Raw genomic sequence first — 56217 nt, 5'->3', positions numbered from 1 at the left:
CTGTAGCTGTAGCCGATCACCACCACCGTGTCGCCATCGACCAGCATTTCGTCGTACCAGCTGCCCGACGGGTCGCTGCCGGGCGCGAACGCGTCGAGCGAGGCGACGGGCTGCAGGGCCTTGCCGCCCACCTGCACGGTAAACAGCTTGCCGCGCCTGAGCATCACCAGGTGCCTGCCATGCAGCTTGACGATGCCGCCTTCGTCCACGCCCGCCGTCTGCACATTGGTGACCGATTCCGCCGCTTCAGCCGATGCTGCCGGCGCGGCCTTCGCCACCATCGGCGCGGGAGGAGCCGGCGCTGGTACCGCCATGTACTGCGCCGTGGCGCGCTGCAGTTTCTGTTGTTCCCTTTGCAGTGCCGCCTGGCGCGCCTGCAACTGCTGCAGGTAGCTGCTCAAGGCCTGCTCGCTGGTAAACGGCGCCAGGGTCTTGCGCGGCGCCGTGCCGGCGGCGTGGCAGCCCGCCGACAGCAGCAGGGACAGTATCAATGTGATCTTGAGGGCGCTGGACATCGCTTCTTCTCCGGTTGGCTGGGGTGTCCAACATGAAACGCAGCGGCGGAGAAAAAGGGGTTAAATGCGCGTAAAAATATTCAGGAAGCCAGCGCCCTATTCAAATCCGCGAATCCGGTCGCCATTGAAATTCGGCAGGCGCCACTCGAAGTGCAAAGCCAGGAAGCGGAACAGGAAACCAGCGCCGATGGACGCCAGTTGCGCCACGGAGCTGTCGACCTTGAAGTACAGCAGGCCGACATACAGGCTGCCCGTAAACAGGGCCACGGTGGCATACACTTCGCGCTGCAGCACGAGGGGAATCTGGTTGCACAGGATATCGCGCAGCAGGCCGCCGAAAACGCCCGTGATCATCCCCGCCAGCACGACGATGGCCGGATGCATCTTGGCCGACATGGCGATGTCGCAACCGATCACGCAAAACGCCACCAGGCCCAGTCCATCGACCAGCAGGAAGACGGCGCGCAGATGGTGCAGGTAGCGCGCGACAAAGGCCGTAACGACGGCCGCGCCGATGGTAAACAGCAGGTACTCGGGATGCGCGATCCAGCCCAGCGGATAGTGCCCCAGCAGCACGTCGCGCACCGTGCCGCCGCCGAGCGCCGTGACGGTGCCGATCATGCAGATGCCGAACAAATCCATACCGCGCCGCATGCCCATGATGGCGCCGGACATCGCTTCGGCGACAATCGCCACCAGGTAAATCGTATATAACAGCATGCTATTACTCTTCCGAAAATGATTTGAGAATTTGTTCGCGTTCGCGCGCTTCGCTCAGAGTGCGCGCCTCGTTCGTGCCAGTGCTGGAGCCGCCGTTGCCAGCATCGTCGTGCGCCATGCGTGTATCCGCCCCCAGGCTGCCGCAGCTGACGCTGCTGTGGATAAAGGCAAAGTTATCCTTCAGGCAGTCGCCGGCCAGGTATTCGGCATACACGTAATCGCCGTCGAGCAGGGCCAGGCCTGCCGGTTCGGCCAGCACCTGCTCGCGGCGGCCCTGTACGGCCACCTGCATGTAGTCGCGCCAGACGGGCAGCGCCAGGGTGCCGCCGGTGGCATTGCCCAGGCTCTTGGGCTGGTCGTAGCCGAGCCAGACGACGGAGACGAGGCCCGAGGAATAGCCGGCGAACCAGGCGTCGTAGGCGTTGTTCGAGGTGCCCGTCTTGCCGGCCGCGTCACCGCGTCCCAGCGCCAGCGCGCCACGGCCCGTGCCACTCTTGACGACGTCGCGCAGCATACTGTCCATGACGTAGGCGTTGCGCGTGGAGATGACTTGCGTGCCCGGCGCCGGTTCTCCCTTGGCGCGTGGCGCCGCATCGCTGAACAGCACTTCTCCGCTGCGGCTGCGCACTTCCTTGATCAATTTCGGCGGCATCTGCATGCCGCCATTGGCAAACACGGCATACGATTGCGCCAGCTGCAGCGGCGTGACGGCGCCCGCACCCAGCGCCAGCGGCAAGGAAACGGGATTGCGCGCGCCCTCGAAGCCGAAGCGCGTGGCGTAGTGCTGCACGTAGCCGGGACCGGCCGCCTGCATCAGGCTGACGGCCACCAGGTTTTTCGAGCGCACGAGGCCCCGCCGCACGCTGATGAAGCCTTCATAGTTATTGCCGTAATTGCGCGGACGCCAAGGCTGCGCGCCCGTTTCCTGCGGCAGCAGCAGGCGCTGCGTATCGTCCACGGCCGTGCCGGGGAAATATCCCTTTTCCAGCGCCGCCGAATACACGAAGGGCTTGAAGCTGGAACCGGGCTGGCGGTAGGCTTGCATGGCGTGGTTGTAGTGGTTGCGGTAGAAATCGAAGCCGCCCGCCATGGCGACGATTTCGCCGCTGTGCGCCTCGACAGAAATGAGCGCGCCTTCCATCTCGGGCAACTGGCTCACCAGCCAGCGGTTCTTTGCCGCGTCGTGCATCACGCGGATCACGCTGCCCTCGACGATGGCGCGCTTGCCATCCCACTGCAGCTTGCCGCCCAGGCGCGCATCCGGTGCCGTGAGCACGATCTCGTCGCCATTGCGCAGCTGCGCCTTGACCTGACGCGTGCCGCTTGTCTCCACCTTGCGCACCAGCGCGGCGCGCAATTCGCCGCTGTCCGGATAGGCGGCCAGTTGGCGCGCCACGCTGTCTTCGGAAGCGGCCAGGCGCGCTTCCGGACCACGGTAGCCGCGCCGTGCCTGCGCATTCAATAAACCATCGCGCAGCGACTTGTCGGCCGCCCGCTGCGGCGCCATGCGGATGGTCGTCGTCACGTCCAGGCCCATGCTGTAGGCGCCCTCGGGATAGCTTTGCAGGATCAATTGGCGCGCTTCTTCGACCGCATACGCGGCCGCATGCACGGAGCTGTTGCGGTCCTTGTTCAGCGCCAGTTTTTCCGCCACGGCGGCCGTGTATTCGGCCGGCGTGATGTAACCGAGTTCGCGCATGCGCTGCAGGATATAGTGCTGGCGCACGGTCGCGCGCTGCGGATTGGCGACAGGGTTGTAGGCCGATGGAGCCTTCGGCAAGCCGGCCAGCATGGCTGCTTCGGCGATGCTGACGTCGGCCAGGGGCTTGTCAAAGTAAATGTTCGAGGCGGCGGAAAAGCCGTAGGAGCGTTCGCCCAGGTAAATCTGGTTCATATACAGTTCCAGCAGCTTGTCCTTGCCATAGTGCTGTTCCAGCTTGTAGGCCAGCAGCATCTCCGTCAGCTTGCGCTGCACGGTCTTGTCGCGCGACAGGAAAAAGTCGCGCGCCACCTGCATGGTGATGGTGCTGGCGCCCTGCGCGTGGTGGCCCGTGACGACATTGGCGAGCGTGGCGCGCGTGAGGCCATAGAAATCGACGGCGCCGTGTTCGTAGAAGCGCGCATCCTCGATGGCCAGCAAGGCCTGGCGCATGCGCAGCGGGATCTCCTTCAAAGGCAGGAATTCGCGGCGCTCTTCGCCGTATTCGGCCAGCAGCTCGCCTTCGCTGGAGAAAATGCGCAGCGGCAGCGCGGGCTTGTACTGAGCCAGGTGCTCGACGGCGGGCAAATCCTGCCACGCCTGGCGCAGCCACCAGCCACCAGCCAGGGCTGCGGACAAGCCCAGGCCCAGGGTCAGTCCCAGGCCGAATTTCAGCTTGCGCGCCAGCTTGGATGGCGGCTTGCGCGCCGTGGCGCTGTTTTTGCCGCTGTCCTGCGAGCTGTCTTGCGCCGTATCTTGCGTTTCCATATTGTCATTCCTTTGCTGCCAGGAGGCCCCGCGCAGGCGCGCGGCACTCCATCAAAGAGGTATTGTGCACTGCAACACACCTATCCTTATGAAAAGTAAGTATTATTTAGTATTGATAAATTTTTCTTATGTTAGGCGCGCACCATGGACCTCAATCCCAAGCACACGGAAGCGTTCCGCGCCGTCGTCGAAACGGGCAGCTTCGAACAGGCGGCGCTGCGGCTGCACCTGACGTCGCCCGCCATTTCGCAGCGGGTGCGGGCGCTGGAAAGCCAGCTGGGCAATGCGCTGATCGTGCGCAGCCGTCCCGCACGCGCCACGCGCATGGGCCAGCGGCTGATGCAGTATCTGAAGCGGGCCAAGCTGCTGGAGGCGGACTTGCAGGCGGAACTGGCGGTGCAGCAGGATGCCCCGCTGACCCTGGTGCTGGCGCTGAACGCGGACTCGATGGGCACCTGGTTCTTCCCTGCCCTGTCCGAGGTGCTGATACGCGAGCGCGTGCTGCTGGACCTGACCGTGGAAGACCAGGACCACACGTATACCTTGCTGGAAACGGGCATGGCGATCGGCTGCATCAGCACGGAGCCCAAGCCCATGCGCGGCTGCACGGCCGAGCCGCTGGGCGTGATGCGCTACTGGCTGGTGGCCACGCCCGCGTTCCGCCAGCAGTGGTTCGCGCACGGGCTGACGCGCAAGGCGGCGCGCACGGCGCCCGTCGTCGCCTACACGCGCAAGGACACCCTGCAATCGTCGTTCCTGCAAGAGGCGCTGGGCTTGCCCGAAGGGGCCTATCCCTGCCATTACGTGCCGGGCGCCACCTCGCACTTCAACGCCATCCGCTACGGCCTCGGCTACGGCATGGTGCCCGAGCTGCTGCTGAAAGCGAATACGGATGGCGAGCTGGTCGAAATGCTCACGCCCAAGACCCCGGCCGACGTGGCCCTGTACTGGCACACGTGGAAGGTGCAGTCGCCGCGCCTGGAGCAGCTGTCGCGGCAAATCGTCGCGGCGGCGCGCAGCATGCTGAAATAACTACCGCTGCATGCCCCAGCGCTTGAGAGTCACGCGCTCCAGGCTGCGAAAGCCGATGTTTTCCACCAGCAGACCGATGACGATGACGGCGGCCAGGCCGGCGAACACCTTGTCCGTGTACAGCTCGTTGCGGTTCTGGAAGATATACCAGCCCAGGCCGCCCTGGCCCGACGTGGTGCCGAATACCAGCTCGGCCGCGATCAGGGTGCGCCAGGCAAACGCCCAGCCGATCTTGAGGCCCGAGACAATCGAGGGCAAGGCGCCCGGCACGAGGATGTGCAGCACCAGGCGCAAGCCGTTCAAACCGTAATTGCGGCCCGCCATGCGCAGGGTGTCGGGCACGCCCTGGAAGCCCGCATACGTGTTCAGGGCCAGCGGCCACATCACGGAATGAACGATGACAAAGATCAAACTGGCGCGCCCCAGGCCGAACCACAGCAAGGCCAGCGGCAGCAAGGCGATGGCCGGCAAGGGATTCAACATGGCCGTCAGGGTTTCCAGCACGTCGCGCCCGATGCGGCTGGACACGGCCAGCAAAGTCAGCACGAAGGCGGCCAGCACGCCCACGGCATAGCCCTGCAGCAAGACGACGAGGGACGCGGCCGTACGCGTGAACAATTCGCCGCTGGCGATGCCGCCGATGAATGCCTGCGCCGTCTGCAAAAAACCGGGCAACAATAAATCATTGTGCGTCCAGCGCGCCGCGCCTTCCCACAGCAGGGCCAGGCTGAGCAAAATCAAGGCCTTGCGCCATAGCGCATGCTGGCCCAGGCGCTGCCAGCGCGACAGCGGCCGCTCGACGGTGACGCCGGCCGGCGGCGGCGCCGCATAGACGAATTCCTGGCGGATCGGCGGTTCCAGCAGCGCGCTCATACGGCCTCCCTGTGCGCAGTCTGTGCTGGCGGGACGGCAACGGTTTCCTCATCGAACAGCAAACCATGGATGCGGCTGCTGGCGGCCTGGAATTCCGCGCTGCCGGCGCTGTGCAGGCCGAACTGGTGACTATTGAGTTCGGCGCGCACCCGGCCCGGATGGGGCGACAGCAGCAGGATACGGTTGCCCACGACCAAGGCTTCCTCGATCGAATGCGTGACGAACACGAGCGTAAAACGCAGCTCTTCCCACAAGCGGCTCAGCTCTTCCTGCATCTTGCGCCGCGTCAAGGCGTCGAGGGCGGCAAACGGCTCGTCCATCAGCAGCACTTCCGGCTGCATGGCCAGGGCGCGGGCGATGGCTACCCGCTGTTTCATGCCGCCCGACAAGGTATGCGGATGGGCATCCTCGAAACCGGCCAGGCCCACCTTGGCGATCCAGTGATGGGCGCGCTCGCGGGCCGCCACCTTGTCCAGCCGCTTGCTGGCGAGCAAGGGGAACATGACGTTTTCCAGCACCGTTTTCCATGGCGGCAACTGGTCGAATTCCTGGAATACGACGACACGGTCCGGCCCCGGTTTCTGGATGGGCTGATCCTGCATGGCGATGCTGCCCGCGCGCGGCGCGATGAAGCCGGCCACGGCTTTCAGCAAGGACGATTTGCCGCAGCCGGATGGCCCCAGCAGCACAAAACGGTCGCCGCGGAATACGTCGAAACTGACGTCATGCGTGGCGCGCACGGTGCGCTGTTCGGTCTGATATTCCAGGCTGACATTCTTGACGCTGAGCAAAGGCTGTAAGGCGACTGGCGGACGTACCAGGTGAAAAGCGGGTGCGTTCATGTCAGCCTCCTTGCGTGATGGCAGGGTCGTCAAAGAAGTAATCGCGCCAGCTGTCGGGCAGGTTGCGGATGGCGTTCACGCGGTGCAAAAATTGCGCCAGGCCATGGGTATTTTGCGGCGCGATCTTGAATTGCACTTGCGGATTCGCAAAGATTTTCAGCAACAGGTTGCGGTCTACCTTGCTCTTGTTGACCTTGATATAGATGTCGGCCGCGCCTTGCGGATTGCTGCTCGCATACTGCGCCGCTTCCGCCAAGGCGGCGATGAAGGCGCGGTAAGTCTTCGGATTGTCCTTGCGGTACTTTTCCGTCGCATACAGCAGGGTCGACGAGCTGGGTCCGCCTTGCACGTCGTACGAGTTCAGGATGATGTGAGCATTCGGGTTTTGCGCCAGTTCCTGTTCCTGGAACGGCGAATTGCCGAAGTGGCCCGTCAGCTCCGTGCCGCCGGCGATGATGGCGGCGGCCGCGTCCGGGTGCGGCAGGGTTTGCGTGATTTTATCGAGGCGGGCAAATTCCTTGTCGCCCCACTGCTTCGCCACGGCCATTTGCAGGATGCGCGCCTGCACGGAGACGGACACGGCGGGCAAGGCGATGCGGTCCTTGTCCGTCAAGTCCGCCAAGATTTTTACCTTGGGGTTGTTGCTGATCAAATAGTAAGGAAAATTGCCCAAGGACGCCACGCCGCGCACATTCTGCCGGCCTTTCGTGCGGTCCCAGATCGTCAACAGCGGACCCAGCCCGGCCCCCGCGATATCGATATTGCCGGACAACAAAGCGTCGTTGATGGCCGGCCCGCCGGAGAGGGTGATCCACTCGACCTTGACATCGACGCCCTGCTGCTTGCCATGCTTTTCGATCAGCTTTTGTTCCTGCGCAATATTGAGCAGCAAGAAGGTGATGCCATGCTGCCCCGCGATGCGGATCTGCCCTTCGGCCCGGGCCATGGGCATGGCCATGCACAGCAGGGCGATGGCGGCGAGCAGGCGGCGGGCAAAGCTAAAGATCGGCAACATGGACACTCCTTGGGTCAGATCAACAGTCAAAATCAGTACGGCGCATCACCTTCGATGGTGGTGCGATACAACTTGCGGCGCTGGTCGGGCGGGCAGCCCGTCGCCAGGTGCATCAGCGAGCGGTTGTCCCAGAACACCAGGTCGTGCGGTTGCCAGCGGTGCACATATAAATGCTCCGGGCGCACGCTGTGGGCAAACAGTTCATCGAGCAGGGCGCGGCTTTCATCGTCGGGCAAGCCGACGATGCGCGTGGTGAAGTGTTCGCTGACAAACAGGGCGCGGCGGCCCGTTTCCGGGTGCACGCGCACGACGGGGTGCGTCACGGGTTTGACTTCATCGACCTGCGCCTGGGTCAGGGCGGGCCGCCATGGGTTGCGGCGGCGCAATTCCTCGTACTGGCTCAGGTAGCTGTGCTCGGCGCGGGCACCGCGCACGGCGTGGCGCAGCGCGGCCGGCAAGCTTTCCCACGCCAGGTGCATATTCGCAAACACGGTATCGCCTCCGTCCTGCGGCAACTCTTGCGCGTGCAGCATGGAACCGAGGCTGGGCACTTCCTTGTACGACAGGTCGGAATGCCAGAAATGGCCCGCGTCGCCCAGGCCGATGGGCTGGCCATCCTCGACGATGTTCGAGATGATCAGCACTTCCGGCTGCGTGGGCAACTGGAACTGGCGCAGCACGTGGATTTGCAGGGGGCCGAAGCGGCGGCTGAAATCGACTTGCTGCTGCGGCGTGATGCGCTGGTCGCGGAACACCAGCACGTGATGGTCGAGGTGGGCGTGGTGCAGGCGCTGGAAGTCGCCCAGCGACAGCGGCTGCGCCAGGTCCAGCCCCAGCACTTGCGCGCCGAGCGGCGCATCGAAAGTCTCGATACGGAACGGGCTGGAAGAAAACGCGGGTTTCAGGACGGCCGACATGGGAATTCGCCAAGAGTCAGGGGAAGTCCACTGTATGCCGGCCAGCCTTGCTTGCAAACGAAGCATTTACTATATGGATATGCGCGGCGCGTTGCGCCACGCTGCCACAGCGGCTGTCACGAATTGGCACAGCAGTACCGGCGTTGCCCGGGAATTGCGCTAGCACGCAACTTGCTTATCTACCAAGCTTTAACCCTAGCCCCGGGAAAGCCATGCCCACCTACGCCCTGCTGCTCGCCTTGCTGTTGACCGTTCCCGTCCATGCCCAGGATAGCCAGGGTGAAAGTGATCTCAGCTACAAAGCCTATGTGCACAGCGACAAGCGCATCAAGTGCTTGTACGGCTATGCGGCCGACAAGACGGGCGACCACGCGGCAGCCGTCGCCATCTTTGAAGATTGCATCCGGCGCTGGAACGATGTGTATTCGATGATTTGGCTGGCCCAGCTGTATGAAACGGGCATCGGCGTGACCAAGGACCTGGCGCAGGCGACGGCGCTGATGCGGCGCGGCGCGCATACGAATGATGACGCCGCCTACGCGCGGCTGGCGCGCTACCACTATGGCGTGGCGCTGGCCGAAGGCCGGGGCACGCCGCAGGACATTCCCCAGGCCAAGACCTGGCTGCGCCAGGCGGCGCAAGAGGGCGTGCGGGAGGCGGCCGACTACCTGGGCCGCCTGGAAGGCGCGGCACCTTAGCGCCGCGCCAGCATTGCTGGCTTACGCCGTCGCTTCGTAGCGGGCCAGGCGGGCCGCCATGCGCGGCGCCAGTTCGTGGCCGGCCTTGACGGTCACTTCCAGGTCGTTCAGCAAGCCATCCTTCAAGCCATAGACCCAGCCATGGACGCTGAGTTCCTGTCCGCGTTCCCACGCATCTTGCACGATGGTGGTCTGGCACACGTTCAAGACTTGTTCCACCACGTTCAGCTCGCACAGGCGGTCGCCGCGCTGGCGGCTGGTCAGCACGTCGCCCAGGTAGCGCTCATGCTTCTGGCCCACGTCCTGGACGTGACGCAGCCAGTTGTCGACCAGGCCGATGCGCGTGCCCGTCATGGCCGCATGCACGCCCTTGCAGCCGTAATGGCCGACGATGATGACATGTTTGACTTTCAGCACGTCCACGGCAAATTGCAGGACAGACAGGCAATTGAGGTCGGAATGCACGACCACGTTGGCAATATTACGGTGCACAAACACGTCGCCAGGCGCCATGCCCAGCAGTTCGTTGGCGGGCACGCGGCTGTCGGAGCATCCGATCCACAGGTATTCGGGCGACGTTTGCGCTTCCAGATTCTTGAAGAAGTTCGGGTCTTTCGCCACCATCGAGTCGGCCCAGCGGCGGTTACGCTGCAGCAGTTCCGCCAGGGCCAGGCCATTTTTCGGTTCGGTCATATCGCTCCCATTGTGTGCGTACGACTGAGTTGGCGGCAGATCGCGCCCATAGGCCGGCGATGCGCGCACATTTCTCAGTCGTGGTGAAAAAAACGCCGGGATGTTTCAGCATCCCGGCGCATGGTATTACGTGTGCTTACTCAAAAAAATCCTTGACCTTGTCTTTCCAGGTCTTGCTTTGCGGACTGTGCTTGGCACCGCCCTCGGTCGTCGACTTTTCAAAGTCGCGCAGCAGGTCTTTCTGTTTTTCCGTCAGTTTCACCGGTGTTTCGATGGCCACGTGGCAGAACAGGTCGCCCGCGTAACCGGAGCGCACGCCCTTGATGCCCTTGCCTTTCAGGCGGAAAGTTTTACCCGACTGGGTACCTTCGGGAATCGTGAACGACACTTTGCCGTTCAGGGTCGGCACTTCGATTTCGCCGCCCAGGGCCGCCTTGGCGAACGAGATCGGCATTTCGCAATGCAGGTCGTCGCCTTCGCGCTGGAACACGGCATGCGGCTTGATGTGGATTTCCACATACAGGTCGCCCGACGGACCGCCATTCGTGCCCGGTTCGCCGTTGCCGGACGAACGGATACGCATGCCGTTGTCGATACCGACTGGAATTTTCACTTCCAGGGTCTTGTTGCGCTTGATGCGACCGGCGCCGCCGCATGGCGTGCACGGGTCAGTGATGACCTTGCCGCTACCATGGCATTTCGGGCAGGTTTGCTGGATGCTGAAGAAACCTTGCTGCATGCGCACCTGGCCGTGGCCACCGCACGTACCGCAGGTGGTGGGCGAGGTGCCCGGCTTGGCGCCGCTGCCGTGGCAAGTGTCGCACTTATCCCAGCTCGGCACGCGGATGGTCGTGTCGAAGCCGTGAGCAGCTTGCTCCAGTGTAATTTCCAGGTTGTAGCGCAAGTCGGCGCCACGGTACACCTGTGGACCCGCATTGCGGCTGCGTCCACCGCCACCGCCAAAGATGTCGCCGAAGATATCGCCGAAGCTGTCGGCAAAGCCGCCAGCACCGCCGCCGAAGCCGCCACCGCCGCCCATGTTCGGATCCACGCCAGCGTGCCCGTAACGGTCATACGCATCGCGCTTTTCCGGATTGGTCAGCATCTCGTAGGCTTCTTTGACTTCCTTAAACTTTTCTTCCGATTCCTTGCTATCCGGATTGCGGTCCGGATGGTATTTCATCGCCAGTTTACGGTAAGACTTTTTGATCTCTTCTTCCGAAGCATTTTTTGCGACACCGAGTGTCTCGTAAAAATCACGCTTTGCCATGTTGTCGGCACCTTGCAGTCTATCTACTGATGTAAAAATTACACGAAAAAGCCGAGTCGAGTGCTGCGCTAGGCGCAGCGACTCGGCTCGGCCGGTCTTCGCGGCTAATCCCGCGATGTAGCGTTCAGCCCGGCTACCCCCAGTTCATGGGAGCGCAAGACATTACTTGCTGTCTTTGACTTCTTTGAAGTCAGCGTCAACAACGTCGTCTTGCTTGGCGCCTGCGTCCGATGCGCCAGCAGCTTGCTGTGCACCTTCCGCGCCGCCGGCAGCTTGCTGCGCTTGCATGTCGGCATACATTTTTTCGCCCAGTTTCTGCGATGCGCTCGACAGTGCTTCCACCTTGGCGTCGATCTCAGCCTTGTCGCCCGCCTTGATGCTTGCTTCCAGGTCGGTGATCGCCGCTTCGATCTTCTCTTTCTCGCCCGCATCCAGCTTGTCGCCGTATTCGGTCAAGGATTTCCGGGTCGAGTGTACCAGAGCATCGGCCTGGTTGCGCGACTCGGCCAATTCTTTGACCTTCTTGTCTTCTTCCGCGTTCAACTCGGCGTCTTTCACCATCTTCTGGATTTCAGCCTCGGTCAAGCCGGAATTGGCCTTGATCGTGATCTTGTTTTCCTTGCCGGTGGCCTTGTCTTTCGCGCCGACATGCAAGATGCCGTTGGCGTCGATGTCGAAGGTCACTTCGATCTGTGGCGTGCCGCGCGATGCTGGCGGGATGCCTTCCAGATTGAATTCGCCCAGACCCTTGTTGCCGGCGGCGATTTCGCGCTCACCCTGGAAGACCTTGATGGTCACCGCAGGCTGGTTGTCGTCGGCCGTCGAGAAGACCTGGCTGAACTTGGTCGGAATCGTCGTGTTTTTGTGGATCATCTTGGTCATCACGCCGCCCAGGGTTTCGATACCCAGGGACAGAGGGGTGACGTCCAGCAACAGCAAGTCCTTGCGTTCGCCCGACAGGACCGAACCTTGAATCGCTGCGCCCACGGCGACGGCTTCGTCCGGGTTCACGTCCTTGCGTGGATCCTTGCCGAAGAATTCCTTCACTTTTTCCTGTACCTTCGGCATACGCGTCATACCGCCGACCAGGATGATGTCATCGATGTCCGACACTTTCACGCCAGCATCTTTGATGGCGGTACGGCATGGTTCCATCGTGGCCGTGATCAGCTCTTCCACCAAGGACTCCAGCTTGGCGCGGGTCATCTTCAGGTTCAAGTGGACCGGTGCGCCGTTCGCCATGGCGATGTACGGCTCGTTGATCTCGGTTTGTTGCGACGACGACAATTCGATCTTCGCGCGCTCGGCCGAAGCCTTGATGCGCTGCAGGGCGATCGGATCTTTTTTCAGGTCGATGCCGTTGATCTTCTTGAACTCGTCGATGATGTAATCGATGACGCGCTGATCGAAGTCTTCGCCGCCCAGGAAGGTGTCGCCGTTGGTCGACAGCACTTCAAATTGTTTCTCGCCATCAACATCCGCGATTTCGATGATCGACACGTCGAACGTACCGCCACCCAAGTCATACACGGCGATTTTACGGTCGCCTTTTTCGGTCTTGTCCAGGCCGAACGCCAGCGCTGCCGCGGTTGGCTCGTTGATGATGCGCTTGACGTCCAGGCCAGCGATACGGCCGGCATCCTTGGTAGCTTGACGCTGCGAGTCGTTGAAGTACGCAGGCACGGTGATGACGGCTTCGGTGACTTCTTCACCGAGGTAGTCTTCTGCCGTTTTCTTCATCTTGCGCAGGACTTCAGCCGAAATTTGCGGCGGCGCCAGTTTTTTGTCGCGTACGCCGATCCATGCATCGCCGTTGTCGGCTTTCATGATTTGGTACGGCATCAGCGCGATGTCTTTTTGCACTTCTTTTTCGTCGAACTTGCGACCGATCAAACGCTTGACTGCGTACAGCGTGTTTTTCGGATTGGTCACGGCCTGGCGTTTCGCTGGCGCGCCGACGAGAATTTCGCCATCTTCTTGATAAGCAATAATCGACGGCGTCGTGCGTGCGCCTTCAGCGTTTTCGATTACCTTTGGTTGACCGTTTTCCATGATGGAAACGCAGGAATTCGTGGTTCCCAGATCGATACCGATAATTCTACCCATGATTTTTTTCCTTTTATTTGCTAGATTTCAGATGGTTCTTATATGTGGCAAAGCGGCATGGTTTCAAGGCTTGCTTGATGCCGCCCTCTGATTATTTTGCTTGCGCGGTCGTTACAATGGCTGGACGCAGCAGGCGGTCCGCAATCATATAGCCCTTTTGCAGGACTGACACGATGGTATTGGCTTCCTGGTCCGCTGGCACCACGGCAACAGCCTGGTGTTTCATCGGATCGAGCTTCTCGCCCTGCACCGGCAACACTTCCACCAAGCGGTTGCGCTCGAACGCGGCGTTCAGTTGCTTCAGGGTCATCTCGACGCCTTCTTTCAGCGAGTCGATGGTCGGTGTTTCCACCGTCAGTGCCGTTTCCAGGCTGTCTTTCACCGGCACCATGGCTTCGGCAAAGCTTTCCACTGCGAATTTATGCGCTTTAGCAACATCTTCCTGCGCGCGGCGGCGGATATTTTCGCCATCGGCCTTGGCGCGCATGAAGGCATCGTGCATCTCTGCAAGACGCGCTTCGGTACTCGCCAGCTGCTCTTCCAAAGTAGGCTCTGCGGGAGTCGATGGGGCAGTCGCCGCGGCGTCCGCTTGCGGATTAGGTACAGCTTGGTTTTCCTGATCTTGCATCTGAAAAGCTCCTACAATCAATGACTTAAATGAGTTAGTCTAACTATCTTTACAACACTAACGGGCAGATGGGGCTATATCCTATTGTTTCAAGGGGTATGCATGGCAAAACCGGAATTACAGCGATCCATGTTACAGCTTATTACAAAGCACTTCCCATTTCGGGCAGCGATCCGTGCGCGCCCCCCTTGATTTTCCAGGCTTCCCACGGCAAAGCGGGCATTCTACCAGCCCCGCCGCAGCCATCGCCACTGGCGATGTTGCTATTCAGAAAACCCCTTGGCTGCGCCAGACATGACAAAGCCGCGCAAGCGCGGCTTTTTATTGTCAAAAAATAATTCCCTTTAATTCGGCGCGCCCAGGGCCAGGGCCGCCGTGCGCGCCTGCTCGCCCGCCTTCTTGTCCGCTTCGCGCTGCGCCGCCGTCTTCATCGTCGGCCAGCCAATCATGTGCTGTTCGGCAATTTCCGCCAGGCCCGCGATCCAGGCTGGCGTTTCGTTCAGACAAGCGATGTAATGAAATTGCTGGCCGCCTGCCGCTTCGAAGTCATGCTTGGCTTCCATGGCGATCTCTTCCAGGGTTTCCAGGCAATCGCTGGTAAAGCCCGGACACAGCAGGTCGACGCGCTTGACACCCTGTTGCGCCAGCGCCACGAGGGTGGGCGCCGTGTACGGCTGCAGCCATTCAGCCTTGCCAAAGCGCGACTGGAAAGTCACCACGTATTGATCTTTACTTAATTTTAACTTTTCCGCCAGCAAGCGCGCCGTTTTCAGGCATTGGCAGTGGTAGGGATCGCCCAGCAGCAAGGTACGCTTGGGCACGCCATGAAAACTCATCACCAGTTTTTCGGGACGGCCATGCGCTTCCCAATGGTTCAGCACGGAATCGCGCAAGGCGTCGATATACGTGTCGTGCTCGTGATACTGCTTGATAAAGCGCAATTCCGGCACATTGCGCACCGTGGCGTAATGGGCAAACACGGCGTCGTAGATGGAACCCGTCGTCGTGCCCGAGTATTGCGGATAGGCAGGCAGGATGGCGATGCGCTCGCAGCCTTCGCTTTTCAGCCTGGCCAGCACCTCCGGCAGCGAAGGCGAACCGTAGCGCATGGCCATGGCGACGGTGACGCCGTCGTGCCCCCGCTCGGCCAGGGCGCCGGCCAGCAATTTCGCCTGCTTTTGCGTGTGCACTTTCAGGGGCGAACCGTCACGCGTCCAGATCGACGCGTATTTCTTGGCCGACTGGCCGGAGCGGAAAGGCAAAATGATCAGGTTCAAAATGAACCACCAGACGAGACGGGGAATCTCCACCACGCGCGGGTCCGACAAAAATTGCTTCAGGTAGCGCCGCACGGCCGACGAGGTCGGCGCATCGGGCGTGCCCAGGTTGACCAGCACCACGGCGCTGCGGTCGATACTGCCATGCGTGTACGGCGGTTCTGTTTGAAATGACATGAAAGCTCTTCGAAGGCGTTGGATGGATTAGCCGACCATTATAGTTACATTGCGTCAACATCGGGGAGTGCTGCCAGGCGAAGGCAGCGCTCCCCGCAGTCCAAGGTCAAATCGCCAGCAATTCGCGCGCATGCTTGCGCGTGGTGGCCGTGATTTCCAGGCCGCCCAGCATGCGCGCCACTTCTTCCACCCTGGCCTTGGCGTCGAGCATGTCGATGCGCGACGCCGTCTTGCCATTGTCCAGGGTGCTTTTTGCCACCTGGAAATGCTGATTCGCCTGGCTGGCCACTTGCGGCAAGTGGGTTACGCACAGCACTTGCCGTCCCTGCCCCAGGCGTTTCAACAGCCGCCCCACCACTTCAGCGACGGCGCCGCCGATGCCGCTGTCGACCTCGTCGAAGATCAGGGTCGGCGTGGTGGTGGCGTGCGAGGTGATGACGGAGATGGCCAGCGCGATGCGCGCCAGTTCGCCGCCGGACGCGACTTTCGCCAGCGAGCGGGGCGCCGTGCCCGCATGGCCGGCGACGAGAAACTCCACTTGTTCAAGCCCGTGGGCGGCCGGTTCGCACGGGTGCAGGGCGATTTCAAAGCTGCCGCCCGTCATGCTCAGTTCCTGCATGGCGCGCGTGACGGCGTGCCCCAGTTCCAGGGCGGCGGCGCGCCGCGTGTCTGATAACCGTTCGGCAACGGCGCGGTATTCCGCCTCGATCTTCGCTTCCTGGCGCAGCAAGCCCTCGATGTCGGAGGCGTCGGCCAGGTGCTGCAGCTTTTCCGACAGCTTCGCGTGTTCCTCAGGCAACTCTTCCGGCGTGACGCGGAATTTGCGCGCCGTGCTGTGCATGGCTTCCATGCGCGCGTCGAGCTGGTGCAAGCGCTCCGGGTCCAGCTCGACCCGGTCCAGGTAATTGTTCAGCGCGTACACGGATTCCTGCAATTGAATGCGCGACGAGTCGATCAGGTCGACAATCGGTTGCAATTCCGCATCAACGGACACCAGCTTGCCCAGCTTCTGGTTCAGGGCCGACAGTTGCGACACGATCGGATGGTCTTCCTGCTCAGAAATGATGGACAAGGCTTCCTGCGCCCCTTCCAGCAGGCTGGCCGCGTGCGACAGGCGGCTATGCTCGTTCGTGATCTCCGTCCATTCGCCGGGCTTGGCGGCCAGTTTTTCCAGTTCTCCCACTTGCCATTCCAGGCGTTCGCGCTCGTACAGCACGTTGGCGGCGTTGGTTTCGAATTCCTCGCGCTGGCGCACGAGGGCGCGCCAGCGCTTGTGCAGGGCCGCCACTTGCCGCGCATCCTGCTCCGCACCCGCTTCGCGCGCCGTCGCCTGGCCGTCGAGCAAGGCGCGCTGCGCCTCGCTTTTCAGCAAGGACTGGTGCGCATGCTGGCCGTGGATGTCGACCAGCATGTCGCCCAGCTCGCGCAGCTGCGCGGCCGTGGCGGGGATGCCGTTGATATACGCTTTCGAGCGGCCCGCGTTGTCGATTACGCGGCGCAACAGGGCGCCGCCCTCGTCGTTGGCGAACTCATTGGCGACCAGCCACGCTTGCGCCACCTCGCTGACGGAAAAATCGGCCGTGATGTCGGCCTTGGCCGCGCCTTCGCGCACCACGCTGGCGTCGCCGCGCCCGCCCAGCGCCAGGGTCAGCGCATCGATGAGGATGGACTTGCCGGCGCCCGTCTCCCCCGTCAGCACGCTGAAGCCGGCGGAAAATTCCAGTTCAATGGTATCGACAATGACAAAATCGCGAATGGACAGTGTATGGAGCATGGCTTCAGTGGTTAGGCGGCGCACCGCGGGTTGAGATAGGGAAACTTATTAGCTGAGCTTGCCCTCGCCCGACGGGTACTCATTCCAGTGCAATTTTTCACGCAGGGTGTTGTAGTAACTCCACCCTTCCGGATGCAGGAAGGTAATCGTGTGCGGCGAACGGCGGATGAGGATGCGGTCTTGCTGGACCAGGCTGGCAAAGGTCTGCATGTCGAAATTGACGCTGATATCGCGCCCGCGCACGATTTCCACGACGATCTGGCTGGAGTCGGGCAAGACGATGGGGCGGTTCGACAGCGCATGCGGGGCGATCGGCACGAGCACGATGCCGCCCAGGGTCGGGTGCAGCAGGGGACCACCGGCCGACAGCGAGTACGCGGTCGAGCCCGTGGGCGTGGAAATGATCAAGCCATCCGACCGCTGGTTGTACATGAAGTGGCCGTCGACCTCGACACGCAATTCGGCCATGCCGGCGCCGCCGCCGCGCGAAACGACGACATCGTTGACGGCCATGCCCACGTGGATCGATACGCCATCGCGCAGTACGCTGCCTTCAAGCAAGGTACGGCGTTCGGCCTTGAAGCGACCGCCGAGGATTTGCGCCAATACAGGCAGCATACGCTCGAGCGGAATATCCGTCATGAAACCCAAACGCCCTTGATTGATACCGATCAAGGGTACGTCGAATGGCGCCAGCTGGCGCGCAATGCCCAGCATGGTGCCGTCGCCGCCCATGACGATGGCGCAATCGGCGGCGGCGCCGATCTCGGCCGGCGACATGGCGCGCACGCCTGGAAACGCCAGGTTCAGGTGCGCGGCCGTCTCCGCCTCAAACACCACCGTGTGGCCCAGCACCTGCAGGAAATCGACGATGCTTTTCACGGGCTCGGCAATGCCATCCGTATTCTGGCGCACGACCAGGGCGATGGTCTTGGCACCCAGGTTGAAGCGCTCGCCCGGGGCTGGCAAGGTCGCGGCTGGCTGTTCGGCGTGTGTATCGACGGGCATAAGAGTCTCGGTAGTGAATTCGGTGGCAAACCGCCCCAGGCTGTCGCGTCGCACGCCGGCATCGCATAATACTGTATATATGCACAGTATAGTGCGGCTGCCGCGTGCCTGCAAGGGGCGTTCTTGGTGTTGCACGCAGTGTAGCGCAGAAAAAGAATCGTCCATGCGTGCGCCAGCGCTCCCTGCCCGGACAAATCCGCTTGCGGGCGGCCCGGCGCGGCAGGACACTGATTGCACGTCATTTTTACTGTCAGGAGGCCATATGGCTACCCAGCCAAGCGAACGCAAGATCAATACCGAGGAAAAAGTCAGGAATGACGGCGTCGACCGCCTGCCGCACGAGCGCGACGAATCGCCCGATGCGCAAAACGTACGCCCGCGCAAAATCATGCAGCAGGCGGCCAGCGACCTGGAGCAAGGCCTGGTCGATACGGACCGGCGTGCCCAGCCCGGCGTGGAAAAGGTCAAGCCGGCCGAACCGAAACAGGCGCGTCCCGACGCAGAACTGGAACCAAAGAAGGCACGCTGAGTCGAACCGTCGTGGGCCGCGCATGCTCCCGCAGTGTGACGCAACGAACGGAATCGGCAAGCCCCGGCGCGCATGATGAACGCTCGAACCACGCAAGGAGTACATCATGAAAAAAACAGGATCAGCCGTCTGGAGTGGCGGCCTTAAAGATGGCAAAGGGTTTATTTCCACCCAAAGCGGCGCGCTCGACAACGTAGCCTATGGCTTCAACACACGCTTCGAGGACGGTCCCGGCAGCAATCCGGAAGAACTCATCGGTGCCGCCCATGCGGCCTGCTTCACCATGGCCCTGTCCGGCCAGCTGGGCGAGGCGGGCTTGCGCGCCACGGCCCTGAAAACCACGGCCGATGTAAGCCTGGAAAAAATCGACGGCAGCTATGCCATCACGGCCGTGCACCTGACCCTCGTGGCCACCATCCCCGGCGCCACCGACGAAGCGTTCCAGGACGCGGCCCTGCGCGCCAAGCTCGGCTGCCCCGTGTCCAAATTGCTGGCCACGGAAATCACCCTGGACGCCCATCTGGAGTAATGCCGGCATGCCGTCCGCTGCCGTCCCATCACCGGACGGCAGGGGCGCCTCGGCAAGAAAGGCGTAAAACGCATAAAATCCTGCCATTCCCCTATTATCCTCAAGGATTTACGATGCGTATTTTGCACACCATGTTACGGGTCGGCGACCTGCAGCGCTCCATCGATTTTTACACCAAGGTCCTGGGCATGAAATTGCTGCGCACCAGCGACAACCCGGAATACCAGTACACCCTGGCCTTCGTCGGCTATGGCGCGAATCCCGACCACGCGGAACTGGAACTGACGTACAACTACGGCACCACCAGCTACGAGCTGGGCACGGCGTATGGCCATATCGCCATCTCGGCCGACGATATCGTCGCCGCGTGCGACGCGGCACGCGCGAATGGCGGCAACGTCACGCGCGAACCGGGCCCCGTGAAAGGCGGCAATACCGTCATCGCCTTCATCACCGACCCGGACGGCTACAAGATCGAATTGATCGAGCGCAAGTTCGACGGCCAGGGCGGCGGCCTGTAATACCTCAGCCTGGCTCGGCGGCCTGTGCGATGGCCGCGCGCAGCCAGGCGATGCCCGCATCGCCCTCCGTGCGGCGGTGCCGTATCACTTCAAACGCAAACGGCGCGATGGCAAACGGCGCAGCGTACTGTGCCAGCCCTTGCGCCGCGCTGCCCTGCAAGGCGCGCCGCGCCACCGTCAGGATCAAGTCCGTCCCCCTCACGACATCCGGTGCGACCGTCCAGTACGGCACACGCACGGCGATGCGGCGCGTCTGTCCCAGCTGGGCCAGGGCCGCGTCGACTTCGGCCGCCATGCCGCCTTCGCTGGATGCCACCAGCACATGGGGGCGCGCCAGATAGGTCTCCAGGCTCAACACTTCACCGGCCGCCAGGCTGGCCGGATCGAGCGCGCACGCAAACGTTTCCTCAAATAAAGTTTCTCTGTGTAGCTGCTCGGGCAGTTGCGGAAATACGCCCAGCGCCAGGTCGATCTCGCCATCCTGCACGCCAGCGATCACGGCCGGACGGCTGGCGTAGCTGACAGCCAGGTCGATGCCCGGTGCTTCCACGCGCAAGCGCCGCAGCAAAGCGGGCAAGAGCAAGGCCGCGCCGTAATCCGACATGGCCAGACGAAACACGCGCTGCGCCGTGGCCGCCTCGAAGACGGCGCCGCCCAGCACGGAACGCACGCTTTGCAGGGCTTCGGCCAAGGGCCGCGCCAATGCCAGCGCGCGCGCCGTCGGCTGGAAGCCGCCCTTGCCGCGCAGTAGCAGCGCGTCGCCGAGCAGGTGGCGCAAGCGGGCCAGCGCATGGCTGACGGCAGGCTGGCTCATATGTAACCGTTCAGCCGCGCGCGACAAATGGCGCTCGCTGAGCAGCGCATCCAGGATCACCAGCAAGTTCAAATCGACGGCGCGCAGGTTATTCGTTTGATGCATAGTTGGATGACAAACTACGAATTGGATTTAATCATGACAGCATAATACGATGACTCCATCAACTCAACACGCAGGGAGTCATACATGAACGGATGGATCACCGTATTTGCCCCGCTGGCCATGCTGGCCGGCGCCGTCGTCCCCTTCCAGGCGGGCGCAAATGCCGCGCTGGGCCGCAACCTGGGCCACCCGCTGTGGGCGACCATTGCCTCGCTGGCCGTCAGCGCCGTGCTCGCTTCACTGGTGATGCTGCTCTGGCGGGTGCCGGCGCCCGATGTCCAGCTCGCCATGCGCGGACCGGGCTGGTCCTGGCTGGGCGGCGCGGCCGGCGTGTTTTATATTACGGCCGCGCTGATGCTGGCGCCGCGCATGGGGTCCGGTCCCTTCATGGCCGCCGTCATCGGCGGGCAAATGCTGGCCGCGCTGGCCATCGACCGCTACGGCTTGCTGGGCTTTGCCGTCAAGCATATTTCTCCGCTGCACTGGGCCGGTGCGGGGCTGGTGGTGGCGGGCGTGATCCTGACGCAAGTGGCCAACAGCCGCGCCGTGTGATAACACGGCAAGACGAAAAAAACCAGCGCCGTCGCCGGGGCTGGTTTTGATCGTGCGCAATACTGGATTACTTGTCCAGCAGGGCATTGACGGGCATCAAGTCCGTTTCCTTCAAGGTGCCGGCCGCCGCCTTCAGGCGCAAGCCGTTCATGATGGTGTCGTAGCGGGCTTTCGACAGGTCTTTTTGTGTCGAGAACAATTGTTTCTGCGCATTCAAGACGTCGATATTGATGCGCACGCCCACTTGATAGCCGAGCTGGTTCGACTCCAGCGCCGATTTGCTCGACACTTCCGCCGCTTCCAGCGCCTTGACTTGCGCCAGGCCGCTATTGACGCCCAGGAAAGCCTGGCGCGCGCCTTGCGAGGCCGTGCGGCGTGCCGTTTCCAGGTCGTTGCGGGCCTTGTTTTCCAGCGCGATCGATTCGCGTACCTTGCTGGTGACGGCAAAGCCGCTGAAGATCGGGATGCTCCACTGCACGCCGATGGCATTATTGTTATTGCCGTTGCCATTGCCGCCGCCCGAGGAATAGGTATGGCCAGCGTTGGCGATCAGGTCCACGGTCGGGTAGTGGCCGGCGCGGTTGCGGCCGATGTCGCGCTTGGCCGATTCCACGTTGAACTGGGCCGTGACGACGCCGTAGTTCTGTTCTTCGGCGGACGACACCCACGGCTCGACGGCAGCCGGTTCGGGCGCGCTGATGACCACGCCCGTGCGCATCGGTGCCAGGGTGGTCGGCGCTTCGCCGATGATGGTTTGCAAGGCGCTGCGCTTGTTGGCCAGGTCATTGATGGCGGCAAATTCCTGCGCCACCACCAGGTCGTAGGCCGCTTGCGCTTCGTGCGTATCGGTAATCGTTTGCGTGCCCACTTCGAAGTTGCGCTTGGCCGATGCCAGTTGCTCCGTCGTGGCGACCTTTTGCGCCTGCGTGGCGCCCAGGTTGTCCTGCGCGCTCAGCACGTCAAAATACGCCTGCGCCACGCGGGTGATCAGGTCTTGCTGCACTTGCGCAAATTGCGCTTCGGCAATCGCCTGCGCCAGCTTGCTTTGCTGATAGGTTTCCCAGCGATCCCAGCGGAACAGCGGTTGCGCCAGTGTCAAATTGTAGGCATTCGTGCGCACGTTCACGGACGGCGAGGTGATCTTGTTGCCGCCATTGTTCTGGACGATTTGCTCCTGATTGCCGCGCGTATTGCTGCCCGAGGCGGAGATTTGCGGCAGCAAGCCTGCCAGCCCCTGCGGAACCCGCTCCATCCCGGCCGACAGGGCCGCGCGCGCGCTGGCGTACTGCGCGTCATTGGCCAGCGCCTGCTGGTACACCTGGATGAGATCGGCCGCCTGCGCTTGCAGCGAGTATGTCATCGAGACAAAGGCGCTGGTCATCAGCACGGCGATAAGGGGTTTCCGCATTGCATTTCTCCGTTGGAGTCGTCAAAAGTTGATGGAATCAAAAATCTGCTACCGCTTGCCTTGCGCCCGCCGGGTGAGCGGGGTACAGGCCTCCGCAGGCATGCAGGAAAACATGCCTGGGTGCATCTACTGCAAAATAACTTAGTATTTAGGCATCGCGCTGTCGACTTGCAGCGCCCAGGCATGCACGCCGCCCGTCAAATTACTGATCTTGCCAAAACCATTGCGCTCCAGGAAGGCTGCCACTTGCATGCTGCGCATGCCGTGATGGCAGATGCAGACGATCTCGGCGTCTTCATCGAGGTCATCGATGCGCGCAGGAATCGAATTCATCTGCATCAGGGTGGCACCGTCGAGGTGGCACAGGTCGAACTCCCACTGTTCCCGCACGTCCAGCAACAAGGGGCGCGGGCGGGAAGGGTCAGCCAGCCAGGCGGCCAGCTGCGGTGCACTCAAATGCTCCATCGAATCGGTCGCCTCAGAACTGGAAATGCGACGGTGCCACGGCTTGCAGCGGCGTGACATTGGTTTCAAACAGCTTGCGCGTGTCGTACGCCTTGTCCGAGCTGCGCGTGATCAGGTGCGCCGACATGATCGGCGCTTCGCCGATGATGGCCAGGATGCGTCCGCCGACTTTCACTTGTTGCAACAGTGCTTCCGGCAACACGGCCAGGGCGCCGGACACGACGATCACGTCATACGGTGCGCCCTTGCTCCAGCCTTGCGCGCCGTCGCCTAGTTCCACGGTGACGCTCGTCACACCGTTGGCGGCCAGGGTCTGCTCGGCCAGGGTTTTCAATTGGGGAACGATTTCCACGCTCGTCACATGACGTGCCTTGTGCGCCAGCAACGCGGCCATGTAGCCGCTGCCGGTGCCGATTTCCAGCACATTTTCATGCTTTTTGACGGCTACGTCTTGCAAAATGCGCGCTTCCAGCTTCGGCGTCAACATGCATTCGCCACCGCCCAGTGGAATTTCGGTATCGACGAAGGCCAGGTTTTTATAGGCGGCCGGCACGAAATCTTCACGCTTGACCACGTTCAACAGCTCCAATACGTCGATATCCAGTACGTCCCATGGACGGATCTGCTGTTCGATCATATTGAAGCGGGCTTGTTCGATATTCATCTTTGGACTCGGTAAGTGAAGTAATAATCCGCCATTTTATCGTTGAACTGGCTGAAAGCACATGTTAACCATAAAGGCGGGGAATGGAGGAAATTTGCGACGATCTGCAGATTTGGGGGGGCGAACCTTGGAAAAGGGGCAACTGAACGGTAGAGGCAAGCTCCGCATATCAACTTTTTCCGGGCGCCTCCACCTGCAAGCTGCGCAAACTCATGTCGATAAAGGCATCCATGTAGGCGACGGGATCGATGTTCTTGACCTCGCACGGCAGGAAGGAGTGCGTCCACATCATCAGCATGGTGACGGGCGCGCTGAGGATGGTGCTGACCAGCACGGGATCGACCTGGCGAAATTCGCCGCGCTGCATGCCCCGTTCCAGCAAGGTGGCGATCAGCGCATTGCCGCGCGTGACCACCTCTTCGTTGTAAAACTGCGCCAGTTCCGGGAAGTTGTTCGCTTCGGCCAGCATCAGCTTGGTCAAACCGGCCAGCTTGGTGGCACCGAATTCTTCCCACCATTGCATCATCATGCTGCGCAATAACTCGGCACTACTGCTGTCCGAGGCGGCCATGCTGTCTTCCGCCTCGCCGATGGAATGCACGATATTGTCGCGCACCACGGCCTTGAACAGCTCTTGCTTGTTCTCAAAGTACAGGTACAGGGTGCCTTTCGACACGCCGGCCCGCTTGGCCACATCCTCCAGGCGCGTCGATGCGAAGCCCCGTTCGACAAACAGGTCGAGGGCGGCGGCGAGCAATTCCTGCGGGCGGGCATCCTTGCGCCGCTCCCAGCGGGGCTTGGTATCAATCGGGGCTTGCATGTGTCTTTCCAAGTAACTTACTTTTGAGTCATTAATAGTAGCCCTGTCTATGGGCAAGGTCAAGCGCGGGGCACCGCCCGGCACGCCGAACACGGGTATTGTACGCTCCGTGCCGGCGTTGGCGACACCTCCACTGCCGCCGGACCTGCGGCGTCAGGTGAAGCAGAATGCGTTTCAGCCCGCGTTTTGCGCAGTTCGTCGCATTTCCATGCAAGCCAGCGCACCGCTTTGCTATCTTCTCATCGACAGCACGGCAGCCGCGGCGCGGCAGCCGGCTTTTTTCTTGTCCCGAACTAAAACAATCATAAAGGAAACACCATGCGTACCTTGCTGGCCCTGTGCTGTGCCGTTGCCCTTGGCGGTTGCGCCATCGTCATCAACCCCAACGATGGCGAAGTGCGCTATGCCGATTCCAGCAGCAATGTCATCCAGGGCAACGGGCAAGTGAGCCGCGACGTGCGCCAGGTCAGCAACATCAGCGCGCTCGACATCGACAATATGAAGCGCATCGACATCAAGATCGACGTGCGCGTCGGCCCGACGGCATCGCTGGTGATCGAAGCGGACAGCAATCTGCAACCGCTGATCCATAGCGACGTGAACGGCAACACGCTGCGTCTGTGGAGCGACACGAACATTCGCAGCAGCAATGGCATCCACGTCATCTATACGACACCGCAATTGAGGAAAATCAACATCTCCGGCTCGGGCCGCCTGGTGGTCAGCGGCCTGAATGGGGACGATTTCAGCCTGGAACAGCGCGGGTCGATGAAGAGCGAATTGTCGGGCACGACGGGACGCTTCGACGTGGCCAACAATGGCTCGGGCAGCATCAATGCGGCGGCCCTCGCCAGCGGCAACACGGACGCGGTGCAGAACGGTTCTGGCAGCATCCAGCTGGGCAGCGTGCACGGCGAACGCATCAACGTGGCCGTCAACGGCTCGGGCAGCATCAGCGCCAACGGCGCCGTGCAGCGCCTCGACGCCAACGTGAATGGCTCGGGCGATGTCAACCTGGCGTCGCTGCGCAGCGACGTTGCCTATCTGGCGAGCAACGGCTCCGGCGACATCGACGTCAGCGTCCAGAATGAAGTCAACGCCCGCGCCAGCGGTTCCGGCCGCATCACCGTGCATGGCGATCCGGCCCGCCGCACTTTGTCGGGCAAGCGCGTCAGCATCGTGCGCTGAACGCGCCCGGGCAACACGCGGGAGCCGGCTTGCTATACTGTCGGCTCCTCACCCGCCCGTCTGAACTCCCATGTCACCATCTGCCACCCTGGCATGCCGTCCTTCGTGCGGCGCCTGCTGCACCGCACCGTCCATCACCAGCCCGATTCCTGGCATGCCGGAGGGAAAACCGGCGGGCGTGCGCTGCGTGCAGCTGGCCGATGACAACCGTTGCAAGATCTTTGGCCAGCCGGAACGGCCCGCGTTTTGCGGCGGCTTGCAGCCATCCGCGGAGATGTGCGGCAACAGCCGCGAACACGCGGTGCACTGGCTGGCGGAGTTGGAACGGCTGACGGCGCCCTGAGCGGCGTCCCTGCTTGCATCGCGCTTAGCGCGCGTCTTCCGCTTCCTCGGCGTCGCGCTGCCGCTTGTATTCCAGCAAGGTGGCAATCCCCAGATAGATCAGCAGCAGGCACACGGAATCGCGTGCATCGCTCCAGCCCAGCGTGCCATGACGCATCCAATGCAGCGCATTCAACACGATCATCATGCCCAGGATCAACCATCCACTGCGGCGCAGGGCGCGGCCCGGCAAGCTTGCCTTGAAAGAGGTACTTGAAAACATGGCTTCCCTTATTTCATTCCATTTTTTACAACACTAACAGAATTTATATCTTTTCGGCAATATCTGACGGAAACCTGCGTACACTTGACTCGTTTTGCACGTTTGCGTATATTCATGCACATTCCTGCACGTTTTAGAAAAAAACCATGTCCGCCACCCTGCTCCTCAAACAACGCCACGCGCTGATCCAGCAACAATTGCACGCCGATGGCAGGGTGCTGGCGCTGGATCTGGCGCGCCAGCTTGACGTGTCCGAAGATACGATACGGCGCGACCTGCGCGAGATGGCGGCGGCCGGCCTGTGCCAGCGCGTGTATGGCGGCGCCCTGCCGCTGGCGCCGGATGGCGGCACCTTGAGCCAGCGCAAGCAGGAAGCGCCGGAACGCAAGGCGCGTCTGGCGCAGGCCGCCGTCTCCCTCGTGCGCGCGGGTCAGGTGCTGTTTCTCGATGCGGGTTCAACCAACCTCGCCATCGCCAGCACCTTGCCAGAGTTAGCGCTCACTGTCATCACCAATGCGCCAGCCATTGCCATGGCGCTGATGGAACGCCCGGAAATCGAGCTGATCATGGCTGGCGGCAGGGTCGACCGGCGCGCCGGCGCCAGCCTGGGCCCGCAGGCCTTGCGCACGGTCGAGCGCATGCATCCCGACCTGTGCTTCCTCGGCGCCTGCGGCGCCGATGCGGACGCGGGCGTGACGGCGTTCAACTACGACGAGGCCGAGTTCAAGCGCAGCATCGCCGGCGCCAGCAAGGCCGTGGTCGTGGCCGTCACCAGCGACAAGCTGGGTACCGCCGCGCCCTTTGGCGTGCTGGCCACCGGCTTGCTGCAGCACCTGGTGCTGGAAGCCGATGCCGACGCTGCCCACCTGGCCGCCTTTGAACGGCTGGGCGTGCAAGTATTGCGCGCCCGCGCCTGATGTTATCCACCCGACCTTTGAAAAGTTCCCCCATGCATCTCACCGGCACCCTGCAACAACGCGCCACGCGCCTGGTCTTCTTCGCCGCCGGCCTCGGCATGGCCGCCTGGGCCCCGCTGGTCCCCTACGCCAAATCGCGCCTGGGCCTCGATGAAGCCACCCTCGGCATTTTGCTGCTGTGCCTGGGCGCCGGCTCGCTGTGCGCGATGCCGTTTACGGGCATGCTCACGGCACGCTTCGGCTGCCGCAAGGTCATCTGCGGCGCCGGCCTGCTCCTGACCGCCATCCTGCCCGGCTTGGCGCTGGCCGCCACGCCGCTGCAGTTGGGCCTGGTGCTGCTGGTGTTCGGCGCGGCCATGGGCACGTTTGACGTGGCCATCAACATCCAGGCCGTGATCATCGAAAAGGCCAACGGCGGCGCCATGATGTCGGGCTTTCATGCGCTGTTCAGCGTGGGCGGCTTTGCCGGCGCGGCTTGCATGGCCTTGCTGCTGTGGCTGGGCCTGACGCCGGCCTGGTCGTGCGTGGTGGTAATGCTGCTGCTGTGCGGCGTGCTGGGTGCGGCGCAAGGCCATCTGTTGCCGACCGCCTCCGCCTCCGGCGAAAAGACGCAGCTGTTCGTCATGCCGCATGGCGCCGTCATTTTCATTGGCCTGTTGTGCTTTATCGTTTTCCTGGCCGAAGGCGCCATCCTCGACTGGAGCGCCCTGTTCCTCACCACCACGCGCGGCGTGGAAGAAGCCAAGGGCGGCCTCGGCTACGCCGCCTTCGCCATCGCCATGACGGTGGGCCGTTTCACTGGCGACAAGGTGGTCAGCCGCTTTGGAGGAAAGCGTGTGCTCACTTTTGGCGGCTTGTGCGCGGCGGCAGGCTTCTTCCTGGCCGTGCTGGCGCCGCACGCCAGTCTGGCCATGCTTGGCTTCGTGCTGATCGGCCTGGGCGCGGCGAATATCGTGCCCATCCTGTTCACGGCGGCAGGCAACCAGCATGCCATGCCGGCCAGCCTCGCGGTGGCGGCCATCACCACCATCGGCTACGCGGGCATCCTGGCCGGCCCGGCCGTGATTGGCTTTGTCGCCCACGCCACCAGCCTGAACATCGCCTTCGCCATGCTGGGCGCCGCCCTGCTGCTGGTGGCGGCCAGCGCGCGCCTGGTGGCGCCGGCAAAACAAGTATCCTGATCCCTCCCCTGCCTGGCGGACGGCGCTAAAAAAGCGCCGCCCAACTGCGCCCAAATAAGGTTCGCGGGCCTGCGGCATGGTAAGCTTCGACCCCGCGCACATTGCTGGCGCCACGCGGTCATCCCATCCTGTCACTTATACCCGTACTTATACCCTTTTATACATCTATGGATCTCATTCTTGCGTTAAAAGCCATCATCATGGGGCTGGTCGAAGGTTTTACCGAATTCTTGCCGATTTCGTCCACGGGGCATCTGATCCTGGCCGGCAGTCTGCTCGACTTTACCAAGGATGTCTCGAAAGAAGTCATGGACGTCTTCGAGATCGCCATCCAGGCCGGTGCCATCCTGGCCGTGTGCTGGGAATACCGCCAGCGCATCGGCAGCGTGCTGTCCACCTTCAGCACCGAAGTCAAGTCGCGCAAATTTGTGCTGAACGTGGCCATCGCCTTCATTCCGCTGGCCGTCATCGGCCTGGCCATCGGCAAGATGATCAAGCATGCGCTATTCAAGCCAGTACCGGTCGCCATGGCCTTCATCATCGGCGGCATCATCATCTTGCTGGTGGAGCGCCGCGCGCGCACCAACCCCGTCACCGTGCGCGTCAACTCGGTCGATGAAATGACGCCGTTCGACGCCCTGAAGGTGGGCTGCGCGCAGGCATTCGCGCTGATTCCGGGCACCAGCCGTTCCGGCTCGACCATCATCGGCGGCATGCTGCTGGGCCTGTCGCGCAAGACAGCCACCGAATTCTCGTTCTTCCTGGCCATCCCGACCTTGTTCGCGGCCACCTTCTACTCGCTGTACAAAGCGCGCGACATCCTGTCGGCCACCGACGTGCCCCTGTTCGGCCTGGGCACCGTGGCCGCCTTCATTTCCGCCTTCCTGTGCGTGCGCTGGCTGCTGCGCTACATCAGCTCGCACGACTTCACGTTTTTTGCCTGGTACCGCATCGTGTTCGGCTTGCTGGTGTTGGCCAGCGCCCACTACGGCTGGGTTGTTTGGGCAGAATAAGGCACTATGAATCAAGATCTTAACCAGCGCGCGCTGCACCTGCTGCAAACCGTTTTCGGCTACCCGGCCTTCCGCGGCCAGCAAGCCGACATCGTCGACCACGTCAGCCATGGCGGCGACGCGCTGGTGCTGATGCCCACGGGCGGCGGCAAATCGCTGTGCTACCAGATTCCCGCCCTGCTGCGCGATGGCGTGGGCGTCGTCGTATCGCCGCTGATCGCGCTGATGCAGGACCAGGTGGACGCGCTGGAAGAAGTCGGCGTGCGCGCCGCCTTCCTCAATTCCACGCAGACCTACGAAGAAGCGAGCCGCATCGAGCGCCTGGTGCGCACGGGCGGCATCGACGTCGTCTACGTGGCGCCCGAGCGCCTGATGACGCAGCGCTGCCTGGACCTGTTCCAGGCGTCGAAGATCTCGCTGTTCGCCATCGACGAGGCGCATTGCGTGGCCCAGTGGGGCCACGACTTCCGCCCCGAATACATCAAGCTGTCGGTGCTGCACGAGCAGTTCCCGGACGTGCCGCGCATTGCGCTCACAGCCACCGCCGACCCGCAGACGCGCGCCGAAATCGCCCTGCGCCTACAGCTGGAAGATGCGCGCCAGTTCGTCTCGTCCTTCGACCGCCCGAACATCCGCTACCAGATCGTGGAAAAGGCGAATGGCCGCAAGCAGCTGCTCGACTTCATCAACACGGAACACGCGGGCGACTGCGGCATCGTCTACTGCCTGTCGCGCAAGAAAGTCGAAGAGACGGCAGAATTCCTGAACCAGAGCGGCATCCGCGCCCTGCCCTACCACGCGGGCATGGAATACGCGAAACGCAGCGCCAACCAGGCGCGCTTCCTGCGCGAAGAAAATATCGTCATGGTCGCCACCATCGCCTTCGGCATGGGCATCGACAAGCCCGACGTGCGCTTCGTCGCGCATCTGGATCTGCCGAAAAGCATCGAGGGCTATTACCAGGAAACGGGGCGCGCGGGCCGCGACGGCATGGCCGCCAACGCCTGGATGGCGTACGGCTTGCAGGACGTGGTGCTGCAGCGGCGCATGATCGACGAATCGGAGGCGGACGACACCTTCAAGCGCGTGCTGGGCGTGAAACTCGACGCCATGCTGGGCCTGTGCGAAACACTCAGCTGCCGCCGCATGCGATTGCTCGAATACTTCGGCGAACCGGCTTCGCCGTGCGGCAATTGCGACACCTGCCTGGTGCCGCCCGTGTCCTTCGACGGCACCGTGCCCGTGCAAAAACTGCTGTCGGCCATCTACCGCGTCGACCAGCGTTTCGCCGGCGGCCACGTGATCGACGTGCTGCGCGGCGTGGAGTCCGAACGCATCAAGACCTGGCACCACGATGCGCTGTCCGTCTTCGGCATCGGTTCGGACCTGGGTGAAGCGGAATGGAAGTCGATCCTGCGCCAGGCCATCGCGCTGGGCCTCGTGTCGGTCGACCATGAACAATACAGCTCGCTGAAATTGACGGACGCCTCGCGTCCCGTGCTCAAGGGCGGCCAGAAAGTGCAGCTGCGCCAGTACCAGAAACCGGTGAAAACCAGCAAGCGCAGCACCAGCGTGGCGAAGGGCTATGTCGAGACGGATCTGTCCACCAGCGAGCAGGCCATCTTCGACAAGCTGCGCTGGTGGCGCGTGGAGACGGCGCGCACGCACAACGTGCCGGCCTACGTCATTTTTGTCGATGCCACCCTGCGCGAAATCGCCAAGGCCAAACCCACCTCGCTCGAGCAGATGCGCGGCGTGAGCGGCGTGGGCGAGAAAAAACTGGCCTCGTACGGCGACGAAATCGTCGCCATGATCCTGGAGATGATTTAATGGAAGATTTGATGGAAGCACTCTCGTCCGACCTGATCTATCAGGCCGTGAAAATTCTCGGCGCCCAGCCCGACGCCGAAGACGCGGTGGAAGCGCAAGTACGGCTACTGGTGCAGGACGATCTCACCGTGCGCCGCCTGGCCGACGTGGTGCCGGAAGCCTTCGGCCTGGTGCTGGCGTCGCACCTGCCCGGCGCCGAAAACATGACCCTGCCCCATACCTTCTGCGCCCAGGACGAGGACGGCGAATGGGTGGAGTTTCCCATGCGCCGCGAGCCGATCTTTGTCGTCGCCGCGGATATCGCCCAGCACACCTTCCACAACGGCCCGCGCGCGCTGATACAAAACCTGGCCAACCGCAGCTCCTTGCTGTCGGCCATCAACAAGGCCTTGAATGCGGGCGGCTCGCTCGACGGCACGACCCTGGGTCCGCCATCCTTCTTCGGCCTGCCGGCATCGCTGTACCAGCCGGCGGCATCACCCGCTACGCCCTGAGCACTTCACTTTGCCCTTGTCCTTGATAAGAGAACGCTGCCGCGATGGAAACCAAATGGCTGGAAGACTTCATTTCGCTCGCTGAAACGCATAACTTCAGCCGTTCCGCGGCCCTGCGCCACGTCACTCAGCCGGCCTTCTCGCGGCGCATCCAGTCGCTGGAAAACTGGCTCGGCATCGACCTGGTCGACCGCACCTCCTACCCCACGCGCCTGACGCCGGCCGGCGCCGTGTTCTACGAGCAGGCACTGGAAATGCTGGGGCAGATCAACGGCGTGCGCGCGCTGTTGCGCGGCAAGCGGGCCGCCACGCAGACGAGCGTCGATTTCGCCGTGCCCCACACGCTCTCACTGACCTTCATGCCGAAGTGGCTGACGGCCCTGGAAGAAGGTTTTGCGCCGATCAACAGCCGCCTGATGGCCCTGAACGTGCACGACGCCGTGCTGCAGTTGGTCGACGGCGGCTGTGACCTGCTGCTGTGCTATCACCATCCGCGCCAGCCGGTGCAGCTGGACCCGGGCCGCTACGACATGCTGGTGATGGGCCGCGAAACCCTGCGCGCCTATGCGCGCTGCGGCCAGGACAAGGTGCCGGACTTCGTCCTGCCCGGCAGCGCCAAGGAGCCGCTGCCCTTCCTCTCCTACACCAGCAACGCCTACCTGGGACGCATGGTGGAATTGCTGGTGGCCGACGCCAAGGCGCCGCTGTTCCTGGAAACCTGCTACGAAACGGACATGGCCGAAGGCTTGAAGATGATGACGCTGGAAGGCCGCGGCATCGCCTTCCTGCCCGAATCGGCCGTCATGCGCGACGTCAAGTACAAACACCTGGCGCGCGCCGACGGCGGCGCGCCAGGCTGGGAAATCGAGCTGGAAATCCGTTTGTACCGGGAACGCCCATCGAGCCTGCGTCCCGGCAAACAGATCGTCGAAAGCCTGTGGCAATACCTGGTGCAGTCGCAGGACGGCAAGGCGCGCATGGGCAAGCGCCGCAAACGCGCCACCGAGGCCCCCCAGTCCTGACTGGCAATCCTGGCAACACAACTATGCAATAAATGCATAACCGGATGCGCACAAAGCATTGGCCGGGGCATGAGGCTATCGCCTACGATGCGGTTCCGCTGCGCGCAGCTGCATATCGGCTGTGCCTCTAACGTATTCGTATTGTCCAGGAGCTTATCAAGCATGACCAGCAAGCACGCACTTCCTTCCTACCTGAATCCTGAAGACCTTGGCCCATGGGGCGTCTACCTCGAGCAGATCGACCGCGTTACGCCGTACCTGGGCAACCTGTCGCGCTGGGTGGAAACGCTGAAGCGTCCAAAGCGCATCCTGACGGTCGACGTGCCTATCGAGCGCGATGACGGCACCATTGCCCACTACGAAGGCTACCGCGTGCAGCACAATCTGTCGCGCGGCCCGGGCAAGGGCGGCGTGCGCTTCCACCAGGACGTGACGTTGTCGGAAGTGATGGCCCTGTCGGCCTGGATGACGGTCAAGAATGCCGCCGTCAACGTGCCATACGGCGGCGCCAAGGGCGGTATCCGTGTCGATCCGAAGACCCTGTCGCGCAACGAACTGCAACGCCTGACCCGCCGCTACACGAGCGAGATCAGCATGATCATCGGACCAAACAAGGATATCCCGGCGCCGGACGTCAACACGAATGAACAAGTCATGGCGTGGATGATGGACAGCTACGCCATGATCGGCGGCAATATGTCGACCGGCGTGGTGACGGGCAAGCCAATCTCGCTGGGCGGCAGCCTGGGCCGCCGCGATGCGACGGGCCGCGGCGTGTTCGTCGTCGGTTGCGATGCGGCCGCCAAGGTCGGCATGTCGCTCGAAGGCGCGAAAGTCATCGTGCAAGGTTTCGGCAACGTGGGCGGCGTCGCTGCACGCATGTTCGCTGAAGCCGGCTCGAAAGTGGTGGCGGTACAAGACCACAAGACCACCGTCGTGCACGCTGGCGGCTTGAACATCCCGCAACTGCTGGCACACGTGGCCGAAGTGGGCAGCGTCGAAGGCTTCCCGGGCGCCGAGGCATTCGTGCCGCGCGAAGATTTCTGGGGCATCGATTGCGACATCCTGATCCCGGCCGCGCTGGAACAGCAGATCACGGCCGAACGCGCACAAGTCATCCGCGCCAAGATCATCCTGGAAGGCGCCAATGGCCCGACCCTGCCGGCAGCGGACGACATCCTGACCGACCGTGGCGTGCTGATCGTGCCGGACGTGCTGGCCAACGCCGGCGGCGTGACCGTCAGCTACTTCGAGTGGGCGCAGAACTTCTCGAGCTTCTTCTGGACGGAAGAAGAAATCAACAGCCGCCTGACCCGCATCATGCGCGAAGCGTTCGACGCCGTATGGCAAGTGTCGCAAGAGAAGAAAGTGTCGATGCGTACCGCGACCTTCATCCTGGCGTGCACCCGCGTCCTGCAAGCTCGCGAAGTGCGCGGCCTGTATCCATAATGGCTGCCTGAGAAAATGCCTGGGGCGTTGTTGCTTCGCCTCGCCGTACTTGCGTACTGTCTTCGGCTTTGCGCCTAGCCCCAGACATTTTTCAGGCGCCATTGCTACCTTTGACGCCATTGGTTTAATGGCGCTCTAAAAAAATCCCGCCACACTGACGTGTGAGCGGGATTTTTTGTATCTGGCGGATTTTTTTACGCCGCGTAGCCTTGCGGGTTCTGGTGCTGCCAGCGCCAGTGGTCGCGGCACATGTCGTCGATGTTTTTCTGTGCTTGCCAGCCCAGCAATTCCTTCGCCTTGTCGGCCGAGGCGTAGCAGCTGGCGATGTCGCCGGGGCGGCGCGGCACGATGTCGTACGGTACCTGGCGGCCGCTGGCGGCTTCGAAGGCGCGTACGGTATCGAGCACGCTGTAGCCATGGCCCGTGCCCAGGTTGACGGTAAAGCCGCCCTCGGTGGCAAACAGGCGGTTCAACGCGGCCACGTGGCCCAGCGCCAGGTCGACCACGTGGATATAGTCGCGTACGCCCGTGCCGTCCGGCGTGGCGTAGTCGTTGCCGAAGACGGCCAGGCGTTCGCGGCGACCCACCGCCACCTGGGCAATGAACGGCATCAGGTTGTTCGGGATGCCGGCCGGATCTTCGCCGATCAAGCCGCTGGCATGCGCACCCACCGGATTGAAGTAGCGCAACACGCCGACTTGCCACTGGGCATCGGCATGCACGAGATCAGCCAGTATCTGCTCGACCATCAGCTTCGAGCGGCCATACGGGTTGGTCACGGACAGGCGCGACGATTCCAGAATCGGCAAGGCCTCCGGGTCGCCATACACGGTGGCCGACGAGCTGAACACAAAACGTTTCACATTCGCCGCCGCCAGCACTTCCAGCAAGGCCACGGTGCCCGTGACATTGTTGTCCATATACATCAGTGGCTGCGCCACGGATTCGCCCACCGCCTTCAAGCCCGCGAAATGGATCACGGCATCGATGGCGTGTTCGCCCAGGACGGTGGCCATGGCCGCGCGGTCGCGCACGTCCGCTGCATAGAAGGGTACGCTTTTGCCGGAGATGCGCTCCACGCGCGCCATCGCTTCGCGCGCGCTATTGCACAGATTATCCACCGCGACGACCTCAAAGCCGGCAGCCAGCAATTCGACACAGGTATGCGAACCGATGAAACCGGATGCGCCGGTCACGAGTATTTTCTTGGACATAATATCAATCAATGCAAAAAAGATAAGACTACCGTAATTCACCCGCCCTGCCTAGCCAGCGCACGCTAGCGTGCGCGTTAAAAAAGCCTGCGGCGTCGCCGCGGCAGGCTTGTTCTCGTGCAAACGGCACGGGTGGGCAAACCGCCAGGTTATTTCTTGATGAACACCAGATCCCACACGCCATGGCCCAGCTTCAAGCCACGGTTTTCAAACTTGGTCAGAGGACGATACGCCGGCTGCGGCGCATAGCCATCGGCGCTATTGTGCAGCTGCGGCTCGGCGCCCAGTACTTCCAGCATTTGCACCGCGTAATCTTCCCAATCGGTGGCGCAATGCAGATAGCCGCCCGGCGCCAGGCGATCGGTCAATTGCTTGACGAACGGCGACTGGATCAGGCGGCGTTTGTTGTGGCGCGCCTTGTGCCATGGATCGGGGAAGAAAACGTGGATACCGGCCAGCGAATTGGCGGGAATCATGTGCGTGAGCACTTCCACGGCATCGTGCTGCAGCAGACGCAGATTCGTCAGCGACTCTTCGCCAATCAACTTCAACAGGCTGCCGACACCGGGCGTATGCACTTCGACGCCGATGAAATCCTTTTCCGGCATGGCTTTGGCGATATGCGCGGTCGTCGCGCCCATGCCGAAGCCGATTTCCAGGATGACGGGCGCCTTGCGGCCGAATACCTGCTCGAAATCCATCGGTTCTTTGGCGAAAGGCAACAGAAACTGCGGGCCCAGGGTCTCGAGCGCGCGCGCCTGCGCCACGGAAAGCCGTCCCGCGCGGGTCACGAAACTGCGGATGCGGTGTTCGGTCGGATCGTACATCATCGGCCGCGCCGGGCCGTTTGCTGGGGTATCAGAAGACATGGGAATGGAGAAATAAGTGGCTGCGCCGCATCAAGCCAGGCGCCAGCGAAAAATGGAGCGGGTGAAGGGAATCGAACCCTCGTCGTAAGCTTGGGAAGCTTCTGCTCTACCATTGAGCTACACCCGCGAAGCCTGCATTTTACGCGGGATGGCGAGGACTTGGCAAACATGTGGATCGCTTTCGAATGCATCAGCAATTCCCGCGATATTTGACAAAAACATGGACCGCAGCCTCGGCAAGGTGCTGTTTTTGTTGATAGAGAACAACATCTTCAGACCGCCAGACACGCAGAATGGTCAGGTATGTAGCTAAAATAGAATAAATTATCGTTGCCACGGACTGTACGGCGCAGACTAGCAAGAGAAATGTTGCTACAATCATGTGACAGTTTAGCATTCCCGCTGTTCAACCTAAAAGGATATCCCATGAAGAAAATTCTGATCGCTTCGGCAATCCTGTGCTTCGCTTCCGCACAAGCCATGGCTCAATCGGCTCCAGCTCCTGTACCAGTCGCAGCGGCACCAGCTGGTGGTGCTGCTGCTGGCGCCGCTGCCGGCGCCACTGTTGCCGGCCTGAGCACGAGCGCCCTGATCGCAATCGGCGCCGCAGTTGCCGTTGTGGCCGGTGCAGCTAGCTCGGACTCGACCACCGCGCACACGACCCCAAGCCACGCCAAATAATCTGTCGACGCCTTTGGCTGAAACAGACAAGACCAAGCCCGCGACCTGACGTCAAATCGCGAGACGCTGGCCTGGTCTCACGAGAAGCTGGCTTTGTCATACGCAGCGCCACTTCCTCGATAAAAGCCCTTTTTCATTTCTTGAAAACGGGCTTTTTATTTTTCTTCAATAATGCCCGCGCCAAGAGCCGCAGCCGTCAGGAACATGAAACGCCCTGACCAATCATGCATAGTTAATGAAAAACCAGCCTCTCCATAAACGCATGGAATTTGCCCTGCAAGGCTTGGGTGCCGCCTTCCGCATGGAATCGAGCTTTCGGCTGCAATGCCTTGCCGCCCTCCTGGTATTGCTTGTACTTGCCTGGTACCGGCCAGCGATGATCTGGTGGGCTTTGTTATTGCTCAACTGTGGCATGGTCCTCGCGGCGGAGCTCTTCAACACCGCTCTCGAAAATCTGATTGATCACCTTCATCCGGCCCTCCATCCCAGCATCAAGATCGTCAAGGACTGCGCCGCAGGAGCCGTGCTCATTCTCAGTATCAGTGCCCTATGCGTGTTTGTTGCTTTTTTGCTTGAAAACGTTGCGTGCTAAGCAGAAATACCGGGGCAGCAAACTACAATACAGGACGCGCCAAAGTGCGTGTCTCTCAGGCTCCATGGAGTCCGGAGAAAATACAAAGATTCCTGTAATTTATTAAAAATATTGCTCTCATTGGCAATAATTACATTTACATTGAAGCATAAATGACTATTCCCCTCGTACCGGTAATTCTTTGTGGTGGTTCCGGCACACGTTTATGGCCGCTTTCGCGCGAGGTATTCCCGAAACAGTTTCTGCGCTTGTCCACTCAGGGCAGCATGCTGCAACAAACGCTGCAGCGCCTGGCAGGCATAGACACCGTGTCGCCAGCACTGCTGGTATGCAACGAATCCTCGCGTTTTGTTGTCGCAGAGCAAGTGCGTGAGATCGGTCTGGAAAATAGCCGCATGCTGCTTGAACCCATGCGCCGCAATACGGCTCCAGCAATCGCCTCGGCAGCCTTGCATGCGATAGAGAGTGGTGAGGATCCGCTCCTGCTGGTGCTGCCTTCGGACCACGTCATTCTGGACGCCCCGGCCTTCCATCGCGCCGTCGCGCTGGCGCGTACTGCAGCAGAGGCAGGTCAGTTGCTGACGTTCGGCATCACGCCAACGGGACCAGAGACAGGATACGGCTATATTCGCGTCGAGGGCGCTGCAAGCGGGCAAGTCCAACGCGTGCTTGAATTCGTGGAAAAGCCGGCCCTGACGCTCGCGGAACAATATGTCGCCAGCGGCGACTACTTCTGGAACAGCGGTATGTTCCTGTTCCGCGCCAGCCGCTACCTGGAAGAGTTGGCGTGCTTCCAACCCGCTGTTCTGGCAGCTTGCCGCGCTGCCATCAGCGCCGCGAAAAGCGACCTCGACTTCATTCGCCTGGACAAGGATGCCTACGCCGCCAGTCCCGATATCGCCGTGGACTACGCCGTCATGGAGCGCACCAGCCATGCTTCGACCGTCGCCCTCGATGCAGGCTGGAATGATATCGGTTCCTGGAAAGCCGTACTCGACGTGGCGGAAAAGGATGCCAGCCAGAATAGCACCCAGGGCGATGTACTGATCCAGGATTGCAACGATTGCCTGGTACACAGCACTAGCCGCCTGGTCACCGCCATTGGCATGCGCAATACCGTCATCGTGGAAACCGCCGATGCCGTGCTGGTCATGGATGCGGATCAGGCACAACAAACGAAAACCATGGTCGCGCAATTGGTCGACAGGCAGCGCCCCGAGGCCACCATGCACCGTGAAGTCTTCCGTCCGTGGGGTTCCTATGATTCCATCGGCAATGGCGAGCGCTTCCAGGTCAAGCGGATCACCGTCAAGCCTGGCGCCAAGCTGTCATTGCAAATGCATCACCACCGCGCCGAGCACTGGATCGTGGTCTCCGGCACTGCCCAGATCACGAATGGCGACAAGGAATATTTGCTGACCGAAAACCAGTCTACCTATATTCCCCTCGGCGTCGTCCACTCGCTGGCCAACCCGGGCAAGCTGCCGCTGGAATTGATTGAAATTCAATCGGGTAGCTACCTTGGGGAAGACGACATTGTCCGCTTTGAAGACCGCTACGGCCGCACTTGACCGAGCAGATACGTAAGCACCATGCATACGGCACCACAAGAATTTACACTGAAGTTTATAAGGTTTAGCAAGTCATCATGAAACCAATCGAAGGCATCTTTGTACAAGAAATAAAATGGTATTGCAGCAGCAGGGTAGAAAAATATTTCCTCACCTTTGCCGATGCGTTAGCCATGTTCACGGCATTCTGGCTCGCCGGCACATGGACCCTCGATGGCGGCGATTTGAACAACTGGGGCTTGGATAGCTCACGCCTGCTCAGTTACAGCCTGCTATCCGTGGTCACTGTGGCGATCTTCAAGCTGAAGGGCCATCATGCCAAACGCCGCCCGTACTCGAATGAAATCAAGGAACTGCTGAAGATCGCCATGGTCATGGGTCTGATCGACGCGGCCCTGGTCTTCCTCGACAAGCGCGACTCTTCGCGCGAGGCACTGTTGGCCACCTGGCTGCTGGTGCCATGCTGTGTCCTGCTGCTGCGCGGCATGGTCAAATACCTGCTGATGAAAGCTGGCGGCTGGATACGCCCCATGGTCATCATCGGATGGGGTGACAATGCCTTGCAAACAGCGCGGGCCTTCGATGAGGAAGCATTAATGGGCTATCGCCTGATTGCCTTCCTGATCCCCGAAGGCCAAGGCCGCCTGGAGCAACACTACGTGAACCGCAGCAAACAGGCGGTGCCGTGCATTCCGCTTGGTGTCAATCCTGAAGAAACGCTCAAGCTGCTGGGTGATCCGCATGCAGTTGTCGCTCTGGAGCAAGGCGGCATTGATGCCTATCAGGGCATGATCCAGCAAGTCAGCCGTTGCGTTGCCAATATGCAAGTGGTACCTGCCGTACGCGGCCTGCCCCTGTATGGCATGGAGGTCAACCATTTCTTTACACATGAGGTGCTGCTGCTGACCATGCGCAACAACCTGGCACGGCCAGGTTTACAAATGATCAAGCGCTGCTTTGATCTGACGACGGCGATCGCCGTGATGGTCGTCGGGGCGCCCATCCTGCTGTGGATCGCCGCCAAGGTCATGGCCTCTGGCCGCCCCATCTTCTACGGCCACAAACGTGTGGGGCAGAATGGCAAGCATTTTCTCTGCTACAAATTCCGTACCATGGCCGTCAATGCAGACGTCTTGCTGAAAGAATTGCTGGAGCGCGACCCTGAAGCCCGTGCCGAGTGGGACCGTGATTTCAAACTGAAGAACGACCCTCGCATCACCTCGATCGGCCACTTCCTGCGCCGGACCAGTCTTGATGAATTGCCGCAGCTATGGAACGTACTGAAAGGCGAAATGAGCCTGGTCGGGCCGCGCCCGGTTGTTGATGCGGAACTGGAGCGTTATGGCCCCCAAGTAGACTATTACCTGGAAGCGAAACCCGGCGTCACGGGTCTATGGCAAGTCAGCGGCAGGAACGACGTCAGCTATGATACGCGCGTTTATCTGGATGCATGGTATGTCAAGAACTGGTCTTTATTCAATGACATTGTTATTCTACTGAAAACGGTTAAAGTCATTTTCAAGAAAGATGGCGCGTATTAACTACATGATCAAATAAAATTTCAAATAATTTCATTTCGGAAATAGAAGAGTGAAGCATCGTGACGATGTTCAAGTAAAAAAGGATAACAACATGATTTTAGTGACTGGCGGCGCCGGCTTCATCGGCTCCAACTTTGTACGCGACTGGCTGGCGCTCAACGATGAGCCCGTGATCAATTTTGACAAACTGACCTATGCTGGCAATCTCAGCAATCTGGCCAGCCTGGAGCAAGACCCGCGGCATATCTTTGTGCGTGGCGATATTTGCGATACCGCTCACATCTCGCGCCTGCTGGCAGAACACCAGCCACGCGCCATCGTGCATTTTGCCGCAGAGAGCCATGTCGATCGCTCGATCCATAGCCCCGGCGAATTCATTTCGACCAACGTCAACGGTACCTTCAGCCTGCTGGAAGCGGCACGCGCCTATTGGAGCGGCCTGGCAGGCGAAGCCAAGGATGGATTCCGCTTCCTGCACGTCTCGACCGACGAAGTGTATGGCACCCTGGGACCGAATGATCCGCCATTCACGGAAACGACGCCGTATGCGCCAAACAGCCCCTACTCGGCATCGAAAGCGGCGTCCGATCATCTAGTGCGTGCGTATTTCCATACGTATGGCATGCCCGTGCTGACGACCAACTGTTCGAACAACTATGGCTCCTTCCATTTCCCGGAAAAACTGATTCCGCTCATCATCAGCAACGCCCGCGCCGGCAAGGCCTTGCCTATCTATGGCGATGGCATGCAAGTGCGCGACTGGCTGTACGTGGGCGACCACTGCTCGGCGATTCGCCGCGTCCTGGAAGCAGGTCGTCTGGGCGAGGTGTACAACGTGGGCGGCTGGAATGAAATGGCCAATCTGGAAGTCGTGCATACCTTGTGCGACATCCTCGATACGCTCGATCCCAAGGCGTCCGGCAGCTATCGCGAACAAATCACCTATGTACAGGATCGCCCTGGGCACGACCGTCGCTATGCCATCGACGCACGCAAGATCGAGCGCGAACTGGGCTGGAAGCCAGCCGAAACCTTCGCCACCGGCATCCGCAAGACCGTTCAATGGTACCTGGACAACCAGGCCTGGGTACGCGATGTCCAGTCGGGTGACTACCTCAAGTGGGTAGAGAAAAACTACGCGGCACGCGACACGGCCAAGGAGCAGCAATAATGGCAACCCCCATCGAACGCAAGGGCATCATCCTGGCTGGCGGTTCCGGCACGCGCCTGTACCCTGTCACCATGGCCGTCTCAAAGCAACTGCTGCCCGTATATGACAAGCCGATGATCTACTATCCGCTGACCACCCTGATGCTGGCCGGCATACGCGATATCCTGATCATTTCCACGCCACAAGATACGCCGCGCTTCCAGGAGTTGCTGGGCGATGGCAGCCAGTGGGGTATCAGCCTGACCTATGCCGTGCAGCCCAGCCCGGATGGCCTGGCACAGGCGTTCATCATCGGCAAAGAGTTTGTCGGCGATGCACCATCGGCGCTGATTCTGGGTGACAACATCTATTACGGTCACGACTTTGAATCGCAGTTGCGCGAGGCCTCGGCGCGCACCAGCGGCTCGACCGTGTTTGCCTATCATGTCACCGATCCGGAACGCTATGGCGTCGTCGATTTCGATGCACAACGCCGGGCCATCAGCATTGAAGAAAAGCCGCTCAAGCCAAAATCGAACTACGCCGTCACCGGCCTGTATTTCTACGACAGCCAGGTGTGCGATATCGCCGCCGGCATCGCCCCGTCACCACGTGGCGAGTTGGAAATCACGGATGTCAACCGTACTTATCTGGAGCGCGGGCAGTTGAACGTAGAACTGATGGGCCGCGGCATGGCCTGGCTCGACACCGGCACGCATGAATCCCTGCTCGAAGCGGGCCAATTCATCGCCACCATCGAGAACCGTCAGGGCTTGAAAGTTGCTTGCCCTGAAGAAATCGCCTACCGCCGTGGCTACATCGATGCAGCCACGCTCGAAGCATTGGCACAACCCTTGAAAAAGAACGCTTACGGTCAATACCTGCTGCGCTTGCTCGAAGAAAAAATATACTAAAGCCTGAACGGCTCATTTCACACCATGCAAATTCAAACCACCGCCATACCGGACGTCCTGATCCTTGAACCCACCGTGTTCGGCGATGACCGGGGCTTTTTCTACGAAAGCTTCAATCAGAAGCGCTTTGCCGAACTGACCGGCGTCACGCGCGATTTCGTGCAGGACAATCATTCCAAGTCGGCCAAGGGCGTGTTGCGCGGCCTGCACTACCAGATCCAGCAACCGCAAGGCAAGCTGGTGCGTGTGACCGCTGGCGAAGTCTTCGACGTCGCCGTCGACCTGCGCAAAAGCTCGCCGACGTTTGGCCACTGGATAGGCGTGACCTTATCAGCGGCCAATAAACGCCAGTTGTGGATACCAGAAGGCTTTGCCCACGGTTTTGTGGTCACCAGCGACAGCGCCGAGTTCCTGTACAAGACGACCGACTACTGGGCACCGGAGTTCGAACGCAGCCTCCTGTGGAACGATCCAGCCATCGGTATCGACTGGCCGCTCGATGGCGAACCACTGCTGTCTGGCAAAGATAAAGTCGGTACCTTGCTGGCCAATGCCGACGTTTTTGCCTGACCGTTACCGACCAATCTGACACACTGGAACAAAACTATTTCATGAGCCGTATTTTAATCACAGGAAAAACCGGCCAGGTCGGTTACGAACTAGAACGCAGCCTGCAGGGCCTGGGCGAGATCATCGCGGTGGACCGCAGCCAGATGGACCTGGCTGACCTGGACCAGGTGCGCGACGTCATCCGCCGCATCAAGCCGACGCTGATCGTCAACCCGGCAGCCTATACGGCGGTCGACAAGGCTGAAAGTGAACCGGAACTGGCGCTGCGAATCAATGGCGAAGCGCCGGGTGTCATGGCGGAAGAAGCAAAGAAACTGGGCGCTGCGATGATCCATTACAGCACCGATTACGTCTTTGACGGGTCGAAAGACGGTGCCTACGTCGAAACCGATCCGACCTGCCCCGTGAATGTGTATGGCAGCAGCAAGCTGGCCGGCGAAAAGGCGATCCAGGCGACCGGCATCCCGCATCTGATCCTGCGCACCAGCTGGGTTTACAGTACGCACGGCAAGAACTTTCTGCTGACCATGCTCCGTCTGGCCCAGGAACGTGACGAACTGAGTATCGTTTCCGACCAGTTCGGCGCGCCGACATGGAGCCGCACCATTGCCGATACCACGGCGCATATCGTGGCGCAAAGCCTGGCCACGGCTGACCGACAAGGATGGTGGGAAGAACGTTCGGGCCTGTACCATTTGACGGCCCAAGGAAAGACAAGCTGGTTTGGCTTTACCGAAGCGATCATGGCACATACGTCGGTTCAGAAAAAACCCCGCGTGAAACCGATTCTGGCGCGCGACTATCCGGTACCGGCAAAGCGGCCGAACAATTCAGTACTATCGTCGCAGCGTCTTATCAATACCTTCTGTAGTTTGCCGCAGTGGCAAGATGCGCTGAAACTGTGCCAGGATTGAGCTCGAGCCAACTCCGTTTTGCATACTCAGTGCAAAGTCCGCGCGGCCCACGGAGGTAGCTCAAGCAGCGACGACATCTCGGAGCCACGTGCTCGGGATGTGTCTTAACACACGCTGACAGCAATCTTTTCACATTGAGCAATGCTAACGAGCACTACGGCGTAGTGCATGACTCAAATGAGTTTGCGCCAAAACGCGCGTCGGCAGCAACGATCTGGCGATACATGGGCGTAATCGCCAGGTCAGCCAATACAGAGGACCGTGAAGTTGCTATCTCCCCCGTATTGGCCCATTCATTTTTTTATCATCTCCCTCTCGTGATTTTTCCGTCTCAAAAATTAATAATTAACTTCATTTTCCATGATAAAAAAATCCCTAAGCAATGAACAATCTTTGAGACTACAACTATTGCGTTTCCCTTTGATTGTCGGCGTCGTTTTCATTCATGTGTATGGCGCCACATTGATGTTTTCCGGGATCGCCACTGGAGCAAGTGAGAAGAATCATATTAGCGATTTCATTCAATCTCTTATTTCACAGGAAATTGCACGTTGCGCCGTCCCCCTTTTTTTTCTCGTCTCAGGCTATTTATTCTTTCATGACACACAATGGTCAACCGAAAGCTACGTCAAGAAAATCATCTCCCGCACCCGTACACTATTGTTTCCATTTCTTTTCTGGAACATTTTGACGTTACTGATTTTTTTTCTCGCACAGTCAGTTCCGGCAACACTGTCATACTTCTCCGGCAATAAAATATTAATTGCCAATTATAGTTTCTTCGACTACCTCAATGCAATCTTCGGGCTTACCAGATATCCTATTTCCTATCAATTTTGGTTCATCCGAGATCTGATGATATTGGCTCTATTGACACCATTGATACATTTCTCCCTCAAATGGCTGCCAAAAACTGTGCTTGGAGCACTATTTGTTCTGTGGTTTTTGAATATTGGAGAAAACAGTTCTGAATCAGCATTCTTTTTCGTACTTGGCTGTTATTTCGGCATCTATTCACAAAGCATCTTCTTGCTTGACCAGCCAATCTCAAAATTTCTAACGCCAACGCTAATAATTTATACTCTTCTGATCATCGCCAATGCATTATTCCCGGAAGCACCAAGTTATCAATACATGCACAAGACCGGCATTATTCTCGGGATACCGATCATCTTGTATTTGACGCAACCGGCGTTGGCCCTTCCCCGTCTGAAAAAAATGCTTATTGCTCTTGGATCCACCAGTTTCTTTTTATATGCCATGCATGAACCGACACTTACTGTATTCAAAAAAATATCGTACAAACTAATCCAGCCAGAACATAACTCATCAATTATTTTTATCTATTTTTTCTCGGCAATCATTACCATCATCACATCCATAGCTCTACATAAAATACTAATAAAAACATTCCCAAAATTTACTGCCGCAATTACTGGCGGCAGGTAATTAATCATCATTCAAAAACAAACGACACAAACAGCACCGCAACAATGTAATTCTTCATTTTCCTATATTCATTGCAACAGCCCCTCACTCTTTTAATCTTACGTTTACTATATTGAATTCTCATGGAACGCGGAAATACAAAACTGAAATTTTTTGACAAATATCTCGGGCCTGTCCTATTACTCGCTCTGACCCCCTTGCGTTTATTTCGCACCAGGCAAGTGCCAAAGTTAATCAATTCGGTTGCATTGCTGAAAACAGCAGCCATTGGCGATACCGTGTTGCTATCCGCAGCCATCACCGATCTACGTGTCGCCAATCCAGATATGAAAATTGTTCTGTTCACCGGCGCCTCAAATTTTGAGTTTGCCAAGCTGTTATCGGGCGCCGACCAGATCGTCAAGCTACCGCTGACCAATCCTTTCGCCTGCGTCAAAATCATACGCTCCCATCAAATCGACATTTTTATTGACTTCGACTCGTGGCCACGTATCAGTGCTCTACTCGCAGCACTGTCGCGTGCAAAAATACGGATTGGCTTCAACACATCGCAGCAATATCGCCACTTCATGCAAGACATCCCCGTACTTCACCGTAATGACCAGCATGAACTGGAGAACTATCGCGACCTGCTTGGAGTGATTGGCCTGAATGCTGCAAATTTGCCGCAGCAATTACAGCACTCTTGGAAAGAAGGTGGAAACACCATCGTCTTCCATATGTGGCCAAGTGGCACCCAGAGTCATCTGAAAGAATGGCCGGCCGAAAAATGGCACACTCTTGCGAACGAATTGCTATTACTGGGAAATTACTCGTTCGTCTTGACTGGGGGACGAGAAGACATTTCCGGCTGCGAAGCTTTTCTAGCAACCCTGCCGGCGTCACTGCGCCCGCGATTTATCAGTCACGCGGGGACATCTTTCAGCAACACACTATCGTTGTTACAGCAAGCTGCGCTGTTGGTCAGCGTCAATACAGGCATCATGCATGTGGGGGCGGCAATGGGAGTGCCAACTGTTGGCCTGCACGGCCCGACGGACCCTAGACGTTGGGGGCCTGTCGGACCACGTACTCGCTCAGTCGTCAGCAAAAGCAAAGGTGCAGGGACCTTGAATCTGGGCTTTGAATACACTCTTGAAACCGATTACATGAGCGGCATCGACGACAGTGACGTCATAAATGCCAGCCGTGAACTGCTTTGCTGGACAGCAAGCAACTGATCAGGTCAACCATGTGCATGCCAGCGATGTGAAGTGAAGTGAAGTGAAGTGAAGCACAGGTAGCAACACTTCACTTCCTGTCTTGAACACATAGGTCAGGCTTGCTGCCGTAAGAATAGCAGCCAGTAGCGCTGCAGCCGGCCCCTAGAATGCAAGGAAGGTGCGTCAATAGCGGAGAGTTACCAGACTCACGTCAATTTGGAACGGTCAAGTATCTTTGTCGTCGAATATCCATTATGGAATTCCAGCGCGATAACTTTGCCACCTGCATTTTTAACCGCATCATAGCCAACGATTTTTCAGGAACATAATCACCTCCCTCGACCAAGATGTCGGGCACAAACAGATTGATCAAACGCTCGGGTGTACTCTCCGAAAATTGGACCACCCAGTCGACGCTCCCCCCCCCCCCGCCAAGACTTGCATCCGGTCAGAGCAATGATTAGTTTAACCGATGCATCGTCATTGACAGCCACTACTAACAAGTCGCCCAACAACTTTGCAGCGGCCAGATAGCGGACATGCCCAACATGCAGAATATCGAAGCAGCCATTGGTAAATACAATGCGTTTTCCCGCCGCCTTTGCTTCGAGTACCCGTTGTAATAAGTCCCCTTCCCGCAACACCAACGAGGGCTCACCACCAGATAGATGCATGACACGCTCAAGTTCCAGTGACGTCACAGTCGCGGTACCGAACTTCCCTCACTGCAACATTGGCTGCACCGCCCGGACGCAAGTCGTCCTTGGCAATATTAACCAGTGGCACTGGCGCCTCTGATGATATGCGGCCCGTACTGCCAAACCAGTAACGATCCAGCATTAAATCGCCCCTTTACCAGCACCCGCGCACCATTCAATTGCAAACAAGCATTCCCATCATTCGACATAAATTCCCTAACAATCAGGACAAACCCAGCTTTTCCTCGATAAGTTCAATAATGATATGTAACATTTTAATATGCAGTTCTTGAACACGATCTGCAAACTGGCCGGCCTTCGTGCAAATACTGACGTCTGCCATGACGTCAAGAGCGCTACCAGCACGCCCTGTCAGGCCAACCACGATCATGCCCTTGTCTTGGGCGGCTTTGACCGCGTTCAAAATGCTCGGGCTGGTACCGCTGGTACTGATTGCCAACACGACGTCTCCTTTACGACCATGACCTTCGATAAAACGCGAGAACACGTAGTCATAGCCATAATCATTCGCCACACAAGTAATGTGGGCTGGATCACTGATGGACATAGCCGCCAGCGCCTTGCGGTTTTTCCTGTAGCGGCCGGATAGTTCTTCAGCAAAGTGAATTGCATCGCACATCGATCCACCGTTACCACAGGAAAGCACCTTACCGTCATTGCGCAACGATTCAACGATCAGATTCGCCGCCAGGTCTACATTTGCAAGCACCACTTCATTGTTGAGCAAGTCACTGAGAGCTGACTGTGCTTCCAGCAAGGAATTTCTGATCAGGGCAATACTCATTAAACACCTTCAAATAAAGAAATTTCAAATAAACCATTAACCTGCTCTAATTATTGACATGCAATCATTAACAGCCAAAGTCTTTCATACGCTAGCCAAGGCTGCCTGTACCTTGCGGATTGTTTCGTCCCAAGAAAATTTTCTGGCCTGGAGCAAGCCCTTGGTGCACAGGGATCCACGCATGTCGGTATCATTACACAAGGTATAAATACCTTTGGCGATAGACTCGACCGAATCCGGATCTACCAGCAATGCGGCATCGCCCGCTACCTCCGGTAATGAAGTGGTATTCGACGTCAATACCGGAATACCACATGACATCGCCTCAATCACGGGCAAACCAAATCCTTCGTAGAGAGACGGGAAAACCAGTCCTAGCGCTCCGCGATAAAGTCCAGGCAATTCGCTTTCCTCAACCCGTCCGGCAAATACCAGTCGTTCAGAAATTCCCAGCGTCTTCGCCTGAAGCAGTAACTCCTCAGTCGGCTTCCCCGTAAATACCAGACGAATTTCTGGATAAATATTGGACAATGCAAATGCCTGTAATATGCGTAGCTCATTCTTATGTGGTTTTCGATTGCTTACACTCAACAGATAAGAAAAACCAGGACTATACGGTGCAACATTAACGTTGTATGATGGATCGACTCCATTGCCGACATTAATTACCCTGGAAGGGTTAATGCCCGACCAATCGATAATTCGCTGCCGGGAAAAATCAGAGACGGTTAATACTGCCGAAGCATTATGGCAAGCGCGACGCATAATTATGGTGTAATACAATGTCTTCAGCCAACTGCTATTTTCTGTGCGATCAATATGATTTAGGTCATGAATCGTGAACACAAAGCGGCGCGAAAAAAACAGCGGTGCGTTATAACCTGGACTGAATAAACCGCTCCCTTTTGGAATACGCTTCAATGTTGCCAACCACAAACGCAACGCGTCAAACGGTGCTGAGGGCGAGCCCTCCACCTCCAGATGGGGAAATTTCAGCGCATTGTCCAATACGCGAGCAACCCGGCCAATGCCATGATCCCCAATCCAGCGGGCGTCATAGAAAAATTTCAAAATACTATACCTTCAAAGAATTTTGGTTATCAAGAATTATTACAGACAAGTTTTGGCGTTTGAATACTGCATAAACGGCTGCCATTACTGAGATATGTATCCATAAATATTGACGTAAAATGTTTTGATTAAATTGCAATATCAAAAACTCAAACAGCAGTGCCAGACCCAGACCTGTCAAAATCTGTGCCTGCTCAGGCGGCAATTTTCTGGCTAGGCGCATGGGTTCGACAACGATCATGAAGATATAAATCATGAAGGGAATGAATCCAAAAAATCCGCTGGCAGCTAAAACTTCTGCAAATACTGCATTACCCTCGTATAATTTGACAGTTTCAAAATCGAGGCTGGTTACTCCGTGTAACTTGGCAATTCCAGGAGCAATCCCTCCCAAACTTGTGCCAATAATCGGATTATTAATAAACAGCGTTAAAGTATCACGTAATCCATTCTCACGATCATTGACCGAGTGAGAAGATCCGCCAAATAACCCAACACCTTGAAACAAAAAAGCAATATTGTCGATGCCAATCACATATACGATAGCTGACACCAGGCAAATCAATAGGGCGCTCATGAATAATACGATTTTCGCCAGTTTTCGATCCACTTTTCCGCATGCGAGTTTCACGAAGAAACGTACAGGGTGCTGTAAATACCAGAGAATTATCATCAGCAGTCCCATTCGCGAAGAACTTAGGACTATTGAAAGGGTAATTGTTAAGAAGCAAAATTTCAAAACTCTTCTGGAAAATAATGTATTCTTAACTTCCATAAAATATGCGCAAACAACCCAGCCCATTAACAGATAAGTGGCATAGAAAGATGGTTCATATGAGAATCCATTGATCCTGGCCAAAACACCAGGAATCCACCATTGTTGAACCAGTAAAAAACTACCAAGGCCAATCAATGGAGAAATAAACTGCAGCACCCCATATAATGCAATGGCAACAAAAGAATAAATATACCATCTCATCAGCAGCCTCACCTTTTCCTTACTGGAAAAAATCTGGACGCATGCGAAAATAGTGGCAATATTGATAATTAGCCAGGCAAAATATCCAATACTCCGCTCAGGGAAACTTCCATTGGGAATGAACAATAAAATAAATACTGCCCATAAACACAGCCACTTCAGTCCCAATGGCACAGTAAATTTTTTCTCAAGCATGCTCGCCATCACTATAAAAATAGGAAATAGCAAAAATATTTGTGAAATTCTGAAATTTAGACCAAGATTTATAATTAAAAAAATATCGAATGAGGATGTAAAAGCTGCTGCAATAAACAGACCCTGCATCAACCCCATTTGATTATTTTTCTCAAGCAAAAAATAATTTTTCATCTATTTTGCCAAATGCTAATACAACTAAAAATAAATCTGAAAGAAGTGCTGTTGACAACGTCGCCGACTATCATGAGATACATCACAGTCATTTTGGCATGACAATGCTCTCAGTGAATTCTTCAGTAGTGGCATATTGCAATACAGCATGTCTTTAAATGGCACTGCTTCTACCACACAGTGGAAGATATTACATCTTGAAACCATCAAAAATACCCGAGATTAACTTCTTACGTAAATCCAACCTATATAGCTTAAATTTCAAAAACCTTGTCAAAATAAAAAATGTCAAAGCAACTACCGCTACGAATGCAGGGTAATTTTTCTTTATAAAATATATACGATTTCTCGATCCGAAATAAACCGAAAAAGGTGTCATATCCCCTCCGGTACTGCTACTTACTTTGTGCCATACCTGGCCTTCGGGCCAATAATAAACATGAATATTATTCTGGTTACAACGCAGTACAAAATCGGTATCATCGTAGTATACGAAATACCGCTCATCCATGATTCCTACCTTTTCAAATACCGATGCGTGGATCAACATGAAACATGTTGGAGCATAAGCTGTATATTCGGCCATATCATATTGCCCAATATCAGCATCACCTTCGCCTCGATGAATCGTGCTGCCGCGCCACTTCTTAATCTCTCCACCCGCACACCAGATCAATCCAGAGTCGTGAAAGTAGATTTTTGGAACAACTATTTTCTCATCACGTTTTTTCGCCAATGCAAGCATGCGACTCAATAAATCGGCATCTTTAAACTCAATATCGTTGTTAAGAAGCAAGACATATTCACACTGCATTTTCAGTGAAAGTGCAATACCTTGATTATTCGCTTTTGCTACACCGACATTCTGATCATTTTTTATCAACGTAACATTCTGCATGCCAGTCTTTTTTATCAACTCTTGCGACTTTAAAAAAGATAGATCATCTAAACTATTATCAATGATGAATAGCCAATAATCCAAGAATTTTTGACGTGTTAAACTTTCAAAAAAACCAGGCAAGACATCAGCACTGTTGAATAAAACAGTTACCAAACCAACTTGAGGGGTCATTTATACAATCCCCGTTTTTTCATTTCTTCGATGCTTGACTCGTAGTTATCCGTCTGTACTTCCTGTTCGTTTACCCAAGCTGTGAAACTAGCAATGCCTTCGCTAAACGGCACTTTAGGTTGAAATCCAAGTAAACGTTTCGCTTTGGCTATATCAGCATAATTGTGACGAATGTCACCGAGACGATAAGCACCGGTCACCTCGATGGGTACTTCCTTGCCAAACAGACCGACCAATGACTTGGCAACAGTGAGTACATCCGTCGCAACGCCAGCTCCGATACCAAATACTTCTCCATTCGCCGCGTCACTCGTCAATGCGAGGGTCGTTGCAGCAACGACATCTTCAATGAATACAAAATCACGGCTCTCCTTGCCATCTTCAAAAATACTCAGACCATTTCCATTTTTAATCCGGGTTGAAAAAATCGACAAAATACCGGTATAAGGATTACTCAGGGACTGGCCAGGGCCATAGACATTCTGATAGCGCAAAGCTGTGGCGCCAATTCCGATTGAAGCGCAGACCGTCATTACCATCTGTTCCTGATTTTGTTTGGTAATACCATAAACTGACGATGGATGAATTTTTGAGTCTTCATCGGTAGCAAGCAGCATCAACGGTTCCCCCGTCTTTGGACATAAAGGTTCGAATCGACCTGCTTGCATATCTTCATCCTTGCGTGCACCGGGATAGATAATACCCAATGCAGAAGAATGATACTTCCCTTCGCCATAAATCGAGCGCGACGACGCTATTACAATTTTTTTGATTTGATATGAACCATTTGCCAATAAATCCAGCATCAAACCCGTACCACCAATATTAACATCTACGTAACGGCGTATTTCATACATGGATTGCCCAGTACCAGTTTCCGCAGCAAGATGCACAATCGCATCTTGACCAGGTAAAACAGATTCCCAAGCGGCGCGGTCCGTAACAGACCCAAGTACAAAATTTGTTTTGTCTTTGATACTGCGATACAGCATTGATGTTACGGCTGGATTCGGGCCATGAATTTGTGGGGATAAATTATCCAGAATCGTAACTACATGTCCTGCTTTTATTAATTGCAAAGCAAGATTTGTTCCGATAAAACCTGCACCACCTGTTATCAATATATTCATTGCATCTTTACCCACTCGTTTAACTCAAAATTATATTTTTTTATAATCCGCATCGGATTCCCACCAACTATGCAGTAACTTGGTACGTCAGAATTAACTACCGTATGAGCACCAATGATAGAATTTTTTCCGATCCTGGTATTTGGTAGAATTATCGAACCATAGCCGATAAAAACACCATCGCCGATTTCAACATAATTACCTTCACATTGAACTCTGTCTCCAACCTTTATTGGATTATAAATATCATTATAAGGATGATTCACATCAACAATAGCAACATGCCCCGTTATCGAAACATTATTCCCTATCGATATTCTCGAACCACAAACAATGTGTACATTTTGCTCTATATTTACATTATCGCCAATTAACAATTCTGGCTCCCATGCATTATTCTCTCCAACAACTTCAAGTCGAGCCCCCGAACGTATCATCGTATTACTCCCGATTTCTATACATTGAGGATTTCCGATGTAAAGTGGCTTAAATAATAAAGATCGCTTGCCAATTTTCTTAAAAACAAAATTATAATAGATTTTTGTTTTTAAAATAGCCAATATTAGAAAACATCTATTAATTTTCTCATGGAATGGCAAATGGAGAAATTTAACAATTTTCAAAATCATCACTTATCATCCAATGGAATTGGATATTTTCATCCGTAAAAATTTCATTTTTAAACCAAGATAAAAAGGCAATGCCCTTCCAAAATAACGACATAAAAATAGTTTTATTTTGAAAGCCGGCTCTTCAATAAATAATTTTGTCAAACCATGATTTTTTTCAAGCAAATATTTTTTGCACAGGATGTATTGATCCAAACCAATAGCTGCAGATTTCAACAAGCATGATTGGACTCCATTTTTTGCATTCACATTCTCAAGAAATTTATTAATCTGACTTGCACTTAATTTATCTTTTGCAAAATCATGCACATTAAAAATAAAATCAAGATTTCCCAATCTTAATGATGGAGAAGATGAAATTGTATTAACTAAGTTGCTTGAATGAAACCGATAGACAGAATTGTTTCCCTTGACAATACCAACATTTCCAAGCAATGCACATTTTAGATACAATTCAGAGTCGCAGGATAAATTATCCGGATTGGAGAATGCATTCAACTCCATCGCTAATCTTCGATTGAATGCCATATTACATAAAGTTGCATCTTGGGGTTTCACTGTACCCCGCGACATAAAAATATCTATACCTGAGACAACATCGGGAAATGGCAAGGAAAGAAATGTACTTTCTTTCTTTGTTTCATCAAAAATAGTACCTTCACCGTACACAAGTACAATGTTTTCGTTTTTCTCTATGCAGCTTAGTACGCTTCTCAAGTAATCATCATTAACAAAATAATCATCATCCGACAAAATAATAAACCACTCCGCGCTAGAGCGATTAAACACTGCCTCTTTCCAATTATTTACCATCCCAATATTTGTTGTATTTTTAAAATACTTAACACGTGGATTCATTAAATATTTCTCGACCACCTCAGAGGTATTATCAATTGAGCAATTATCAGAAATTATTATTTCGAAATCGGCATTCTTTTGGCAAATTACACTACCTATTGTTTGATCAAGATATTTAGCACGATTATAAGTAGGGATAACCACACTAATTTTTGGCAAATGCATAATTTATCTTTATGGAAAATGTTTATTGGTTAATCGCCATGCAAAGGCAGCGTAAAAAATAAAGTTTATGCACTGGGTTAACAGTCCGGCAATGGCAAGCCACCATACAGAAGAATCATTTGGAATAAACTTTACCGCAATAAAGAAGCTGATAATAAATAATCCATTGACCATCCATAGAATCATACTGCGCTTTGCGATAACGACGACTCCCGCGAATATTGTTTCTATCGAAATAATTCCTTGCCATGCAGCCAAAGCAAGAAATACAAATTTAATCCCGATAACGCTGTCGGCATCACGTCCTTGGGATAGAATCTCCAGAAGCCATGGCATAATAAACCAAACTAAAAATACTCCCACCATATAAATCGGGAGGGTATTTTTCAAATAAACTTTTACATTGACATAAAATAGTTTTTTATCACGCTCAACCCATGCTTTGGCCTGCCTGGCATGATATATATTGGCTTGCGGCCCTATTGCAACGCCCGCCAAACCGTCCGAAAACTTCTTGGCATATTGGAAAATGGATATCATTCCTGGCGCCAGATATGAAAGCGCATTGTTTAATATCATTCCGACAAAGAAATTATGAAAGGAATGTCCAATACGCATCGTAAAACTATTTTTTATGAACGAAATGAAAAATTTTGCATCTATATTTTTGGGGAAACTTGCCCATTTGATCAAAATTAATGGATACAACACCAACTGCACCAATATCGAAAAACTGCTCCATTTAGCAAGTTCAATAACATCATGCTCATCAATAAAAATAAAAACAAGCAAACTTAATAATTGACCTAAAGGCAATATCAAGGATAGGCAATAAGATGCACCATAATAGTGATGCACATTCAAGGTGCAGCGCACTACATGAAGCAGCGGCGAAAAAGCTACCTGGATTAGTAATATTAAAAATACGGGGATGGCAAGTTCCTTGGCTTGCCTTCCAAATCCTCCTGCAAATCCATCCATTATTGCATCAACAATTACAAAGCAAACTGCGCTAAATACTAAGCCACTGACTATTGCCCATACAAATGCACCTCCCAAGAAATCAGCAGCATCCTCTTTATTTCTTAGATATATCTCGGTATAAAATACCTGGAACTGCTCTACTCCAATCAGTACCAACAAGCTTAGTATCGCTATAACTCCAACATTCAATAACCAGATATCAGAGTTAATATCCGTACCAAACAGTTTCCATACCAGCACCGAGTTCATCAGGCCAATTCCGGCGCCGAGAACCGCGAGCATGTTGTACTTGAGAAGCATACTAAACGTCGTCTTTCAACTCAAAATCGATATCGAGCGCGGGCAATAATTTTTCATTGCAGGTTTTGACAAAAAAGCTCCGCATCTCATCGAAGCGATCTGGTTGCAAAAAAAGAGTGCTCTGCAAAAGTTCAGCGACGATATGCATACTCAGATGTATTAGAAATTCACGCCAAAGAATTCTTCGATCTTGCTGATCGAGAAATCCATCATTTCGCGGGTCAAGCCTGGGAAGACGCCGATCCACAGCGTGTCGTGCATGATGCGGTCGGTATTCGTCAGCTCGCCCGAGACACGGTAGTTACGCCCGATCATGTACGGCTGGCGCGTCAGGTTGCCGGCAAACAGCAGACGCGTACCGATCTTGTGTTGA

57 protein-coding genes, 1 tRNA gene and 1 pseudogene (1 of these 59 only partly in view) are annotated in these 56217 nt (G+C 57.2%); 25 read left to right on the top strand and 34 right to left on the bottom strand.

Features of this window, described 5'->3' with window-relative positions:
- The 3 genes from NCG91_RS13885 to NCG91_RS13875 form a co-directional block, all read right to left on the bottom strand.
- On the bottom strand, positions 1-515 hold the 5' portion of the coding sequence (locus NCG91_RS13885; protein WP_251350102.1) for a beta-propeller domain-containing protein. 1375 nt of this gene lie to the left of the window's left edge; only the first 515 of its 1890 coding nucleotides appear in the window; it begins with the start codon at positions 513-515; its stop codon lies off the left edge, out of view.
- A 96-nt stretch (positions 516-611) separates the two neighbouring features.
- Positions 612-1235, bottom strand: a complete 624-nt coding sequence (locus NCG91_RS13880; RefSeq protein ID WP_099376350.1) for a trimeric intracellular cation channel family protein — start codon at positions 1233-1235, stop codon at positions 612-614.
- 4 nt (positions 1236-1239) lie between these two features.
- Positions 1240-3702 (bottom strand): penicillin-binding protein 1A, encoded by a 2463-nt coding sequence (locus NCG91_RS13875; RefSeq protein WP_251350101.1) that lies wholly within the window; start codon positions 3700-3702, stop codon positions 1240-1242.
- Positions 3703-3846: 144 nt separating this feature from the next.
- On the opposite strand from NCG91_RS13875, the gene NCG91_RS13870 reads away from it, so the two are divergent.
- Positions 3847-4734, top strand: a complete 888-nt coding sequence (locus NCG91_RS13870; RefSeq protein ID WP_099666334.1) for an HTH-type transcriptional regulator ArgP — start codon at positions 3847-3849, stop codon at positions 4732-4734.
- Here the strand turns inward: NCG91_RS13870 and NCG91_RS13865 are convergent, their stop codons facing one another.
- The 4 genes from NCG91_RS13865 to NCG91_RS13850 are packed head-to-tail and all read right to left on the bottom strand — an operon-like array spanning position 4735 to position 8381.
- Complete coding sequence (locus NCG91_RS13865; RefSeq protein ID WP_251350100.1) at positions 4735-5607, bottom strand: ABC transporter permease; 873 nt, start codon at positions 5605-5607, stop codon at positions 4735-4737.
- Positions 5604-6449, bottom strand: a complete 846-nt coding sequence (locus NCG91_RS13860; protein WP_251350099.1) for an ABC transporter ATP-binding protein — start codon at positions 6447-6449, stop codon at positions 5604-5606. Before NCG91_RS13860 ends, NCG91_RS13865 begins: the two co-directional genes overlap by 4 nt.
- A gap of 1 nt (position 6450) precedes the next feature.
- The gene (locus tag NCG91_RS13855; protein WP_435526486.1) at positions 6451-7464 is read right to left on the bottom strand and encodes an ABC transporter substrate-binding protein; all 1014 of its coding nucleotides are present in this window, start codon (positions 7462-7464) and stop codon (positions 6451-6453) included.
- Positions 7465-7496: 32 nt separating this feature from the next.
- A complete protein-coding gene (locus NCG91_RS13850; protein WP_099666330.1) occupies positions 7497-8381 on the bottom strand; it encodes a TauD/TfdA dioxygenase family protein in 885 nt (294 codons plus the stop codon).
- 212 nt (positions 8382-8593) lie between these two features.
- Here NCG91_RS13850 and NCG91_RS13845 point away from each other — a divergent pair, with 212 nt between their 5' ends.
- Positions 8594-9079 (top strand): tetratricopeptide repeat protein, encoded by a 486-nt coding sequence (locus NCG91_RS13845; RefSeq protein ID WP_251350098.1) that lies wholly within the window; start codon positions 8594-8596, stop codon positions 9077-9079.
- A 21-nt stretch (positions 9080-9100) separates the two neighbouring features.
- On the opposite strand, the gene can is transcribed toward NCG91_RS13845, so the two are convergent.
- From can to NCG91_RS13810, 7 genes are all read right to left on the bottom strand, one after another.
- Positions 9101-9772, bottom strand: a complete 672-nt coding sequence (gene can / locus NCG91_RS13840; RefSeq protein WP_099666328.1) for a carbonate dehydratase — start codon at positions 9770-9772, stop codon at positions 9101-9103.
- A gap of 136 nt (positions 9773-9908) precedes the next feature.
- Positions 9909-11042 (bottom strand): molecular chaperone DnaJ, encoded by a 1134-nt coding sequence (dnaJ, locus tag NCG91_RS13835; protein ID WP_086147258.1) that lies wholly within the window; start codon positions 11040-11042, stop codon positions 9909-9911.
- Positions 11043-11204: 162 nt separating this feature from the next.
- Positions 11205-13148, bottom strand: coding sequence for a molecular chaperone DnaK (dnaK, locus tag NCG91_RS13830; RefSeq protein WP_070290878.1), 1944 nt, complete (start codon positions 13146-13148; stop codon positions 11205-11207).
- Between the two features lie 91 nt (positions 13149-13239).
- Positions 13240-13776, bottom strand: coding sequence for a nucleotide exchange factor GrpE (gene grpE / locus NCG91_RS13825; RefSeq protein ID WP_251350097.1), 537 nt, complete (start codon positions 13774-13776; stop codon positions 13240-13242).
- Positions 13777-14120: 344 nt separating this feature from the next.
- Positions 14121-15230, bottom strand: coding sequence for a ferrochelatase (gene hemH / locus NCG91_RS13820; RefSeq protein WP_251350096.1), 1110 nt, complete (start codon positions 15228-15230; stop codon positions 14121-14123).
- Between the two features lie 106 nt (positions 15231-15336).
- On the bottom strand, positions 15337-17004 hold the full coding sequence (gene recN / locus NCG91_RS13815) for a DNA repair protein RecN (RefSeq protein WP_251350095.1): 1668 nt from the start codon (positions 17002-17004) through the stop codon (positions 15337-15339).
- 48 nt (positions 17005-17052) lie between these two features.
- Positions 17053-18012: an NAD kinase gene (locus NCG91_RS13810; protein WP_251350094.1), complete on the bottom strand. Its 960-nt coding sequence runs from the start codon at positions 18010-18012 to the stop codon at positions 17053-17055.
- 262 nt (positions 18013-18274) lie between these two features.
- On the opposite strand from NCG91_RS13810, the gene NCG91_RS13805 reads away from it, so the two are divergent.
- From NCG91_RS13805 to gloA, 3 genes are all read left to right on the top strand, one after another.
- A complete protein-coding gene (locus NCG91_RS13805) occupies positions 18275-18541 on the top strand; it encodes a hypothetical protein (RefSeq protein WP_251350093.1) in 267 nt (88 codons plus the stop codon).
- Positions 18542-18647: 106 nt separating this feature from the next.
- On the top strand, positions 18648-19070 hold the full coding sequence (locus tag NCG91_RS13800) for an OsmC family protein (protein WP_035828320.1): 423 nt from the start codon (positions 18648-18650) through the stop codon (positions 19068-19070).
- A 113-nt stretch (positions 19071-19183) separates the two neighbouring features.
- Positions 19184-19591: a lactoylglutathione lyase gene (gene gloA, locus NCG91_RS13795; protein WP_152282084.1), complete on the top strand. Its 408-nt coding sequence runs from the start codon at positions 19184-19186 to the stop codon at positions 19589-19591.
- 4 nt (positions 19592-19595) lie between these two features.
- Here the strand turns inward: gloA and NCG91_RS13790 are convergent, their stop codons facing one another.
- Positions 19596-20510 (bottom strand): LysR substrate-binding domain-containing protein, encoded by a 915-nt coding sequence (locus NCG91_RS13790; protein WP_251350092.1) that lies wholly within the window; start codon positions 20508-20510, stop codon positions 19596-19598.
- A gap of 84 nt (positions 20511-20594) precedes the next feature.
- On the opposite strand from NCG91_RS13790, the gene NCG91_RS13785 reads away from it, so the two are divergent.
- Positions 20595-21062 carry a DMT family transporter gene (locus tag NCG91_RS13785; protein WP_251350091.1) on the top strand — a complete coding sequence of 156 codons (468 nt, stop codon included), beginning with the start codon at positions 20595-20597 and terminating at the stop codon, positions 21060-21062.
- A gap of 67 nt (positions 21063-21129) precedes the next feature.
- Here NCG91_RS13785 and NCG91_RS13780 read toward each other — a convergent pair whose 3' ends face one another.
- From NCG91_RS13780 to NCG91_RS13765, 4 genes are all read right to left on the bottom strand, one after another.
- Positions 21130-22470: a TolC family outer membrane protein gene (locus NCG91_RS13780; RefSeq protein WP_077408725.1), complete on the bottom strand. Its 1341-nt coding sequence runs from the start codon at positions 22468-22470 to the stop codon at positions 21130-21132.
- Positions 22471-22611: 141 nt separating this feature from the next.
- The gene (locus NCG91_RS13775; RefSeq protein WP_034745954.1) at positions 22612-22935 is read right to left on the bottom strand and encodes a rhodanese-like domain-containing protein; all 324 of its coding nucleotides are present in this window, start codon (positions 22933-22935) and stop codon (positions 22612-22614) included.
- A gap of 13 nt (positions 22936-22948) precedes the next feature.
- The gene (locus NCG91_RS13770) at positions 22949-23599 is read right to left on the bottom strand and encodes a protein-L-isoaspartate O-methyltransferase family protein (RefSeq protein WP_251350090.1); all 651 of its coding nucleotides are present in this window, start codon (positions 23597-23599) and stop codon (positions 22949-22951) included.
- Between the two features lie 169 nt (positions 23600-23768).
- The gene (locus NCG91_RS13765; RefSeq protein ID WP_077408726.1) at positions 23769-24419 is read right to left on the bottom strand and encodes a TetR/AcrR family transcriptional regulator; all 651 of its coding nucleotides are present in this window, start codon (positions 24417-24419) and stop codon (positions 23769-23771) included.
- A 318-nt stretch (positions 24420-24737) separates the two neighbouring features.
- Between NCG91_RS13765 and NCG91_RS13760 the strand changes: the two genes are divergently transcribed.
- Both NCG91_RS13760 and NCG91_RS13755 read left to right on the top strand, forming a co-directional pair.
- Entirely contained in the window at positions 24738-25607 is an 870-nt protein-coding gene (locus NCG91_RS13760; protein ID WP_077408727.1) for a head GIN domain-containing protein, read from the top strand.
- A gap of 70 nt (positions 25608-25677) precedes the next feature.
- Positions 25678-25950, top strand: coding sequence for a YkgJ family cysteine cluster protein (locus NCG91_RS13755; protein ID WP_077408728.1), 273 nt, complete (start codon positions 25678-25680; stop codon positions 25948-25950).
- A 24-nt stretch (positions 25951-25974) separates the two neighbouring features.
- Here the strand turns inward: NCG91_RS13755 and NCG91_RS13750 are convergent, their stop codons facing one another.
- A complete protein-coding gene (locus NCG91_RS13750; protein WP_077408729.1) occupies positions 25975-26211 on the bottom strand; it encodes a hypothetical protein in 237 nt (78 codons plus the stop codon).
- 146 nt (positions 26212-26357) lie between these two features.
- Between NCG91_RS13750 and NCG91_RS13745 the strand changes: the two genes are divergently transcribed.
- The 7 genes from NCG91_RS13745 (at position 26358) to NCG91_RS13715 (ending at position 34117) form a co-directional block, all read left to right on the top strand.
- Positions 26358-27128 (top strand): DeoR/GlpR family DNA-binding transcription regulator, encoded by a 771-nt coding sequence (locus tag NCG91_RS13745; protein WP_251350089.1) that lies wholly within the window; start codon positions 26358-26360, stop codon positions 27126-27128.
- A 32-nt stretch (positions 27129-27160) separates the two neighbouring features.
- Positions 27161-28309 carry an MFS transporter gene (locus NCG91_RS13740; RefSeq protein ID WP_251350088.1) on the top strand — a complete coding sequence of 383 codons (1149 nt, stop codon included), beginning with the start codon at positions 27161-27163 and terminating at the stop codon, positions 28307-28309.
- A 167-nt stretch (positions 28310-28476) separates the two neighbouring features.
- Positions 28477-29322 carry an undecaprenyl-diphosphate phosphatase gene (locus tag NCG91_RS13735; RefSeq protein ID WP_099666310.1) on the top strand — a complete coding sequence of 282 codons (846 nt, stop codon included), beginning with the start codon at positions 28477-28479 and terminating at the stop codon, positions 29320-29322.
- A 6-nt stretch (positions 29323-29328) separates the two neighbouring features.
- The gene (recQ, locus tag NCG91_RS13730) at positions 29329-31152 is read left to right on the top strand and encodes a DNA helicase RecQ (protein WP_070281715.1); all 1824 of its coding nucleotides are present in this window, start codon (positions 29329-29331) and stop codon (positions 31150-31152) included.
- Positions 31152-31646: a hypothetical protein gene (locus NCG91_RS13725; protein ID WP_251350087.1), complete on the top strand. Its 495-nt coding sequence runs from the start codon at positions 31152-31154 to the stop codon at positions 31644-31646. Before recQ ends, NCG91_RS13725 begins: the two co-directional genes overlap by 1 nt.
- 44 nt (positions 31647-31690) lie before the next feature.
- The gene (locus tag NCG91_RS13720) at positions 31691-32668 is read left to right on the top strand and encodes a LysR family transcriptional regulator (RefSeq protein WP_251350086.1); all 978 of its coding nucleotides are present in this window, start codon (positions 31691-31693) and stop codon (positions 32666-32668) included.
- 162 nt (positions 32669-32830) lie between these two features.
- On the top strand, positions 32831-34117 hold the full coding sequence (locus tag NCG91_RS13715; protein ID WP_034785857.1) for a Glu/Leu/Phe/Val family dehydrogenase: 1287 nt from the start codon (positions 32831-32833) through the stop codon (positions 34115-34117).
- A gap of 194 nt (positions 34118-34311) precedes the next feature.
- Here the strand turns inward: NCG91_RS13715 and galE are convergent, their stop codons facing one another.
- From galE to NCG91_RS13700, 3 genes are all read right to left on the bottom strand, one after another.
- Positions 34312-35331 carry a UDP-glucose 4-epimerase GalE gene (galE, locus tag NCG91_RS13710; protein WP_251350085.1) on the bottom strand — a complete coding sequence of 340 codons (1020 nt, stop codon included), beginning with the start codon at positions 35329-35331 and terminating at the stop codon, positions 34312-34314.
- Positions 35332-35480: 149 nt separating this feature from the next.
- On the bottom strand, positions 35481-36161 hold the full coding sequence (gene trmB, locus NCG91_RS13705) for a tRNA (guanosine(46)-N7)-methyltransferase TrmB (RefSeq protein ID WP_099394995.1): 681 nt from the start codon (positions 36159-36161) through the stop codon (positions 35481-35483).
- A gap of 92 nt (positions 36162-36253) precedes the next feature.
- Positions 36254-36327, bottom strand: a tRNA-Gly gene (locus NCG91_RS13700).
- A 299-nt stretch (positions 36328-36626) separates the two neighbouring features.
- Between NCG91_RS13700 and NCG91_RS13695 the strand changes: the two genes are divergently transcribed.
- The 10 genes from NCG91_RS13695 to NCG91_RS13650 all read left to right on the top strand — a co-directional run bounded on the left by NCG91_RS13695 (position 36627) and on the right by NCG91_RS13650 (position 46802).
- Positions 36627-36881 (top strand): hypothetical protein, encoded by a 255-nt coding sequence (locus tag NCG91_RS13695; protein ID WP_251350084.1) that lies wholly within the window; start codon positions 36627-36629, stop codon positions 36879-36881.
- Between the two features lie 235 nt (positions 36882-37116).
- Entirely contained in the window at positions 37117-37473 is a 357-nt protein-coding gene (locus tag NCG91_RS13690) for a diacylglycerol kinase (RefSeq protein WP_251350083.1), read from the top strand.
- 152 nt (positions 37474-37625) lie between these two features.
- A complete protein-coding gene (locus tag NCG91_RS13685; protein ID WP_251350082.1) occupies positions 37626-39044 on the top strand; it encodes a mannose-1-phosphate guanylyltransferase/mannose-6-phosphate isomerase in 1419 nt (472 codons plus the stop codon).
- A gap of 77 nt (positions 39045-39121) precedes the next feature.
- Complete coding sequence (gene wbaP / locus NCG91_RS13680) at positions 39122-40585, top strand: undecaprenyl-phosphate galactose phosphotransferase WbaP (protein WP_099666304.1); 1464 nt, start codon at positions 39122-39124, stop codon at positions 40583-40585.
- A gap of 91 nt (positions 40586-40676) precedes the next feature.
- A complete protein-coding gene (gene rfbB, locus NCG91_RS13675; RefSeq protein ID WP_251350081.1) occupies positions 40677-41756 on the top strand; it encodes a dTDP-glucose 4,6-dehydratase in 1080 nt (359 codons plus the stop codon).
- Positions 41756-42649, top strand: a complete 894-nt coding sequence (gene rfbA, locus NCG91_RS13670; protein ID WP_251350080.1) for a glucose-1-phosphate thymidylyltransferase RfbA — start codon at positions 41756-41758, stop codon at positions 42647-42649. Before rfbB ends, rfbA begins: the two co-directional genes overlap by 1 nt.
- A gap of 24 nt (positions 42650-42673) precedes the next feature.
- Complete coding sequence (gene rfbC / locus NCG91_RS13665; protein ID WP_099666301.1) at positions 42674-43219, top strand: dTDP-4-dehydrorhamnose 3,5-epimerase; 546 nt, start codon at positions 42674-42676, stop codon at positions 43217-43219.
- Between the two features lie 41 nt (positions 43220-43260).
- Positions 43261-44133, top strand: a complete 873-nt coding sequence (gene rfbD, locus NCG91_RS13660) for a dTDP-4-dehydrorhamnose reductase (protein ID WP_251350079.1) — start codon at positions 43261-43263, stop codon at positions 44131-44133.
- Between the two features lie 360 nt (positions 44134-44493).
- A complete protein-coding gene (locus NCG91_RS13655; RefSeq protein WP_251350078.1) occupies positions 44494-45582 on the top strand; it encodes an acyltransferase family protein in 1089 nt (362 codons plus the stop codon).
- Between the two features lie 122 nt (positions 45583-45704).
- Entirely contained in the window at positions 45705-46802 is a 1098-nt protein-coding gene (locus NCG91_RS13650; protein WP_251350077.1) for a glycosyltransferase family 9 protein, read from the top strand.
- Positions 46803-47113: 311 nt separating this feature from the next.
- On the opposite strand, the gene NCG91_RS13645 is transcribed toward NCG91_RS13650, so the two are convergent.
- The 11 genes and pseudogenes from NCG91_RS13645 to NCG91_RS13595 form a co-directional block, all read right to left on the bottom strand.
- Positions 47114-47458 (bottom strand): adenylyltransferase/cytidyltransferase family protein, encoded by a 345-nt coding sequence (locus tag NCG91_RS13645; protein WP_251350076.1) that lies wholly within the window; start codon positions 47456-47458, stop codon positions 47114-47116.
- Between the two features lie 52 nt (positions 47459-47510).
- A pseudogene (locus NCG91_RS28030) lies at positions 47511-47691 on the bottom strand (D-glycero-beta-D-manno-heptose-7-phosphate kinase); the annotation flags it as partial.
- 14 nt (positions 47692-47705) lie between these two features.
- The gene (locus NCG91_RS13635; RefSeq protein ID WP_251350075.1) at positions 47706-48287 is read right to left on the bottom strand and encodes an SIS domain-containing protein; all 582 of its coding nucleotides are present in this window, start codon (positions 48285-48287) and stop codon (positions 47706-47708) included.
- Between the two features lie 84 nt (positions 48288-48371).
- Entirely contained in the window at positions 48372-49358 is a 987-nt protein-coding gene (locus tag NCG91_RS13630; RefSeq protein ID WP_251350074.1) for a glycosyltransferase family 4 protein, read from the bottom strand.
- Between the two features lie 4 nt (positions 49359-49362).
- Entirely contained in the window at positions 49363-50706 is a 1344-nt protein-coding gene (locus tag NCG91_RS13625) for a hypothetical protein (protein ID WP_251350073.1), read from the bottom strand.
- 190 nt (positions 50707-50896) lie between these two features.
- Positions 50897-51778 (bottom strand): glycosyltransferase family 2 protein, encoded by an 882-nt coding sequence (locus NCG91_RS13620; protein WP_251350072.1) that lies wholly within the window; start codon positions 51776-51778, stop codon positions 50897-50899.
- Complete coding sequence (locus NCG91_RS13615) at positions 51775-52908, bottom strand: NAD-dependent epimerase/dehydratase family protein (RefSeq protein ID WP_251350071.1); 1134 nt, start codon at positions 52906-52908, stop codon at positions 51775-51777. Before NCG91_RS13615 ends, NCG91_RS13620 begins: the two co-directional genes overlap by 4 nt.
- Complete coding sequence (locus tag NCG91_RS13610; RefSeq protein WP_251350324.1) at positions 52905-53537, bottom strand: acyltransferase; 633 nt, start codon at positions 53535-53537, stop codon at positions 52905-52907. Before NCG91_RS13610 ends, NCG91_RS13615 begins: the two co-directional genes overlap by 4 nt.
- 6 nt (positions 53538-53543) lie before the next feature.
- A complete protein-coding gene (locus tag NCG91_RS13605; RefSeq protein ID WP_251350070.1) occupies positions 53544-54560 on the bottom strand; it encodes a glycosyltransferase family 2 protein in 1017 nt (338 codons plus the stop codon).
- 9 nt (positions 54561-54569) lie between these two features.
- A complete protein-coding gene (locus tag NCG91_RS13600) occupies positions 54570-55826 on the bottom strand; it encodes a lipid II flippase MurJ (protein WP_251350069.1) in 1257 nt (418 codons plus the stop codon).
- A 177-nt stretch (positions 55827-56003) separates the two neighbouring features.
- A partial coding sequence (locus tag NCG91_RS13595) for a DegT/DnrJ/EryC1/StrS family aminotransferase (protein ID WP_251350068.1) occupies positions 56004-56217 on the bottom strand: 214 nt, incomplete at its 5' end.

Origin of the sequence: Janthinobacterium kumbetense (assembly GCF_023703445.1) — a bacterium.
Lineage (GTDB): Bacteria > Pseudomonadota > Gammaproteobacteria > Burkholderiales > Burkholderiaceae_D > Janthinobacterium > Janthinobacterium kumbetense.
This window is presented reverse-complemented; position numbering and strand designations above follow the sequence as displayed.

Excerpts from the sequence above, each read along its gene's own strand:
- NCG91_RS13695 (WP_251350084.1), top strand. The coding sequence starts at position 36,627 with ATGAAGAAAATTCTGATCGCTTCGGCAATCCTGTGCTTCGCTTCCGCA.
- NCG91_RS13855 (WP_435526486.1), bottom strand. The coding sequence starts at position 7,464 with ATGTTGCCGATCTTTAGCTTTGCCCGCCGCCTGCTCGCCGCCATCGCC.
- rfbC (WP_099666301.1), top strand. The coding sequence starts at position 42,674 with ATGCAAATTCAAACCACCGCCATACCGGACGTCCTGATCCTTGAACCC.
- can (WP_099666328.1), bottom strand. The coding sequence starts at position 9,772 with ATGACCGAACCGAAAAATGGCCTGGCCCTGGCGGAACTGCTGCAGCGT.
- NCG91_RS13745 (WP_251350089.1), top strand. The coding sequence starts at position 26,358 with ATGTCCGCCACCCTGCTCCTCAAACAACGCCACGCGCTGATCCAGCAA.
- NCG91_RS13620 (WP_251350072.1), bottom strand. The coding sequence starts at position 51,778 with ATGACCCCTCAAGTTGGTTTGGTAACTGTTTTATTCAACAGTGCTGAT.
- recN (WP_251350095.1), bottom strand. The coding sequence starts at position 17,004 with ATGCTCCATACACTGTCCATTCGCGATTTTGTCATTGTCGATACCATT.
- NCG91_RS13760 (WP_077408727.1), top strand. The coding sequence starts at position 24,738 with ATGCGTACCTTGCTGGCCCTGTGCTGTGCCGTTGCCCTTGGCGGTTGC.
- NCG91_RS13755 (WP_077408728.1), top strand. The coding sequence starts at position 25,678 with ATGTCACCATCTGCCACCCTGGCATGCCGTCCTTCGTGCGGCGCCTGC.
- NCG91_RS13605 (WP_251350070.1), bottom strand. The coding sequence starts at position 54,560 with ATGCATTTGCCAAAAATTAGTGTGGTTATCCCTACTTATAATCGTGCT.
- NCG91_RS13875 (WP_251350101.1), bottom strand. The coding sequence starts at position 3,702 with ATGGAAACGCAAGATACGGCGCAAGACAGCTCGCAGGACAGCGGCAAA.
- rfbB (WP_251350081.1), top strand. The coding sequence starts at position 40,677 with ATGATTTTAGTGACTGGCGGCGCCGGCTTCATCGGCTCCAACTTTGTA.
- NCG91_RS13645 (WP_251350076.1), bottom strand. The coding sequence starts at position 47,458 with ATGCATCTATCTGGTGGTGAGCCCTCGTTGGTGTTGCGGGAAGGGGAC.
- hemH (WP_251350096.1), bottom strand. The coding sequence starts at position 15,230 with ATGTCATTTCAAACAGAACCGCCGTACACGCATGGCAGTATCGACCGC.
- NCG91_RS13775 (WP_034745954.1), bottom strand. The coding sequence starts at position 22,935 with ATGGAGCATTTGAGTGCACCGCAGCTGGCCGCCTGGCTGGCTGACCCT.
- NCG91_RS13800 (WP_035828320.1), top strand. The coding sequence starts at position 18,648 with ATGAAAAAAACAGGATCAGCCGTCTGGAGTGGCGGCCTTAAAGATGGC.
- NCG91_RS13625 (WP_251350073.1), bottom strand. The coding sequence starts at position 50,706 with ATGAAAAATTATTTTTTGCTTGAGAAAAATAATCAAATGGGGTTGATG.
- NCG91_RS13690 (WP_251350083.1), top strand. The coding sequence starts at position 37,117 with ATGAAAAACCAGCCTCTCCATAAACGCATGGAATTTGCCCTGCAAGGC.
- NCG91_RS13845 (WP_251350098.1), top strand. The coding sequence starts at position 8,594 with ATGCCCACCTACGCCCTGCTGCTCGCCTTGCTGTTGACCGTTCCCGTC.
- NCG91_RS13720 (WP_251350086.1), top strand. The coding sequence starts at position 31,691 with ATGGAAACCAAATGGCTGGAAGACTTCATTTCGCTCGCTGAAACGCAT.
- NCG91_RS13715 (WP_034785857.1), top strand. The coding sequence starts at position 32,831 with ATGACCAGCAAGCACGCACTTCCTTCCTACCTGAATCCTGAAGACCTT.
- NCG91_RS13740 (WP_251350088.1), top strand. The coding sequence starts at position 27,161 with ATGCATCTCACCGGCACCCTGCAACAACGCGCCACGCGCCTGGTCTTC.
- NCG91_RS13735 (WP_099666310.1), top strand. The coding sequence starts at position 28,477 with ATGGATCTCATTCTTGCGTTAAAAGCCATCATCATGGGGCTGGTCGAA.
- NCG91_RS13865 (WP_251350100.1), bottom strand. The coding sequence starts at position 5,607 with ATGAGCGCGCTGCTGGAACCGCCGATCCGCCAGGAATTCGTCTATGCG.
- NCG91_RS13725 (WP_251350087.1), top strand. The coding sequence starts at position 31,152 with ATGGAAGATTTGATGGAAGCACTCTCGTCCGACCTGATCTATCAGGCC.
- grpE (WP_251350097.1), bottom strand. The coding sequence starts at position 13,776 with ATGCAAGATCAGGAAAACCAAGCTGTACCTAATCCGCAAGCGGACGCC.
- NCG91_RS13870 (WP_099666334.1), top strand. The coding sequence starts at position 3,847 with ATGGACCTCAATCCCAAGCACACGGAAGCGTTCCGCGCCGTCGTCGAA.
- NCG91_RS13860 (WP_251350099.1), bottom strand. The coding sequence starts at position 6,449 with ATGAACGCACCCGCTTTTCACCTGGTACGTCCGCCAGTCGCCTTACAG.
- NCG91_RS13685 (WP_251350082.1), top strand. The coding sequence starts at position 37,626 with ATGACTATTCCCCTCGTACCGGTAATTCTTTGTGGTGGTTCCGGCACA.
- galE (WP_251350085.1), bottom strand. The coding sequence starts at position 35,331 with ATGTCCAAGAAAATACTCGTGACCGGCGCATCCGGTTTCATCGGTTCG.
- NCG91_RS13810 (WP_251350094.1), bottom strand. The coding sequence starts at position 18,012 with ATGCCCGTCGATACACACGCCGAACAGCCAGCCGCGACCTTGCCAGCC.
- NCG91_RS13780 (WP_077408725.1), bottom strand. The coding sequence starts at position 22,470 with ATGCGGAAACCCCTTATCGCCGTGCTGATGACCAGCGCCTTTGTCTCG.
- dnaK (WP_070290878.1), bottom strand. The coding sequence starts at position 13,148 with ATGGGTAGAATTATCGGTATCGATCTGGGAACCACGAATTCCTGCGTT.
- dnaJ (WP_086147258.1), bottom strand. The coding sequence starts at position 11,042 with ATGGCAAAGCGTGATTTTTACGAGACACTCGGTGTCGCAAAAAATGCT.
- recQ (WP_070281715.1), top strand. The coding sequence starts at position 29,329 with ATGAATCAAGATCTTAACCAGCGCGCGCTGCACCTGCTGCAAACCGTT.
- NCG91_RS13790 (WP_251350092.1), bottom strand. The coding sequence starts at position 20,510 with ATGCATCAAACGAATAACCTGCGCGCCGTCGATTTGAACTTGCTGGTG.
- NCG91_RS13750 (WP_077408729.1), bottom strand. The coding sequence starts at position 26,211 with ATGTTTTCAAGTACCTCTTTCAAGGCAAGCTTGCCGGGCCGCGCCCTG.
- gloA (WP_152282084.1), top strand. The coding sequence starts at position 19,184 with ATGCGTATTTTGCACACCATGTTACGGGTCGGCGACCTGCAGCGCTCC.
- rfbD (WP_251350079.1), top strand. The coding sequence starts at position 43,261 with ATGAGCCGTATTTTAATCACAGGAAAAACCGGCCAGGTCGGTTACGAA.
- trmB (WP_099394995.1), bottom strand. The coding sequence starts at position 36,161 with ATGATGTACGATCCGACCGAACACCGCATCCGCAGTTTCGTGACCCGC.
- NCG91_RS13785 (WP_251350091.1), top strand. The coding sequence starts at position 20,595 with ATGAACGGATGGATCACCGTATTTGCCCCGCTGGCCATGCTGGCCGGC.
- NCG91_RS13635 (WP_251350075.1), bottom strand. The coding sequence starts at position 48,287 with ATGAGTATTGCCCTGATCAGAAATTCCTTGCTGGAAGCACAGTCAGCT.
- NCG91_RS13655 (WP_251350078.1), top strand. The coding sequence starts at position 44,494 with ATGATAAAAAAATCCCTAAGCAATGAACAATCTTTGAGACTACAACTA.
- rfbA (WP_251350080.1), top strand. The coding sequence starts at position 41,756 with ATGGCAACCCCCATCGAACGCAAGGGCATCATCCTGGCTGGCGGTTCC.
- NCG91_RS13765 (WP_077408726.1), bottom strand. The coding sequence starts at position 24,419 with ATGCAAGCCCCGATTGATACCAAGCCCCGCTGGGAGCGGCGCAAGGAT.
- NCG91_RS13600 (WP_251350069.1), bottom strand. The coding sequence starts at position 55,826 with ATGCTCGCGGTTCTCGGCGCCGGAATTGGCCTGATGAACTCGGTGCTG.
- NCG91_RS13850 (WP_099666330.1), bottom strand. The coding sequence starts at position 8,381 with ATGTCGGCCGTCCTGAAACCCGCGTTTTCTTCCAGCCCGTTCCGTATC.
- NCG91_RS13610 (WP_251350324.1), bottom strand. The coding sequence starts at position 53,537 with ATGATTTTGAAAATTGTTAAATTTCTCCATTTGCCATTCCATGAGAAA.
- NCG91_RS13650 (WP_251350077.1), top strand. The coding sequence starts at position 45,705 with ATGGAACGCGGAAATACAAAACTGAAATTTTTTGACAAATATCTCGGG.
- NCG91_RS13615 (WP_251350071.1), bottom strand. The coding sequence starts at position 52,908 with ATGAATATATTGATAACAGGTGGTGCAGGTTTTATCGGAACAAATCTT.
- wbaP (WP_099666304.1), top strand. The coding sequence starts at position 39,122 with ATGAAACCAATCGAAGGCATCTTTGTACAAGAAATAAAATGGTATTGC.
- NCG91_RS13880 (WP_099376350.1), bottom strand. The coding sequence starts at position 1,235 with ATGCTGTTATATACGATTTACCTGGTGGCGATTGTCGCCGAAGCGATG.
- NCG91_RS13770 (WP_251350090.1), bottom strand. The coding sequence starts at position 23,599 with ATGAATATCGAACAAGCCCGCTTCAATATGATCGAACAGCAGATCCGT.
- NCG91_RS13805 (WP_251350093.1), top strand. The coding sequence starts at position 18,275 with ATGGCTACCCAGCCAAGCGAACGCAAGATCAATACCGAGGAAAAAGTC.